Source organism: Pseudosulfitobacter sp. SM2401 (assembly GCF_042932805.1).
Lineage (GTDB): Bacteria > Pseudomonadota > Alphaproteobacteria > Rhodobacterales > Rhodobacteraceae > Ascidiaceihabitans.
Window position 1 is genome coordinate 2,000,001 of record NZ_CP170633.1, and the last position, 57,671, is coordinate 2,057,671.

Annotated in this window: 54 protein-coding genes and 1 tRNA gene (1 of these 55 only partly in view); 35 read left to right on the forward strand and 20 right to left on the reverse strand. The window is 55.1% G+C overall.

All coding sequences use genetic code 11. The features are described from left to right. From ACFIO0_RS09880 to ACFIO0_RS09895, 4 genes are all read right to left on the reverse strand, one after another. Positions 1–707: the 5' portion of an amidohydrolase gene (locus ACFIO0_RS09880; protein WP_390915168.1), read on the reverse strand. 457 nt of this gene lie to the left of the window's left edge; 707 of the gene's 1,164 nt are visible here — the first part of the coding sequence; its start codon is at positions 705–707; its stop codon lies off the left edge, out of view. Positions 708–765: 58 nt separating this feature from the next. After that, entirely contained in the window at positions 766–2,325 is a 1,560-nt protein-coding gene (locus tag ACFIO0_RS09885) for a hypothetical protein (protein ID WP_390915169.1), read from the reverse strand. After that, positions 2,322–4,388 carry a hypothetical protein gene (locus tag ACFIO0_RS09890; protein ID WP_390915170.1) on the reverse strand — a complete coding sequence of 689 codons (2,067 nt, stop codon included), beginning with the start codon at positions 4,386–4,388 and terminating at the stop codon, positions 2,322–2,324. The genes ACFIO0_RS09885 and ACFIO0_RS09890 overlap by 4 nt, the downstream gene beginning before the upstream one ends. Positions 4,389–4,451: 63 nt before the next feature. After that, on the reverse strand, positions 4,452–5,375 hold the full coding sequence (locus ACFIO0_RS09895; RefSeq protein ID WP_390915171.1) for an alpha/beta fold hydrolase: 924 nt from the start codon (positions 5,373–5,375) through the stop codon (positions 4,452–4,454). A 212-nt stretch (positions 5,376–5,587) separates the two neighbouring features. Between ACFIO0_RS09895 and ACFIO0_RS09900 the strand changes: the two genes are divergently transcribed. The 7 genes from ACFIO0_RS09900 (at position 5,588) to ACFIO0_RS09930 (ending at position 14,115) form a co-directional block, all read left to right on the forward strand. Then, positions 5,588–7,723: a hydantoinase/oxoprolinase family protein gene (locus ACFIO0_RS09900; protein ID WP_390915172.1), complete on the forward strand. Its 2,136-nt coding sequence runs from the start codon at positions 5,588–5,590 to the stop codon at positions 7,721–7,723. Next, complete coding sequence (locus ACFIO0_RS09905; protein ID WP_390915173.1) at positions 7,720–9,402, forward strand: hydantoinase B/oxoprolinase family protein; 1,683 nt, start codon at positions 7,720–7,722, stop codon at positions 9,400–9,402. Before ACFIO0_RS09900 ends, ACFIO0_RS09905 begins: the two co-directional genes overlap by 4 nt. Continuing rightward, a complete protein-coding gene (locus ACFIO0_RS09910; protein WP_390915174.1) occupies positions 9,399–10,571 on the forward strand; it encodes an aminotransferase class I/II-fold pyridoxal phosphate-dependent enzyme in 1,173 nt (390 codons plus the stop codon). Before ACFIO0_RS09905 ends, ACFIO0_RS09910 begins: the two co-directional genes overlap by 4 nt. Further along, positions 10,564–11,328 carry an Asp/Glu racemase gene (locus ACFIO0_RS09915; protein ID WP_390915175.1) on the forward strand — a complete coding sequence of 255 codons (765 nt, stop codon included), beginning with the start codon at positions 10,564–10,566 and terminating at the stop codon, positions 11,326–11,328. The genes ACFIO0_RS09910 and ACFIO0_RS09915 overlap by 8 nt, the downstream gene beginning before the upstream one ends. After that, positions 11,325–11,783, forward strand: coding sequence for an Atu1372/SO_1960 family protein (locus tag ACFIO0_RS09920; RefSeq protein ID WP_390915176.1), 459 nt, complete (start codon positions 11,325–11,327; stop codon positions 11,781–11,783). Before ACFIO0_RS09915 ends, ACFIO0_RS09920 begins: the two co-directional genes overlap by 4 nt. A gap of 47 nt (positions 11,784–11,830) precedes the next feature. After that, complete coding sequence (locus tag ACFIO0_RS09925; protein WP_390915177.1) at positions 11,831–12,697, forward strand: LysR family transcriptional regulator; 867 nt, start codon at positions 11,831–11,833, stop codon at positions 12,695–12,697. 554 nt (positions 12,698–13,251) lie between these two features. Then, positions 13,252–14,115 carry a glycosyltransferase family 25 protein gene (locus tag ACFIO0_RS09930; protein WP_390915178.1) on the forward strand — a complete coding sequence of 288 codons (864 nt, stop codon included), beginning with the start codon at positions 13,252–13,254 and terminating at the stop codon, positions 14,113–14,115. Here ACFIO0_RS09930 and ACFIO0_RS09935 read toward each other — a convergent pair. Both ACFIO0_RS09935 and ACFIO0_RS09940 read right to left on the reverse strand, forming a co-directional pair. After that, complete coding sequence (locus ACFIO0_RS09935; RefSeq protein WP_390915179.1) at positions 14,112–15,017, reverse strand: glycosyltransferase; 906 nt, start codon at positions 15,015–15,017, stop codon at positions 14,112–14,114. The genes ACFIO0_RS09930 and ACFIO0_RS09935 overlap by 4 nt on opposite strands. A gap of 487 nt (positions 15,018–15,504) precedes the next feature. Continuing rightward, positions 15,505–16,197, reverse strand: coding sequence for a competence protein CoiA family protein (locus tag ACFIO0_RS09940; RefSeq protein WP_390915180.1), 693 nt, complete (start codon positions 16,195–16,197; stop codon positions 15,505–15,507). Positions 16,198–16,438: 241 nt separating this feature from the next. Here ACFIO0_RS09940 and ACFIO0_RS09945 point away from each other — a divergent pair, with 241 nt between their 5' ends. The 3 genes from ACFIO0_RS09945 to ACFIO0_RS09955 are packed head-to-tail and all read left to right on the forward strand — an operon-like array spanning position 16,439 to position 20,120. Beyond that, a complete protein-coding gene (locus ACFIO0_RS09945; protein WP_390915181.1) occupies positions 16,439–17,656 on the forward strand; it encodes an ABC-three component system protein in 1,218 nt (405 codons plus the stop codon). A 2-nt stretch (positions 17,657–17,658) separates the two neighbouring features. Continuing rightward, positions 17,659–18,177 carry a three component ABC system middle component gene (locus ACFIO0_RS09950; RefSeq protein WP_390915182.1) on the forward strand — a complete coding sequence of 173 codons (519 nt, stop codon included), beginning with the start codon at positions 17,659–17,661 and terminating at the stop codon, positions 18,175–18,177. Next, positions 18,174–20,120: a DUF3732 domain-containing protein gene (locus ACFIO0_RS09955; RefSeq protein ID WP_390915183.1), complete on the forward strand. Its 1,947-nt coding sequence runs from the start codon at positions 18,174–18,176 to the stop codon at positions 20,118–20,120. The genes ACFIO0_RS09950 and ACFIO0_RS09955 overlap by 4 nt, the downstream gene beginning before the upstream one ends. A gap of 623 nt (positions 20,121–20,743) precedes the next feature. Here the strand turns inward: ACFIO0_RS09955 and ACFIO0_RS09960 are convergent. From ACFIO0_RS09960 to ACFIO0_RS09985, 6 genes are all read right to left on the reverse strand, one after another. Beyond that, positions 20,744–21,900 (reverse strand): IS3 family transposase gene (locus ACFIO0_RS09960; RefSeq protein WP_390910992.1). Its coding sequence is split into 2 segments (ribosomal slippage): positions 20,744–21,654 and positions 21,654–21,900, totalling 1,158 coding nucleotides; the frame shifts between segments, so codons are not numbered across the junction. A gap of 139 nt (positions 21,901–22,039) precedes the next feature. Continuing rightward, entirely contained in the window at positions 22,040–22,519 is a 480-nt protein-coding gene (locus ACFIO0_RS09965) for a hypothetical protein (protein ID WP_390915184.1), read from the reverse strand. Between the two features lie 290 nt (positions 22,520–22,809). Then, positions 22,810–23,193, reverse strand: a complete 384-nt coding sequence (locus ACFIO0_RS09970; protein ID WP_390915185.1) for a hypothetical protein — start codon at positions 23,191–23,193, stop codon at positions 22,810–22,812. 13 nt (positions 23,194–23,206) lie between these two features. Then, positions 23,207–23,389, reverse strand: coding sequence for a hypothetical protein (locus ACFIO0_RS09975; protein ID WP_390915186.1), 183 nt, complete (start codon positions 23,387–23,389; stop codon positions 23,207–23,209). Between the two features lie 28 nt (positions 23,390–23,417). Continuing rightward, positions 23,418–24,035, reverse strand: a complete 618-nt coding sequence (locus ACFIO0_RS09980; RefSeq protein WP_390915187.1) for a hypothetical protein — start codon at positions 24,033–24,035, stop codon at positions 23,418–23,420. An 82-nt stretch (positions 24,036–24,117) separates the two neighbouring features. After that, on the reverse strand, positions 24,118–24,633 hold the full coding sequence (locus ACFIO0_RS09985; RefSeq protein WP_390915188.1) for a DUF488 family protein: 516 nt from the start codon (positions 24,631–24,633) through the stop codon (positions 24,118–24,120). 387 nt (positions 24,634–25,020) lie between these two features. On the opposite strand from ACFIO0_RS09985, the gene ACFIO0_RS09990 reads away from it, so the two are divergent. From ACFIO0_RS09990 to ACFIO0_RS10015, 6 genes are all read left to right on the forward strand, one after another. Next, positions 25,021–26,244 (forward strand): integrase arm-type DNA-binding domain-containing protein, encoded by a 1,224-nt coding sequence (locus ACFIO0_RS09990; RefSeq protein ID WP_390915189.1) that lies wholly within the window; start codon positions 25,021–25,023, stop codon positions 26,242–26,244. Between the two features lie 384 nt (positions 26,245–26,628). Continuing rightward, positions 26,629–26,823 (forward strand): AlpA family phage regulatory protein, encoded by a 195-nt coding sequence (locus tag ACFIO0_RS09995; protein ID WP_390915190.1) that lies wholly within the window; start codon positions 26,629–26,631, stop codon positions 26,821–26,823. Between the two features lie 96 nt (positions 26,824–26,919). Continuing rightward, positions 26,920–27,210, forward strand: coding sequence for a hypothetical protein (locus ACFIO0_RS10000; RefSeq protein ID WP_390915191.1), 291 nt, complete (start codon positions 26,920–26,922; stop codon positions 27,208–27,210). Continuing rightward, a complete protein-coding gene (locus tag ACFIO0_RS10005; protein WP_390915192.1) occupies positions 27,207–27,335 on the forward strand; it encodes a hypothetical protein in 129 nt (42 codons plus the stop codon). The genes ACFIO0_RS10000 and ACFIO0_RS10005 overlap by 4 nt, the downstream gene beginning before the upstream one ends. Before the next feature lie 169 nt (positions 27,336–27,504). Further along, positions 27,505–27,798: a hypothetical protein gene (locus ACFIO0_RS10010; RefSeq protein WP_390915193.1), complete on the forward strand. Its 294-nt coding sequence runs from the start codon at positions 27,505–27,507 to the stop codon at positions 27,796–27,798. A 606-nt stretch (positions 27,799–28,404) separates the two neighbouring features. Then, the gene (locus tag ACFIO0_RS10015; protein WP_390915194.1) at positions 28,405–29,040 is read left to right on the forward strand and encodes a hypothetical protein; all 636 of its coding nucleotides are present in this window, start codon (positions 28,405–28,407) and stop codon (positions 29,038–29,040) included. Between the two features lie 50 nt (positions 29,041–29,090). Here the strand turns inward: ACFIO0_RS10015 and ACFIO0_RS10020 are convergent, their stop codons facing one another. From ACFIO0_RS10020 to ACFIO0_RS10035, 4 genes are all read right to left on the reverse strand, one after another. Beyond that, entirely contained in the window at positions 29,091–29,837 is a 747-nt protein-coding gene (locus tag ACFIO0_RS10020) for a hypothetical protein (protein ID WP_390915195.1), read from the reverse strand. Beyond that, positions 29,830–30,207: a hypothetical protein gene (locus ACFIO0_RS10025; protein ID WP_390915196.1), complete on the reverse strand. Its 378-nt coding sequence runs from the start codon at positions 30,205–30,207 to the stop codon at positions 29,830–29,832. Before ACFIO0_RS10025 ends, ACFIO0_RS10020 begins: the two co-directional genes overlap by 8 nt. Beyond that, positions 30,204–31,013 carry an AAA family ATPase gene (locus tag ACFIO0_RS10030; protein ID WP_390915197.1) on the reverse strand — a complete coding sequence of 270 codons (810 nt, stop codon included), beginning with the start codon at positions 31,011–31,013 and terminating at the stop codon, positions 30,204–30,206. The genes ACFIO0_RS10025 and ACFIO0_RS10030 overlap by 4 nt, the downstream gene beginning before the upstream one ends. A 102-nt stretch (positions 31,014–31,115) precedes the next feature. Continuing rightward, positions 31,116–31,205: transfer RNA gene (locus ACFIO0_RS10035), tRNA-Ser, on the reverse strand. Positions 31,206–32,005: 800 nt separating this feature from the next. Between ACFIO0_RS10035 and ACFIO0_RS10040 the strand changes: the two genes are divergently transcribed. From ACFIO0_RS10040 to ACFIO0_RS10090, 11 genes are all read left to right on the forward strand, one after another. Beyond that, on the forward strand, positions 32,006–32,590 hold the full coding sequence (locus ACFIO0_RS10040; RefSeq protein WP_390915198.1) for an ANTAR domain-containing protein: 585 nt from the start codon (positions 32,006–32,008) through the stop codon (positions 32,588–32,590). Beyond that, positions 32,587–33,762, forward strand: a complete 1,176-nt coding sequence (locus ACFIO0_RS10045; protein WP_390915199.1) for an ABC transporter substrate-binding protein — start codon at positions 32,587–32,589, stop codon at positions 33,760–33,762. The genes ACFIO0_RS10040 and ACFIO0_RS10045 overlap by 4 nt, the downstream gene beginning before the upstream one ends. 232 nt (positions 33,763–33,994) lie before the next feature. Next, positions 33,995–35,362, forward strand: coding sequence for an ABC transporter substrate-binding protein (locus tag ACFIO0_RS10050; RefSeq protein ID WP_390915200.1), 1,368 nt, complete (start codon positions 33,995–33,997; stop codon positions 35,360–35,362). 64 nt (positions 35,363–35,426) lie between these two features. Continuing rightward, entirely contained in the window at positions 35,427–36,500 is a 1,074-nt protein-coding gene (locus ACFIO0_RS10055; protein ID WP_390915201.1) for an ABC transporter permease subunit, read from the forward strand. Positions 36,501–36,505: 5 nt separating this feature from the next. Beyond that, on the forward strand, positions 36,506–38,176 hold the full coding sequence (locus tag ACFIO0_RS10060) for a nitrate ABC transporter ATP-binding protein (protein ID WP_390915202.1): 1,671 nt from the start codon (positions 36,506–36,508) through the stop codon (positions 38,174–38,176). A gap of 4 nt (positions 38,177–38,180) precedes the next feature. Further along, the gene (gene nirB, locus ACFIO0_RS10065; protein WP_390915203.1) at positions 38,181–40,613 is read left to right on the forward strand and encodes a nitrite reductase large subunit NirB; all 2,433 of its coding nucleotides are present in this window, start codon (positions 38,181–38,183) and stop codon (positions 40,611–40,613) included. Then, a complete protein-coding gene (gene nirD, locus ACFIO0_RS10070; protein ID WP_390915204.1) occupies positions 40,610–40,945 on the forward strand; it encodes a nitrite reductase small subunit NirD in 336 nt (111 codons plus the stop codon). The genes nirB and nirD overlap by 4 nt, the downstream gene beginning before the upstream one ends. Beyond that, positions 40,942–43,521 (forward strand): molybdopterin-dependent oxidoreductase, encoded by a 2,580-nt coding sequence (locus tag ACFIO0_RS10075; RefSeq protein ID WP_390915205.1) that lies wholly within the window; start codon positions 40,942–40,944, stop codon positions 43,519–43,521. Before nirD ends, ACFIO0_RS10075 begins: the two co-directional genes overlap by 4 nt. Further along, a complete protein-coding gene (locus ACFIO0_RS10080; protein ID WP_390915206.1) occupies positions 43,518–44,462 on the forward strand; it encodes a glycosyl transferase family protein in 945 nt (314 codons plus the stop codon). The genes ACFIO0_RS10075 and ACFIO0_RS10080 overlap by 4 nt, the downstream gene beginning before the upstream one ends. Beyond that, complete coding sequence (gene cysG / locus ACFIO0_RS10085) at positions 44,459–45,835, forward strand: siroheme synthase CysG (RefSeq protein ID WP_390915207.1); 1,377 nt, start codon at positions 44,459–44,461, stop codon at positions 45,833–45,835. Before ACFIO0_RS10080 ends, cysG begins: the two co-directional genes overlap by 4 nt. Positions 45,836–46,257: 422 nt before the next feature. After that, positions 46,258–46,500 (forward strand): hypothetical protein, encoded by a 243-nt coding sequence (locus tag ACFIO0_RS10090; protein WP_390915208.1) that lies wholly within the window; start codon positions 46,258–46,260, stop codon positions 46,498–46,500. A 73-nt stretch (positions 46,501–46,573) separates the two neighbouring features. On the opposite strand, the gene ychF is transcribed toward ACFIO0_RS10090, so the two are convergent. After that, complete coding sequence (gene ychF, locus ACFIO0_RS10095) at positions 46,574–47,671, reverse strand: redox-regulated ATPase YchF (RefSeq protein WP_390915209.1); 1,098 nt, start codon at positions 47,669–47,671, stop codon at positions 46,574–46,576. A gap of 152 nt (positions 47,672–47,823) precedes the next feature. On the opposite strand from ychF, the gene trpA reads away from it, so the two are divergent. Further along, positions 47,824–48,615 carry a tryptophan synthase subunit alpha gene (gene trpA / locus ACFIO0_RS10100; RefSeq protein ID WP_390915210.1) on the forward strand — a complete coding sequence of 264 codons (792 nt, stop codon included), beginning with the start codon at positions 47,824–47,826 and terminating at the stop codon, positions 48,613–48,615. On the opposite strand, the gene ACFIO0_RS10105 is transcribed toward trpA, so the two are convergent. Together ACFIO0_RS10105 and ACFIO0_RS10110 are read right to left on the reverse strand one after the other, a co-directional pair. Continuing rightward, complete coding sequence (locus ACFIO0_RS10105) at positions 48,612–49,064, reverse strand: MarR family transcriptional regulator (RefSeq protein WP_390915211.1); 453 nt, start codon at positions 49,062–49,064, stop codon at positions 48,612–48,614. The genes trpA and ACFIO0_RS10105 overlap by 4 nt on opposite strands. Continuing rightward, entirely contained in the window at positions 49,057–50,202 is a 1,146-nt protein-coding gene (locus tag ACFIO0_RS10110) for an Acg family FMN-binding oxidoreductase (RefSeq protein ID WP_390915213.1), read from the reverse strand. The genes ACFIO0_RS10105 and ACFIO0_RS10110 overlap by 8 nt, the downstream gene beginning before the upstream one ends. A 141-nt stretch (positions 50,203–50,343) precedes the next feature. Between ACFIO0_RS10110 and ACFIO0_RS10115 the strand changes: the two genes are divergently transcribed. Together ACFIO0_RS10115 and ACFIO0_RS10120 are read left to right on the forward strand one after the other, a co-directional pair. Next, entirely contained in the window at positions 50,344–51,525 is a 1,182-nt protein-coding gene (locus ACFIO0_RS10115; RefSeq protein ID WP_390915214.1) for an L-lactate dehydrogenase, read from the forward strand. 23 nt (positions 51,526–51,548) lie between these two features. Continuing rightward, a complete protein-coding gene (locus tag ACFIO0_RS10120) occupies positions 51,549–52,160 on the forward strand; it encodes a hypothetical protein (protein ID WP_390915215.1) in 612 nt (203 codons plus the stop codon). On the opposite strand, the gene ACFIO0_RS10125 is transcribed toward ACFIO0_RS10120, so the two are convergent. After that, positions 52,157–53,350 carry an MFS transporter gene (locus tag ACFIO0_RS10125; protein ID WP_390915216.1) on the reverse strand — a complete coding sequence of 398 codons (1,194 nt, stop codon included), beginning with the start codon at positions 53,348–53,350 and terminating at the stop codon, positions 52,157–52,159. The two genes, ACFIO0_RS10120 and ACFIO0_RS10125, sit on opposite strands and share 4 nt — an antisense overlap. A 152-nt stretch (positions 53,351–53,502) precedes the next feature. Here ACFIO0_RS10125 and ACFIO0_RS10130 point away from each other — a divergent pair, with 152 nt between their 5' ends. The 5 genes from ACFIO0_RS10130 (at position 53,503) to ACFIO0_RS10150 (ending at position 57,647) form a co-directional block, all read left to right on the forward strand. Continuing rightward, a complete protein-coding gene (locus ACFIO0_RS10130; protein WP_390915217.1) occupies positions 53,503–54,156 on the forward strand; it encodes a 50S ribosomal protein L25/general stress protein Ctc in 654 nt (217 codons plus the stop codon). 142 nt (positions 54,157–54,298) lie between these two features. Continuing rightward, complete coding sequence (gene pth, locus ACFIO0_RS10135; RefSeq protein WP_390915218.1) at positions 54,299–55,003, forward strand: aminoacyl-tRNA hydrolase; 705 nt, start codon at positions 54,299–54,301, stop codon at positions 55,001–55,003. Further along, a complete protein-coding gene (locus tag ACFIO0_RS10140; RefSeq protein ID WP_390915219.1) occupies positions 55,000–56,040 on the forward strand; it encodes a DUF2332 family protein in 1,041 nt (346 codons plus the stop codon). Before pth ends, ACFIO0_RS10140 begins: the two co-directional genes overlap by 4 nt. Positions 56,041–56,102: 62 nt before the next feature. Continuing rightward, on the forward strand, positions 56,103–57,275 hold the full coding sequence (locus ACFIO0_RS10145; protein ID WP_390915220.1) for a serine hydrolase: 1,173 nt from the start codon (positions 56,103–56,105) through the stop codon (positions 57,273–57,275). A gap of 3 nt (positions 57,276–57,278) precedes the next feature. After that, positions 57,279–57,647, forward strand: a complete 369-nt coding sequence (locus tag ACFIO0_RS10150) for a DUF2237 family protein (RefSeq protein WP_390915221.1) — start codon at positions 57,279–57,281, stop codon at positions 57,645–57,647. The last annotated feature ends 24 nt before the right edge of the window (positions 57,648–57,671 follow it).

The window sequence follows — 57,671 nt, forward strand, 5'->3', positions numbered from 1 at the left end:
TCAGTCACCGACACCACGCCGTTCAAACCTGGGTTCAGTTTGCGCGACACTATTGTTTGCAAGGCATTCACGATCTGCGCCCCCACCACAATCGCATCCACCCCCATGTGTGGCAGGGCCGCGTGACCGCCACGGGCGTTGATCGTGATCTCGAACAGGCTTTCAGACGCAGTCATTGGCCCAGCGCGCATCGCAATCGCGCCCGTTTCCATCCCCGGCATGTTGTGAATGGCAAAGACCCGATCGACAGGAAACCGATCAAACAGCCCATCGGCAATCATGGCAGGCGCACCTTCTCCGTGTTCCTCGTTCGGCTGAAAGATAAAGACGACAGTGCCGTCAAAATCGCCGTGCTGCGCCAGATGCTGCGCGGCCCCCAGCAACATCGATGTGTGACCATCATGGCCACAGGCATGCATGACGCCGGCGTGTCGCGAGGCATGGGCAAAACTATTCAGCTCTGTGATCGGCAAGGCGTCCATGTCTGCGCGCAATCCGATGCTGGCAGAACCGGCCCCACGGCGCAGAACGCCCACAACACCCGTGCGCCCGATATTGCAGTGCACCTCTATCCCCCAGCCTTCCAGCAGCTCAGCCACACGGGCCGCCGTGCGGACCTCGTCAAACCCCAGTTCAGGATGCGTGTGAAAGTCGTGACGCCACGCCATCATCTGACCCTGCAAATGCGCTGTTATATAGTCTGCCACGATTTATCCCCTGCCCAATTGCCGGCATGAAATACAAGCCCGCGATTCTGAGCAAGCCTTAGCTATCGAGCACCGTGTACTGCTTATACAGACGCGCTTCGACGCTTTGGTCTTTGAACGCCTGCCATTCATCGTCCGTCAGCTTGCCGTGGCCATCCGCAGATTTCGGCCGCTTGACCCGATCCAGATCATTGCGCAGCACACGACCACGCGCCTTTTTCATCAACGCCTCGTCGATGGCAGGCAGCGGATGGTTCCATTTCTTTTTGGTCACGGCCCAATCGCCATGCACGGGGATCATCGCGACGAATTCCTGCGCGAATGCGCCTTGGGCAAACCAGCTAAGGTTCGCCCAAGGGCTATCAAACGTGCCGTTCAGCGTGGCGTTGTGCGATCCGTGATGCCCACATTTGTAAAACACACAGCGCCCCAACAGATCCTTGGCCGAGGTTTGATCCCCGCCACATCCCCAACTTAGATCCCCCCACGACATCCAGTTGCCCCGTTGTGCATCGCCTGTGAACAGCAAAACCTTGCCCGTCTCCGGCAGTTCGAATGCCAGCACCAGCGACGTGTTGTTGACCTCGTGATTAAGGCGCAGCGCCAGTTTGCTTGCGGCCCCCAGCCAATCGCCGTCAATGCGGCGCCATTCGTTGATCTTTTCATCGCGATCCGCCTCGCAATAGTACCGCGCGTGGTAGTTCGCGATCTCGCTCAGCGTGTCATCATCCGCAGCTGGCACGCTTTGGGCGAACACCTGCGCCTCGGGCACTCTATAACGGTTGGCAAACGGCGAAATGGTGCCTTGGCCCTGGCCGTCCGTCATCGCCATGTGAAACGCCGATGTTTCACCGTCCAGACCAAAGCCTGCGCCGAATTTGAATTCCTCGTCGCCCGTGGGGTTCAGGCTTAGCAACATGTCCTCGTTGCGCGGCGGCCCAAGCACATAGACACGCGCGCCATCGGTGCCTGCTATTTCAAAAGGCGCTTGGCCGGGGCGCAGGAATTCAGGGCCGGAAATAGCAGTGTCGCGCAAAAATTTCAGCGCCATTTTGTTCGACAGCCCGTCTATCTTTGTTGGATCAGCGGCAAAGGCACGGCGTTCATTCGCATCGCCCATTTCGATCTCGAGCAACTGGCGCACAGTGTCTTGAGTGCCAGTGGGCACGCCCGCACTGTCCAGTTTGCCCTCGGCCATGGCCAGTGCAACCAACTGGTCGTTGAACCGCGCGCGCAAATCATTGGCAAACGCGTCATCGCCGTCTTCGGTCCAGGCCAGAAACAGATGGCCGATTTCGATGCCATCAAACATGCGCGCGCCGTCTTTTTTGACGTTAAAGCCGTTGGCGTGATCCAGATGTTCGTGGGTGACGGCCACATAATCGATAAAGCCGCCCGTCGCCCCGATCAGATCCTCGATACAGTCGCGAATGTTGATTTTCTCGCCGTCGTGGGTGAACTGCGAACCGCCCATGTAGCCGCAATCGATCAGCATGTAGACGGGGGTGTTGCGCCCTGCCCCTTTGCGCGGAAATGCCAGCAGGAAACAGTCGCCTTGGCCTTGGCGGTACATGCGCACGGTGACGCCGGATGCGGGGGCCTTGAGGCGGCGGGTCATTGCGCGTCTCCTTGTCCTGCGGATCGGTGCAGCGCGGCAAAGGCTGATGCGGGATCGGGCGTTTCAGGCAGTCCGTCAAACGCCGTGCTGACCCGGGTTGCGCGCCCTTGATGAAACGCGCGGTGGCGCGCCATGACCGTGTCGTCACTGATCGCCCCTCGGGTGCGAATTATCCGCCGGATTTGAAAACTGCGCGCATCGATCAACAGCGTCGCACCGGACCGTGCAATAAAGTCGGGCTTGTGGTCAGATTTGCCCGCGTCCGCGCGCGTTTGTTCCTCCGGATCAAAGAAACCGGCGCGCGATTGCACCAGTTCAACAACATATTCACGTTCGATCTGGCCGCGATCGGCAACCCGGCTTGCCATGCGCACAGAATGGATTTGCAACGCAGGGCTACCAGTTTTTTTAGACCGACGGATCGACAAAGGTGCATCGTCCGTCAAATCTATACCGATCAGATCAAACAGCACGTCGTGCTTTTGACTGTGGATCAGGCCCCAGAACAGCTCTGCGTAATAGACGCGATCCAGATGTTCGGTTTTGCGGTCCGCGGACAGTCCCAGCGCCAGAGAATTACGCGACAGGACCGCGCGTTTGCCCAAGCCTTTGACAAGATCAGCCACGATATCCAGAACCCGCCCGTCCATCACATTGGCTAGCGCAGTTGTCGCGTTTTCCGGGCTTAGCTGCGGGGCGCGCACCAAGACGCCAAAGTCTTTTGCAAATTCGCTGGTATCGACGCCTTTGTCGGCGCAGGCCTCTTGGAAGGTTGGCCAGACCAGCGTGTTTTCCGACACGATTTGCGCGTCTTGCGGGCGGATGCCCCAAGCGGTGAATGCCTCGATCAGGGCGGCGCGGTAGCCGTGTTTGTCCTCGGGGTAAAGATCATGATCTGCCGTGACCAAAGCGCGAAAATAATCGCCAAAGCTGACGTCAACAGGCGGGCAATAATCCAGCGCCCGGATGCACATTTGCAAAACATGGCGGGCCGATTTTGCAGCCTCGTTTGCCAGTCGCTTGCGCAGATCGGGATCCAGTTCACCCGCAGGCAAAATCCCGCGCCCGTTCGAGGCAATGCGCAACAAATCCGCCACGCGGTCGCGGTAGATATTCAGGAAGGTGCGAAACACCGCCGCCACCAAAATCGCGCCCCGTGCGTGCGGGCTATTGGTGCGGTCCAGCGCGCTGTTGTCCGGTTCAATCGTTTGCCATTGCCCGTCGACCATGCGGCCCAAGGCATCGCGCAATGCATGCCCGCGCCCCAAGGCTTCGCCGAATTCCTGCGCCAAGGCCCCAAGCAGGCTTTGACGTTCAAGATCACCGCCGGTTTTCGCGATCTGATCCTCGAGCACCTCAGGATGCGAGAAATGCTGCAAAATGGCGACGATATCCGAGAACCCCTCGTGCAGGGCCAGCACATCGGCGTTGCTGGAGTCTGCAAAATAGGGATGCATCCCGTCAAGCAACGCGTGGCAGGTTTCATGCACGATGATGTCGTGGCTGAGGCAGGTAAAAACCGTGGTGCCGGGCAGCATCGTTTTATGTTCGGGCCCGACGTGGAAATAGCCGAACAGCAGCGCCTTTTTGGACGGATCGTAGTAGGCATTCGCCTCGCGCAGGGCATGGGGATAAATGCGCAAGCGCTGCACAAACCCTTTGTCGGGATCATCGGCGCGGTCCTTGGGGTTCCAGTCGCGCGGCGCCCACAATGCGACACGCCCCAGCGCCTTTTCAAACACCGCAATCGTGTTCATCGCCACCGCGTACACCATTTGCTGATGAAATTGCGGGTTGTCGACGGCCGGATCCAACCCGCTACAGGCCCGCAGGCGCGCATCGTTCAGATCAACGGGTTTGTAAAACGCCCCGCTTGAAGGATCGTAATCTATCACCTCAAGATAGTCGCCACGCGGACCGACAAACGGCACATCCTCCGCCTGTTTTTCCATCTCCCAAGGCAGCGAAATGGTCAGCGTTTTGATCCGTTTGTTCGCAAACTTGGCCGCAACGCTGGGATCAAATGCAAAAACCGACAAACGACGAGAAGGTTTGAGCGACATCAGATGTCCTTTCCTTTCGGTGATCGTGGCAATGAGGGCTGTCAGCGCAACATTTTTCGCGCTTTAAGTCAACAAAGCCAGATCGCTGGTATTGGTCACACGGCGCGTGCTCATTGAATGCGCGTCCGTGCCAGCCATCGTCTGCGCCATGTCTTTGTAAAACCCGTCATTGTCGAACCACCACCGGTGCGAATAGGGCACTGTGCGATCGGTCGAGGCCACGTCGCGTTTGTATTGCTCGTTGCAATACACATCCACGTGCTTGGCGTGCAGCACAGATGGCAGACCTTTGCGCCCTGCCCGCGCACGCCCGTTGATAAAGTTACCTGATAGATTAAGCACCTCATCCAACTGACTGTAATAATTGGTGAAACGCTTGCTGCGCTCTTTCACAACCAAGCCACCCCATGCGCCTTTTTCCATCCATGCCTGATCGACGTCTGCGGCGGCAAACATAACTTGATCCGCGCTCCAGGCTGAAGACCCAGGCCCGATTGAATCGCCAAAATCAGAGAACGCGCGCAGGGTCAAAAACGCCCCCATCGAATGGGCAATCACGTGGATTTTCGGGCGTGACGGCAGGGCCAGAAGCGGTGCAATGCCGTCAGCCACAAGCGCCGGTGCCGTGCGTTTGGCATCGTTTCGATCAGAGGGGTATTTCGCCAATGACCCGTCGCTGGGCCAGTCATAGGCGATAACCGCCCCGCGAAACCCGTGGCGTTTCACCCCTGCTTCGATCTTGGCTGTGCGGCGCAGCATTTGCGCCTGCGACGTGTTGAACCCGTGCACGTAGATCAAAATATCGTCTGATCCCATCTGGTCAGACACTTTGCCCACCCACGCAGATTGATCCATCATGCTGCCACGCCATGTGCCACTGTCCGGGCCATCCCCGAGCACAGACATGTAGCGTGTCACGGCCGATGCATTGTTGGTAAATCGGTTGGTCGACGTGTTGTAGCTGCGTCGAGAAAAGAAAAGGGTCATCTTAAATACTCCAAAAAATCCGTCATAATCCGTCAACTATTGCCGATAATTCGAAATCCGAGAAGTCAGGAAAACCTTAATCGACATCGGGTTCGTATTTTCGTGCTTTGGAATGGGCCTAATCAGTGGTTCCCCCGACGCGCACGGTGTGCCCAAACGGGACATCGAAATATTCGATACCCCCACGAAAACAATTCGTTTCCGCAAGATGAATGGCTCTCGTAGAAATCCTGCAAGAGCATCTAAGCGGAGAGCAGACATTGGCGGAAAAATCACTACAAACGCGCTTGGCTGCGGACATTGGCGGCACGTTTACGGACATCGTTCTGCAAACCCCGAACGGCCTGTTTACCGCCAAGGTTCCGACCCATGTCGAGCATCCCGAATTGGGGGTTTTGTCAGGTGTTGATGTTGTCTTGGGCGATGCATCACTGACGCCCGGCGACGTCGATATTTTTGTTCATGGCACAACGTTGGCAACCAACGCGCTGATCGAACGTAAAGGTGTCAAAACCGCCCTGATAACGACCAAAGGTTTCCGCGACAGTTTGGAAATCGCCTACGAAAGCCGGTACGATCAATTTGATCTGATGATTGATAAACCCCAACAGCTTATCCCCCGAAATCTGCGGTTTGGTGTGTCAGAACGGGTGAATGTGCGCGGCGAGGTTTTGATTGAACTTGACGAGGCGGCGGTTGCAGCGCTGAGCGACACGCTGAACGCGCAAAAGGTTAAGGCCGTCGCTGTCGGGTTCCTGCATTCTTATGCGAACCCAAAGCACGAACAGCGTGTGCGCGACATTTTGATCGCAAACGGATGTATGGCCGAAATCACGCTTTCAAGCCAAGTCTGCCCCGAAGTGCGTGAATACGAGCGCCTGATGACGACCGCGTGCAACGCCTATGTTCAGCCGATCATGGCGCGGTATTTGCGGGCCTTGCAGGACGCATTCGGGCACAAAGGATTTCGGTGTCCGATATTTTTGATGACATCGGGGGGCGGCATGACAACGCTGGAAAGCGCCATCAAATTCCCCATTCGTCTCGTTGAATCAGGCCCCAGCGGTGGTGCGGTTCTGGCCGCAAAAATCGCCGAGCACCTGCAAGAACCGCGCGTTTTGTCCTTTGACATGGGCGGGACAACGGCAAAAATCGCATTGATTGAAAATTACAAACCAAAGACTGCCCGGAATTTTGAGATCGCCCGCTCTGCGCGGTTCCAAAAAGGTAGCGGCATGCCAGTGCGCATTCCGGTGATCGAGATGATTGAAATCGGCGCTGGTGGTGGGTCGATCGCGCATGTGGATACGGTTGGCCGGCTTAGCATTGGGCCCCAAAGCGCGGGCGCTGTGCCCGGCCCTGCGTGTTTTGGCAAAGGCGGCACCCGCCCCACGGTCACCGATGCGAACCTGTCGTTGGGGCGCATTGATCCGGACGCTTTTGCCGAAGGCAAGATGACGCTGGACACCAACGCTGCCAAGGCTGCGATCCAGCGTGACATCAGCCAGCCGTTGAATGTCAGTGACAATCAGGCGGCCTTTGGCATCACCGAAATGGTCGAAGAAAACATGGCCAATGCTGCGCGTATTCACAGCGTCGAGCACGGCGTGGATCTGTCGAAATTCAGCATGATCGCCTTTGGTGGCGGCGGCCCCCTGCACGCGGTGCGATTGGCTGAAAAACTGGGGATGGCCCGTGTCATCGTTCCTGCCAATTCAAGCGTCGGATCGGCCTTGGGGTTCCTGAGCGCACCGATTTCCTATGAGATTGTGCAAAGCCTTTACACAACGCTGGATGACTTTGACCTAAGCAGCGTCAACGCGATGATCAATGACATTTCATCACAAGCCCACGCGATTGTCGTGGAGGGCGCGCTTGACGCCAAACTTGTGCAAACCCGCACCGCCTTTATGCGCTACGTCGGGCAAGGGCATGAAATTCAGGTGCCAATCCCGAACCGGGCCCTCGGCACGGCCGATATCGACACCATCAAATCGGATTACGATGCCTGTTATCGCCAGCTTTACGGGCGCACTATTCCTGAACGCAACATCGAAGTGCTGTCTTGGTCCGTTGTTGTGTCCACGATTGTTGAGGCAGCCCAAAGCACGTCTGACACGCCCCCCCCAACACAAGCGACCCCATCGGGAACACGGTCGGTGTTTGTGCCAGCAGGGGCAAAGCACGCAATGGTTTCAACCTATTGGCGCCCTGACCTGTGCGCCGGTGCCACGCTGCCCGGGCCTGCGGTTGTTGAAGAACCGCAAACAACTACATTCGTGACAGCGCAGTTTTCTGCCCGTCTGGATCCCCAAATGAACCTTATCCTTGATCGGATCACATCATGAGCAACCAGAAAATGAGCGTGATTGAACTGCAAATTCTGTGGAACCGTCTTATCGCCATCGTCGAGGAACAGGCGCAGACATTGATGCGCACAGCGTTCAATCCGATTGTGCGCGAATCCGGTGATCTGTCTGCCGGGCTGTTTGACCTAAAGGGGCGCATGATTGCGCAGGCCGTGACCGGAACGCCGGGGCACGTGAACACGATGGCAAATTCGGTGCGGTTCTTTTTGGACAAATACCCGCTCAAAGACATGCATCCAGAAGACATTTATCTGACGAATGATCCGTGGAAAGCCGCAGGGCATTTGAATGACTTCATGCTGGTGCGCCCGTGTTTTCATCAGGGGCAGTTGATCGGCTTTACGTCTTGCACCAGCCACCTTGCCGATTTGGGCGGGCTTGGTTTTGGCCCCGATGGCTCTGATGTTTTGGACGAGGGACTGTTTGTACCGATTATCAAGCTTGTGGATGCCGGCAAGCTGGACGAGAATTTCATGTCCATTTTAAAATCCAACAGTCGGGTTCCAATCGAAGTCGAAGGCGACACCTATGCTTTGATGACTTGCGTTGAATGTGGCAGCCGGCGCACATCGGAGTGTATGGCTGACATCGGGATCACCGATCTGGTCCAGATTTCCGACTACATCATCGATACATCGCGCGATCAAACGCGCGCATTGATCAACGCGTTACCCCAAGGGGTCTATCACTATGACATGCGCGTCGATGGATATGATGCGCCGCTGGATCTGGTCGCGAAAATGACAATCGGCAAAGGTGACATTACGGTTGATTTTTCAGGCTCGTCCGGACGATCAGCGAAAGGCATCAACTGCCCGCTCAACTACGCCAGTGCCTATGCCTGTTTCGCGCTGAAATGCGCCTTGGCCCCCGATATCCCCAACAACGAAGGGGCCTTGGCCCCCTTGGTGATAACCGCCCCTGCCGACAGCATTGTAAATGCGCAATATCCGGCACCCGTCGCGATGCGGCACGTTGTGGGGCAATTGTTGCCCGATGTGATCTTTGGATGCCTGCACCAAGCGGTACCGGGCCGCGTGCCAGCCGAGGGCACCTGTTGCTTGTGGGACCTGCCGATGCGCGGTGGGTATTCCGGCAGCGGGCACACCAAATTTGCAACCGAATTGGTCCACAACGGCGGAACCGGCGGGCGCTTTGGCAAGGACGGTTTGTCGGCCACAGCCTTTCCCAGCGGCGTCATGGGATCACTGGTCGAGATCACAGAAAGCGTGTCACCCCTGATTATCTGGCGGCGCGAATATCGCCCGGATTCCGGCGGCGCTGGCGAATTCCGAGGGGGTTTGGGCCAAATTCTTGAAATCTCCAGCAGCGAAGACGCCTCCATTTCGCTGTTTGCGGCACTGGATCGGATTTATCACGCACCGCGCGGACGCGAAGGCGGCAAAGACGGTGAATGCGGTGCCCTAAGCCTAAGCAACGGAGCGCAATTGCGTCCGAAAGGCGAACAGGTCATTCCCGCAGGCGAGCGGCTGATTGTTTTGACACCGGGTGGTGCCGGATACGGCAACCCGCACGACCGCGATCCCGCCCTGATCGCGCAGGACATCGAATTTGGTCTCACGAGCCCGGAACATGCTACGTCTCAGTATGGTGATCTGGCAGACCCCAAAACCACACCCGAGCGAGAAACATCATGACCCAAAAACGTCATCCCGAAACCCTGACAGCAACCGCCCTGGGCTGGAGCGATCCTGAAACCGATGCGATGGCGATGCCATTGCGCCCCTCGACGTCTTTTCTGCGTGATCCTAACGATTTAGACCGCACAGGCCGGATGTTCACCCGGGACGACAACCCGACATTCGCCCAACCGGAAGCCTTGATAAATGCACTAGAAGGTGGTGCGGGATGCCTCTTGTTTGCGTCAGGCATGGCTGCGATTACATCGGTGTTTCAGCGCCTTACCCCCGGTGACCACGTGATTTTGCCGGAACTGGTGTATTCCGGTTTGCGAGATTGGATGAACATCCACGGCGTGCGTTGGGGGCTAGAGGTGTCCTATGTTGATTTCAGCGAACTGGCCTTGGTTCAGGCGGCCATCATTCAGGGTAAAACCAAAGTAATCTGGCTGGAAACGCCGAGCAATCCGACGTGGGGCATCACCGACATTGCGGCGATTTCGACAGTGGCCCACGCGGCTGGTGTTTTGGTGGCGATCGACAATACCGTTGCCACCCCGATCCTGACGCGCCCGCTAGAACATGGCGCGGACATCGTTGTGCATTCGTGTTCAAAATACATGAACGGTCATGGGGACCTGATCGCTGGCGCGGTTGTTGTGGCGCATGGGCAATCCGCGATCCTGAGCGACATGCAAAAACTGCGCAACGAATATGGCGGAGTTCTGGGCAGTTTCGAAACATGGTTGTTGCTGCGTGGCATGCGCACGTTGTCCGTGCGGGTCAAAACGGCCTCGATAAGTGCTTTGAAGATAGCGGAATTCCTGGATGGCTGCGGCGCTGTCCAACAGGTTTTATACCCTGGCCTACCGCATCATCCCGGTCACGACATCGCAGCCAAGCAAATGACCGGCGGATTTGGCGGCATGTTGTCTTTTCGACTAAAAGGCGGTGAGGTGGCTGCGAAAATTCTCGCGGGTAAGGTTCAGATCATCAGACAAGCGATTTCCTTTGGCAGCACCGAGACCGTCATCGAACATCGCGCCGGTATGGAAAAAACGGATTCCCCAACCCCACGAGACATGTTGCGCGTCTCTGTCGGGCTGGAGCACACGGATGATCTGATCGCGGATTTGCAGCACGCGATGGACGCGATGCAACTGGAACTGGATGCACCAGATGCGTAAAATCATACCCTATGCACCACGATCAACGCGCATCGGTCTGATCGTTCCGTCGTCAAATACAAATGTCGAACCTGATTGCGTGTCCCTTTGCCCCGCAGGCGTCACGATCCACAGCGCGCGCAGCGGCGGTTATGATGTCGAGGCGATCCCTGATTCAAACGAAATGCGAAACTTTGTGCGCCAGTCTCTGGATCAGAACTGCCAAGACTTGATGGATGCCCGCGTGGACATCATCGCTTATGGCTGCACCTCTGCGACGCTTGCGGATGGCCCGGCGTTTGATGCCGAATTTTGCCAAAACCTGACCGCGATGACCGGCCGACCCGCGATCACGACTGCAGGTGCGCTTGTGACTGCTGTGCACCAGATTGGGGCAACTCGGGTCGCGTTCACCTCGCCTTACGTGAAAATCCTAAGCGATGAGGCTGTCAGTTACCTGACACAATGTGGCATTGAGGTGGTGAACACCGCCAGCTTTGATCAAAGACTAAGCAGTCTTGAGCAGAACGCGCTGACGCCACAAGACGCCTATAACATGGCCCTAAAGGCAGACCACAAAGATGCCCAAGCCATCGTAATTTCCTGCACTGATTACCGCGCCCTAGAGGCCGTTCCCGCCATCGAGCACGCCTTGGGAAAACCCGTTATCACCAGCAACCAAGCTTTGATGTTTGCCTGTCTCAAGCGGCTTAGCATTCCGTGTGCAGATTTGGCGGGCGGTGGTCATTTGTTTACGCAATTCGGTGCGATGACGTGAACATCGCGGCACGATTGGATCAATTGGGCCTGACCCTTCCCCCCTCGCCTGCCCCCGCGGCGCATTACTTGCCGTGGCGCGCCGCGAAGAAAACCATCTACCTTGCAGGACAAACGCCAAAAGAAGGGTCTGTTTTAAAGTACCAAGGTCAAATTGGCCGCGATTTAACAGTGGCCCAAGGGTATGACGCCGCAACACTGTGCGCGATGCGTTTGCTCAGCGCATTGCAGGACGCCGTCGGTGATTTGGATCGTGTAGAGCGTGTCGTGAAAGTGACGGTGTTTGTGAATACGGCATCCGATTTCACCCAACATGCACAGGTCGCAAATGGGGCGTCCGATCTGCTGTGCGCGCTCTTTGGGGATGCGGGCCAACATGCCAGATCTGCGGTGGGCGCATCTGCGTTGCCGGGCAATGCCGCTGTTGAAATAGAAATGATTGCCCAGCGCGTTTAAATGCCGGAGGGTGCATCTACCTGAACCCATGCTGGTCGTGAAACCCCATGAATATAGAAACTCTCAATACGTTTTTGTTGCTGTCAGAGACAGGGAATTTCAGCCGTGTGGCAGAGAAATCCAACCTGACACAATCGACGGTCAGTGCGCGCATTCGAGTTCTGGAAAACAGCCTTGATGTTAAACTGTTTGAACGTACGCCGTCCGGTGTTCTGTTAACCGAAGCCGGTCAAAAATTCTACAAATACGCAGCCTCCATGCGGCAACTTTGGCAACAGGGTCGCCAAGAAATGGTGCGCTCTGCGAACCCCAAAAAGACGATCGGGCTGGGTTTGCACATGACAATGTGGCGTCGATTTATGCCCGATTGGCTGGTCTGGATGGAGAAGCATCATCCTGATTTGTCCTTGCATGTAGAGGCCGATTATTCTGAACGCTTGGTTGATTATCTGTCCCAAGGTGTTCTTGATCTGGCCATCACCCACATGCCAACCGCAGTGCCAGAGCTGGTCGTCGAACCCTTCATGGAAGACGAACTGGTGATGGTGTCGCGCAAAAAGCGGCATTTTAAATCCTGTGATCCGAACGGCTACGTCTTTGTCGACTGGAGCTATGGATATCGAGAAGAGCACCAGGAAAAGCTGCCCGAATTTGCAGTGTCCAACATGAACATCGGCTACGGCGAAATCGCTCTGGAATATCTTCGCGTCAGTGAGAGTTATGCATATATGCCAAGCGCTTATGTGTCAGGCGACATTCAAAATAACCTGCTACACGTAGTAACAGACGCACCGGTTCTGAACCGACCATCCTATCTGGTCTACGCTCAGCACCCAAGCAACCACGACGCCCTAAAAGCCGCGATAGACGGCTTGCGCTGCTCAAACAACGGCCTGCATGCGCCACCCTGCTAAGAATCCCTGCGTGCACGATGGATTCACAGAAAATGGCGGAGACGCAGACACGTCAGTAAATCGTTGGCGTAGTTTATCTGGTTTGAATTTCACGATTCTCATCCACAGCACAAAATGCGCGGCAACAGAAATCAACCAAATGCAGTGAACGCATCTTTGGCCATCGGTTCAATGGACGAAGCCCTATACTGCGTCAGCGCGCCGCCAGCTTATGGCGCTGATGACAGGCCAATGTGAGACACAGCAGAACCACCGCGCAAAGGTTTTTGGGCGTGATTGAATCGCGTGGCCACTGCGCTTTGAGAAAGCCCAAATGACACATTTTGGTCCGTAAATACCTCTTAGTTCTCCATAAGCAGTTCCGAACAGTATTCAGGTGTGCTTAAATACGTTGAGAGAGGTTTCTCTCAGATGGTTTTCACAGGTTAAGAGCAATGAGACTACAGGCAAGGTCTGCGCGTCGAGGCGTTGTTTTGTGTCAACAATATCCGCCGAAGATTGAATAGAAGTTCTGCTGGTCGTCAAGTTTGTGCCCTTTGAGCATTTCCATCCGCATGACAGAACGCGTAGAAAACAGAATTAGTAGAAAAATTATGAACGTCTTTTTCATCAACCTTGATCGTAGCGATATTCGGAAAGATTACATGCTACGTCATTTTGAAAAACATGGCATCAAGAATGTCCGCCGTTGGTCTGCAACTGATGCCGCTAGCCCAGATTTTGAACGCCCAAAAGGCTACAAGCCCGGGCATGGCCGTCGCTGGGAGCTGACCCAAAGTGCATTGGCGACCTTTGAAAGCCACCGTCTTTTGTGGGCGCATATTGCGCAAGGGGCCGAGCCATATGGTGTGGTGTTCGAAGATGACGTTCTTTTAATGCCATCTGCCTCCGAGCGGATCTTGACGTTAGTACAGCATTGCGACGACTTCGATGTGATCAGGCTGGATACCACACCGCAGAAAATGTACCTTGGCCCCTTGCAGGACATCGGCAATGTCCAAGTGCGTCCTATGCTGCAAACGACTGCCAGCGCCGCGGCCTACATTCTGAGCAGATCAGCCTGTCAGCGACTGTTGAACGAGGCCGAGCTTTATTCAGATCATCTTGATGATTTCCTGTTCACACCACGAGAAGGCTTGCGTGTTTACCAGCTCTGCCCGGCGATCGGTATTCAACATGTTTGGGCCCCTGGCCAAGCTGACGAAACGCCCCCAGCAGAAATCACGCGAAGTGAACGCCTCGCTGATCCGAAAGTGAATAAACCCACGAATAAGGGCCCGCTGGGATTTCGTTTGAAAAAAGAGGGCAATCGGCTGCTCACCCGTAGGATCTATGCAAAATCGCGCGACAGAAAAGTGCTCAGTGAGGGCGGTTTTGTAGGTGCGATGCCGTTGGAAGGTGCGCCATCCGATACCTAGCGGCGGTGATACTTGCGGTATTTTCCCAACAGCAGCGGCTCCAACCGGTAGGTGTCGCTGGCTGCCGTGTGATAGCATAAGAACCAATAGGCAATTCGTGCCCGCAGAGTCGCAGGCTGTATAAAGCGGCGATGTGACCACAGGATCGCGTGGTATTTTACCCGCCGCTTGAGCATCTTAATCGCGCGTTTTTCTGCGTAGGCGCGAAAGGAATCAGAGCCCGCGCGCCACCTGAAATGTGTTTTGGGTGAATAGACCAGTTGGCCCCGCAGCAGAAAATGAAGCGTAAGCATTCTGTCACCGGCCCACAGATGGGGAAATTCTGATGCAGAGCTGAGCATCAGATCGCGCGCCATTTGCCCCCGATAAATGCCGTAGTACCACGATGCCGGAAAGACGATCCGCTTAAATCCACGCTTAGGGTTTGCGTATTGTTTGCTGTCCAAAATGGCGGGGTCGACGCCAACGGGTTCGTCATTTGTCTCACCGATCTTGACGACATCCCCTACTGCCACCAGCGCTTTTGGATTGGCCACCAACATCTCATACAGAACTTCGACAAAATTGGGCGCAAGTGCGTCGTCATGCGCAAGGGCTGCAAAGAATGCGTGCCGCTTTGTGACATGGGCGTAGGCGCGGTCAAAGTTCTCTTTGGCAGAAAGGAATTCAGATGCTGGATGCAGTTCGAAGTTCGGATAACGATCAACGAAGTCCTGTGCGATTTCAACGGTATCATCAGTTGAACAGTTCTCGAAGATGTAAACCTTGTGCGGGGCCAAGGTCTGCTCTGCGAGAGACGTCAGAGCATCCTTGAGATGCTTGGCACCATTGTGAACCGGGATAAAATAAGCAATATCAGCTTCTTCACCCCTTACTTTCTCTGGATCATCATACAGCGACAATGGCGTTCTTTCTTTGAAAGGTTCTTTGTAAATCAGCGCTTTATCTTAGTTTTTGTCGCTTTTTACAATACGCAACAACATCTAGGCCCGCGTTCCTTATCGGCTACTCGAAAGCAGTTTGACCTTCCACGCAACCAATTCAAACGCGCATATCATCCGAGGATGCGACCCCTTTACGGACCCTACTTCGGACACTTTCGGTGCGATACAATCATTTTAAATCAACGCGTTAGATGGGTGGCGGAGACGAAGTCCGACGATCAAAATTCTAATACTGAGCTAAGTGTCTGTTATATATCAATAATGTGGAACCTCACATTTCGCGCTGTGTAGCAAAATGAGTAGCAAATCTCAGCGATATCCTGCGGCAACGGAGGCGAGTGCCGGATTGTCCATGAGTTAGAAAGGTATATAATAAAAACAATCACTTGTGACATTTTCGAGTTGCCGCTGAATCACATTATGCAACGTCGCCACTTATCCACCGTTAGAACCGCCTACGACGAGGGTATCGGCTTCGAACCGGCTCTCCAAACTGGACACGAGGCAGCGGTTTTCCTTCGATAATCGACTGTACGAACTCTGCCTTGGGGAAGTCGAACAGGTATCGTCTGCGTCCTTGGGCTGCTGTGAGTAAGCACAAGTTATCACCGCCATAGTCAAACCCAACAATCCGTCCCAGCGATCCCCATTCTTTGAGGAGCCGTGTTTCTTCAACATAAACAGTATGGATATCGACACCGTCAAATCGCTCAGAGTAGCTATATTCCAGCATTTGCGCGTATTGCTTCGCATCAGTTGGTCGGCGGGTGGCGTCAATGATCCAGATTACTTGATCGTAGAATGTCGTGCGCTTAACAACTTCGTCCGGCTTAATCGCGGAATGTTGAAACTCGATTGTGAGACCCTCAGGGGTTTTGATGTCAGCGATATGTAATTCTCCGTGAGCATCGCGCGCCGGGATTTCTTGCCAGTCAGATGAGAACTTATTTTTCCAATCGCGATGCCACTGTGTCTCATTTTCCCACCACCGATCACAATGGCGTCGCCCCTTGTGTGCCCAATGCCAGACTTTTTTTGTTCCACAACGCGCCAACATTTCTGCACCGCAGCCGGGGCAGACACCGGCAGCTCTGGGTGTCGCTTCGATACGTCTGTTTTCAGATAAAGCAAAATGCATGGCGTTGAGGTGGTTGCTTGGCCGGAATATTCCAAGGGGTAGCGACACAATTTCTGGATACATTCCCCCAACGGCTGCGGCCTCAAACGACCAATGAATAGAGCGAGAGCATCACCTCCTGTCGTACAGCCCACGCCCGAACCGCTTTTGTATCACCCTCTCGCCATGATTACTTACCACTTGATAATTTAAACCTAGGCGTGCAGCTTGAAATCAATGACTTTTTGGGGTGATTGTTTGAATGAATGTAAAACTACCGATTTCTGTGCACGACGCGACCGCGTCGGCATTAGGGTTTCGATACCAAGAACGCTTTGCACTGCTAGAATTATTTGACACAAAAGATGACGAGGCTTCAGTTGCAATTGAAGCTCTCGATGATGTGCAGCTTTCAACGAATGATTCAGACCTGCTTGAGCAACTTAAGCACTCTTTCGCGGATCAACCAAAGCCAATTGATATTAAGTCTGACAATCTGTGGACCACACTAAGAATTTGGGCTGAGTTATTACCCTCTATCGAATTGGCCAACACCAGCTTTGCATTGATCACCGTTGCGCCCTTAGCAAAAAACTCTTTACTCAGATGCCTACAGTCCGCAGATTCAGATCGCGCGGCTCTTCTGATCGCACTCATTGCCGAGGCTGAACGTGTGGTGGAGGAGGTAAAGGCGGCAGCGTTAGCCAAAAAAAGCAAACCCCATGCAAAGAGATCAGCCGGTGCCGAGGCGTTCTTATTGCTGTCACACAAAGAAAAAGAAGGGTTGCTGTCAAAGATCACGTTACGACCTGAAGCACCAAAAATTGACGAATTGGAAGAGCTGCTCGCAAAGCGATTGGATACGTACCCGGCAAAGCAGAGAGAGGCCCTTTCACGTAAGATCTATGAATGGTGGGACAACCAAGTCCTACGCTCTTTCGAAAAAAAGAGAAGTCGCTTCATCTCTCGCCACGAAATTCTAGAGCAGTTATCAGAGACCAGCGCCGCCTTCCAATCCGAAACGCTGATGGACAGCTTCAGCAGCAAACAACCTCCAAAGGTATATTACACCGATGAAATGTTGGCCAAGCAATGCGATCTGGTCGATGCGACGCCTCCAATGCTGAAGCGCGCGCGCATCTCAGAATGGCAAGCCAGAAATCAACGTTCCGAATGGTCGAAAGAAGCACCATCAAAGCATAGCAAAATCGTAGACTACGATGAAAAGCTGATACTAGAATGGGAATATCAACACGAAATCGCTTGTGAAAACGCAGATGACGATGACGACAAATCATTGAAGTTGGAGGGCCTGAGCGTGTTGAAGTGGGTGCTAGAAGATGCGGCTTCTAAGGTTGGCGACATTGAGACCACCATAACCTCTCCCTTCTACGTGCGTGGAAGTTATCAGGTTCTATCTATCCAAGGCCGTGTCGGGTGGCATCCCCAGTATCTTACAAAATTGGGATTCAAGACATGACTATGAGCTACGATCTCTACGCTGAGACAAACCCCGCTTTCGTGTCCTTTTTATTGTATAGATTTGTTAAGAGCTACTCTGCCAGTACAGGCCACGACGGTTTCGAAAGGTTATCTGATGGCCACGACAGATATCCACATTTTAGCCTGAGTTATCTCGCTATCCCAATCGCAATGTCCGGTAGGCTTGAAGCAAGCTTTTCGTCAACCAGAACCACAACTGGATTTTTGGCATGGTTAAACCGCTTCCCAGAAATAAGGGTAGGCTTGCAAAGAGATGTTGGACAATCAAAAGATGTGACTGCTACGGGCCTACGGGCTGCGCTGCACAGTCAGGTATTAAACATTAACTCAGATGGAACGTTGTCTATTGGGATAGCTCCTAAACCACCTGAAAATACCAAGAGCAAACTGCCTAATGACCCCCAAAAGGCTGTAGCCCGCGCCGAACGCCTCGGAGGCTGGATGTCTAAGGTTGGCGGCCCAGCTCTAATCTTTTCAGCGTTAGAGGTGAACCCATGAGCCGTTGGAACATTGTGCAGGTCGCATTCTTTGGGGCTGGCGGGCGACGACGGACGTTAGATGTGCGCCCAGATAATGTTACGATTGTCACAGGTCGTTCGGGAACAGGTAAATCAGCGATAATCGCCGCAATTGACTATTGCCTAGGTTCCAAAAGTTGTGAACTTCCATACTTTGTTCGACGACGTTCCGTTGGCGTAGCGGTTCACTGGACCAACGGCGAGATCGATCTTCTGGTTGGACGTATCGTCCCTGATGAGGGCCAAGGTACCGAGAAGATGTTTGTGCGAACTGGGGCAGGACTACAACTACCCGGCACCTTTGATGAAATGCAAGGACCTGCACCGCGCGCTTCGGCTAGAAAAATGATCGAACGAGCATTTAGGATTGCAGACATCGAAGACGCCGACACTGATGAAAAATGGGCTGTTGGGAAGGCCACAGTCAGACACATCACGCCCTATCTATATCTCACTGCTGATGTGATAGTAAGCAATTCTAGGCTTTTGCATGACTTCGACGATCCGGACAAGGTGCGTGATCTGAAAGCGACTATGCCCTATTTCTTGCAGGCTGTTGATCAAGAAACTGTATTAAATCAACGAAAACTACGGCAGCTTGAAGCCGCCTATGGCAGGTTGGAACGTCAGCAGAAAAGTCAACAAAAGAGTCGCTCGTTGGTCACCGAAAGAGCGATAGCACTCCTCACTCAGTCCTCGACAGTTGGACTGAATGACGCGCCTAGGTCTGATGCAACAGAGCCAGAGTTACTGGATCTACTTCGACAGGTAACGAGTTTTGATATCAACCGTACGGATGTTGAACTTGGTGATCAACTTGGTCCACTTGAAGAAGAACGCAAGCAGACTGTGCGGTTGGCAGCGACAAAACGCGCAGAACGCAATGCTTTGCGTGCGCTAGTTAAAGACTCTTCTGGATTTGAAACCACTGTTTATGGCCAACATCAAAAGCTCGGTCTTGTTAAGCATCTAAGCCTTGACGCAGGCGTCTGCCCTGTCTGTCAAAGCCCAAGCGAAGTTGGCACTGAGATCGCAAAGAACATCTCCAGCTCTTTAACTATCATTGAACAAGAGGTGGCGTCCGTCCAACAGGTGGCACCTGAACTGATAGAACAACTAGAACAGGCAGAGGTTGAGTTGAAGTCGACGAACTCTCGCATTCAAGAGATTGAGCGTCAAATCAGAGCCACCATACAGCAAAATGATACTCTCAAGCGTGCAGCTGATGTCGCACAAGCACGTGCAATGACTATTGGACGGGTAGAGCAATTCCTCGATACCACTGTGGAGGACTTCCGTCAGCCTACAGTCGATTTAGGCAACCTTCGTGGTCAGATTGAAGTATTACGTGACTTAGTTGACCCGCAGGCGCTTCGCGAGAAGATTGCACACGCTGAAAATATGGTGTCAAATTACTCGTCCGAAATGCTGGCACAATTACCTTCTACCCAGCCTTTAAGTGGTGCTCGGATGCAGTTTCTAGCCGATGGGAAAGTTAAGATCATTGAGGCTGTGCGACAGCGCTCGTTGAATATGGTCGAAGTCGGCTCCGATCAGAATTATCTTGCTATACATTTGGCGCTTCTATTTGGCCTCCACAAGCACTTCGAGCAGGTTTCGTCGCCGGTTCCGGGTTTGTTGGTGATCGACCAGATCAGTCGTCCCTACTATCCCAAAGACGAAAAAGCTAAAGATGAGCGGGACCTTAGCGAAATGAAAGATGACGACGACCGGCGCGCCATGAGCCAGATTGTGGATTTCATCTTTAATGAAACAGCTAGGGCATCTGGTCTGCAAGTTCTATTAATCGAACATGCATATATGGCAAATGATGACCGATATGTTGATGCAACGGTCGAACGCTGGACAAAGGAAAACGGACAAAAATTGATCCCCGAAGATTGGCCGGAACGTGGTGCATAGACAGCGTCAGTACTGACCGCGCGCTCAAATGTCAGCAGTTGAGAGTGGGAATTAGGTAAATTTCAATTCCGCAAAAGTCAGTGCCGATGAGATCCACCCTGTAGCTAAACAAACGGTTGCGAACAGAACCAAACTGACTGACCAAGCGCCCTGAACATGACCCTCCTCCAATTGTTAATGGGGGAATGTAGACTCGTGCTTCTCTCGATCAAATGACCAGAAAACTCCATTGGGCTAAGATTTTGCATTATTGTTCTTCGCATGTGCATCGTCTCAGGTAAGTCTGCTGCCGCTTCCCTCCCAAACTTCTCTGCCAATCCATATTCCTCAAAATGAGCTATAACCCTTCGCTGATCATCTAGAGGCCAGTGAGGTGGTGGTGCCACTCGAAATTCCACGACAGGAGGAGCACCATCTACCACATCTGCGACAACCCATTGAGTAGTGAAGAAATGATCACCGTCAAAATATGGATGGAGGGCTTGCCCCCCTTTCGTCGCGGCGTAAGCATTCAGCTTTTCGGAATTGCAATCTCGGCAACAGGGCACAAGGTTTCTAGGAAGGACTGAATACAGAGGGAAATTGGCCTTAGGCAGGTGACCTGCCCCCCGAGGCTCCCTCATTCATAACGAGAGTTTGCGGGTTTGGATTTCATATTCTTCATCGTCAGTTTGGGCAAGCGCGTCGTGCGCGGAGCCCTCAAGTTGCTCAAGCGCCCGGCGCGCTTCAGTGGGCGTTTTGTTCCCGAGAGACGAGTGCGGTCTGACCTGATTGTAGTCGTATCGCCAAAGCGCCAGTTTTCTGCGGGCGTCATCTAAAGTGTCGAAGATCTCCTCATTCAGCAGCTCGTCTCGCAGGCTGCCATTAAAGCTTTCGATGAAGCCATTCTGCTGCGGTTTGCCCGGATCGATGTAATGCCAATCCACGTCGCTATCGCCAGCCCACTTCAGGATCGCGCGACTGGTAAACTCCGTCCCGTTGTCACTGACAATACAAGCAGGCTTTCCGTAGACGCGCACCAGTGCGTCCAATTCACGGGCAACCCGAGCGCCAGAGATGCTGGTATCGGCCATCAGGCACAGGTTCTCACGGCAGCAGTCGTCATTCACTGCCAGCATGCGGAACTTGCGAGACGCACCAAACGTGTCCGACACAAAATCCAACGACCAACGCTCGCCCGGGCGCAAAGCCACGGGCATAGGTGTCCGCGATCCACGCGCACGTTTACGGCCTCTGCGCCGCCTGACACCCAGCTTTTCCTCGGTGTAGAGACGATACAGCTTCTTGTGGTTCATAATCATGCCTTTGCGTTCCAACAGCACGCCAATCCGGCGATAGCCGAACCGACGCCGTTTGCTGGCAATCGCCTTCATCTCTTCGCGAACTTCTGGATTATCCGGCGGCTTGTCGCGCCGTACGGTCTTGGGATCGACACCGACCAGCCTGCACGCACGACGTTGCGAGATATCATGATCCCGCATTGCCTTGCGTGCTACAGCCCGTCGCAAATTCGGTGTCGTCAGTTCTTTCCCAGCAAATCTTTCAACACAACATTGTCGAGCATCGTGTCCGCCAGAAGACGCTTCAGCTTGGCGTTCTCGTCCTCCAGCGATTTAAGGCGGTGGGTGTCAGAAACGTTCATGCCACCTTTGGCTTTGAACTTGTAGAACGACGCAGGGCTCAGGCCATGTCTCCGACACACCTCAGCCGTTGGCATTCCAGCTTCTTGCTCTTTGATCATCCCAATAATCTGGGCCTCAGTAAAACGACTCTGTCGCATTTGTTTGCTCCTTCGAAAGTTGAGCAAACTTTACATTAAAACGAGGGAAGTTTCGGGGGGCAGGTCAATACGATTGCATAAGTAAAGAATATGGCAATCCGCACCTTCTTGAAAAACGCATTTATCATATCGGCTCCTTTTAGTTGAGTTGTGTCAAGCGTGATCGTTTACTAGGCGGTTGCCGTAGGAGTTCTTGCCTGATCGCTTGCGACAATTCCTCAAAGCTCGGTCTAAGGTTCGCTTCGATATCTTCAAGATTGAACTTATCCATTGGTTCACGCACCTCTCTTCCCAAAAGGAGAAAAAGTCGCGTTTCTAGCAGATTGCTGTACCCAACAATCTTGTTGCGACAATCCGACCCACAAAAGACCATCGCAGAAGCTGCTACCCTCTTGAACTGATCCGAGTGTGTTGGATCATCACCATCTAAGGTCATTAGTTGGGCCAATTGCAGAAGCTGGGACTGCCTTTCTGCGAACCATCCCTCCAGCAGCAAACGCCGTTTGGACAAGCTATGGTTCAACCAAGCCAATGCCGAGCCACCCGCTCCGCCCGCAATCACCAAGCGCGCGACTTGCAAAAGTGTTTCGGTAGTAGCCGGATCAATAAATGAACTCAAACCTAATTCTCCTATTTGTCGTCATTTGTTAATGCAGTTTCTTTGAGAACGATGAGCATTTCAGCACTCCTGATCGCGCATTCCCTCGCATCGCTGCGCGCAGAGGCTTCGATCAACATCTTCCGATATTCTTGGATTGCAGCCTTCATGTGTGAGTCATAGTATTCAGGTCGCCGGCCAGATGGATACAAGTGCTTAAGTTTGCGAAGTACAGCGTTTTCTATGGAAACAGATCGTCCTGCTTGGGACGCTATCAAATTTCCCCCTATTGTCGACTTCGATTTCAAAGCTTACGAAAAAGCCAAGGCAAGCATCACAACCCCAACACCAAAGCTGAACAGTGATGCAGCGGCCAGCACCACACCACAAACTAGATTTTTATCTAATTTTCTAACGTGGCTTTTGTTCTCTCGATCAAAATCGTGCTGCATCTGCGCATGCGAATTCAGAAACATAACTATCCAAATGAGTGTGGCTAGAAGCGCACCCGCCCCCCAAGAGCCGAGTACCCAGCCGATTGCAAAATCTTGCAACTTGCCTGTCTGACTCAATAGAGCCAACCAAGATCCACTATTCAAAACAGTAACAGCGAGAACGCCACTTTTTGAAATTGCTATCTGACGTTCGGTGTGGACATCCCAACGTCTATCAAGTTCCTCTTGATTCCTCTTCACCAAGCTTTCCTCTTCAATCCGGGTTGCGCTTGGCCGAACCAAAGCGCTGTTTTACTTTGTCGCGCACCCATGTGGCCTTGATATCCAGCCCGGTGCGCAACCGCAAACGTTCCTCGATCCGCTTGAGCGTGTAGTCAGTGGCCCACTTGCCCTTGACCATATCGCCCGCATGCCAATCGGCAATCGCAGCGTCCAAGTGTTCATCTGATGGTAAAGGTGAACAATTAAAAGAATTCTTTTTGATCAAGCTCTTTCGCTGGAAAAATCCCCATGAGTTGCCATGTTTTAGGACGTTTCGCCATATTCCCGAGAGTGAAAACTAAGCCTGTTGCAACATAATCCTCTGTATAAGTCTTTCGCAGATGCTCTAAGACTTTGGCTTCTTCCATTTGTTTTGAGAGGTTGAAGAACGCTGCGGCGGTTTCCCAATCTGCGCAAGTTTTTTTGTGCGGGCCATCTGCGTCGTCGTAATGCATTGTAAAGACGAATGGGCAAGGTTCGTAAGCAGCAAGCTCTTTGTCTAGAAATGAAGTTTGCGAAGCCTTTCTCTCGAAGTTTAGTTTCGCTTTTTCAAGATCATTTTGGGTTCTTCGTTTCCAAGTCAGTCGGGTATTGGTTGGACGAATTAGCGCTAAGGATGCGCCGCTATCAGTGGCAAACTTTTCTGAAGGAACTACCGCTCTACCGACAATGGAAGATCTTTCGGACCTAGACTGTACCGTTCCTAGAACGGTAATACTTTCTTCGTGAACCCGACAGCTTTCTTTTCGATTATCAGAAGTAGGTCGGCGGTACTCGAATTCAACATTCTGCCAACGTTTGAAAGACTGCTCATCACTCAACTGTCTAAACCGAATTGGGAAAAGACGCTTCCAATTCCCTGTGTCATCTATGCCAGCGCAACAAACGGTTTCATTGTGAGATTCACTCAGCTGCGGTGAGGCTTTTACGAGGATTGTAACGCGGGATTTCGAAACCATTTGCAATGTACTTTTCCGGTGCGTCAGCGATCAGATTATAAATATCGAAACCAGATAACGCTGCTTGATCAGCAATATATGAGCGGTGGCACACATTTGCACATCTCTCAAAACACATCATGCACGTTAGCTTTTCATTTGCAACTTTAAGTAGTTCAGCTAAGGCATCCTGTGCTTTATCAGTCGCTAAATGGTTTGAGAAAATACGCTCAAATTCAGCATAATTGCCACTTTTTGCAGCGGTCCTCCCAGCCTTAGGGTCGCCTAATGTTTTAAAGTGAATATACTCAATGCCAACCTCATCGAGGCGAGCGGCCAGTCCATTTTTAGAGAGTCCCTTTTTTCGGGAAAGTGGAAGCTCTCTTACGTCTGCTAAGACCTTAATGTTGACTGCTAACAATGTTTGAATGAGGCTGTCTATTGACGCTCCTTCATACCCAATCGTGAATAGTGGTGACATGAGGCAAACTCCTTGAGGGTACTTTAATCATGCTGAGCGCTAAGGCTAGTTTCATTCCTATAAACCTTTATCTGTAAGCGAGATGTGACCAATTGGTCTCGCTCTACACCAAACTACCCTTAACCAGTTCGCGGAATCGGGCAATTCAAGATTCTGGGCAACTATTGGGCAATCGTCAATTTCGCCCTAAAAACCCGTCATAATGGCGTTAATTTTTGCCCCTTAAAATGAGTCGCAATAACAAAGGGTTAGGTGGCGGAGACGAAGTCCGCCGTACCGTGTTCCACAATGTTCCTAAGTTGCATAAAAAACAGCAACTTAACAAACCCCCAAGTCTTGTAAGCTCCAACGCCGTCCCCCATATTCCTGTTAACAATGGGGGACGCAATGGCGGACAAAAATCAGGGAATCGAACCCAAGGCACCATCTAAGCGCCCCGAAAAAGCACTGTCTGCGGCGTTCGTCCGCACAGTTACAAAGCCCGGTAAATACTTCGACGGTCATGGCCTACTTTTGAAGGTCGATCTATCTGGCGCACGGCGCTGGGTTCAGCGCATAATGATACGCGGCAAGCGAACAGAGATTGGCATGGGTAGTGCGTCACTTGTTAGCTTGGCAGAGGCGCGTGAACTGGCATTGGCAAACCGCAAATTGGCAAGAGCGGGTGGCGATCCATTGCAAGCCAAGCGCGCGTCTGACGCGTTACTGTCGTTTGAGGAAGCTGCGCGCAAAGTTCACAAAATCCACGAACCCACTTGGCGCAACCCGAAGCACGCGGCGCAATTTCTTAGCACACTGCAAACCTACACGTTCCCCCGCATGGGCAAGCTAAAGGTGTCAGAGGTCAGCACAGCGGACGTTTTGGCAGTGTTGCAACCCATCTGGCTGGAGAAGCCCGAAACAGCGCGCCGTGTGCGCCAGCGGATCGGCACCGTAATGAAGTGGGCGATTGCGAATGGCTGGCGTCAAGACAACCCAGCGGAGGCGATTGCCCAAGCCTTGCCGAAACAAGGCGATATGCAACAGCACCGCAAGTCCCTGCCCTATGACAAGGTGCCTGAATTTCTGGGCGCACTTAAAGCCTCAAACGCTGGCACGGCCACCAAGTTGGCGTTGGAGCTGGTCATTTTAACCGCGTCACGGTCCGGTGAGGTGCGCTTGGCCGAATGGTCAGAGATTGATCTTGCCGAGGCCGTCTGGACACGCCCAGCGCATCGCATGAAGTCAAAGAAAGAACATCGCGTCCCCTTGTCACCACGCGCTGTCGAATTGTTGGCGGAGGCCGAAAACCTTGGCACTGGCGAAGGGCTGGTTTTTCCCGGCACGGTTCATGGCAAACCACTGTCTGACATGACGCTTTCCAAGCTAACCAAGGCGCTGGGTTTTGACGTGGACGTGCATGGGTTCCGCACATCATTCAAGACGTGGACCCAAGAACGCACCAACACAGCGCGCGATGTATCCGAGGCAGCATTGGCTCATACGGTCAAAGACAAGGCCGAGGCGGCGTATGCCAGATCAGACTTTTTTGAGAAACGTAGAACACTAATGGGCCGTTGGCAGGTTCAATGTGATTCGCGAAACCGAAGCGTTGTGCAATTCGGTCAATAAACATTGAGGATATTCGAAAGCTGGCATGTGACAATAACTGTTGCAGGCCTGTGGGTACCTGTGTGGATAACAAGAAAGTTCAACTTTTCTCCCCAAAAAAATACTATATATAGCAATTCAACTGCATACAAACACCGCATGTTGATCAATTTGGGATTACCTGAGTTATCCACATGATATCCAGATTGAGAATATGCGAGGCTATGTCATATTCAGGAAGAACTTGGAATTTTGCGGACTTTCAAGTGGTTGCCTCGACCGCGCCAACGGCCAAAGCAACCGGAACAGGATAGTAGAAGCGACCCTATTCATTGTTCCTCAATCGCAAAAATAGACCTGAGTCGCAAACCTTTTTGCGCGATGTCATGATTTGAAGGAACTGCAATGACAGAACACCACTTACGCCGCCCAGCCGTTGAAGCCGCGACAGGCCTTAGTCGCTCCAGCCTATATGCAATGATGGACGCCGGCGACTTTCCCCGCCCCATCCGCATCGGCAAGCGCGCTGTCGCTTGGCCTGAAACCGCCGTCAACGCTTGGCTTGCCCAGCGACCCACGGCAATCCCGACGATTGAATAGAACAACGCCCACGCAGTAACGAAACTGGCGCGGGCGCTGGGTAGTGTCAGAGCCTAAATCCTATCGTGTCGCGCCTCTCAATTCAATGAGGACAATATGAATATTTCCGTAACGCTCTTTTTGAGCGGCCACCCACGCACGTTCAAATTCCAAGGCCGCATGGGTTGGGCAATGGCCCAACTGGCCGAGGCTGGGGCGCATGGCATTACCACTATCGAGCGCCCCGCACCGCGCCTGTCTGCCTATATCCATTCGCTGCGCAAATGTGGCGTACCGATTGAAACAGAGAACGAACCTCATGAGGGAGCCTATTCAGGCACCCACGCGCGCTACAGGCTGTCGTGTGACGCCCAGGTGACTGTTTTGGGCAAAGGTGGCGCACAATGAACCGCAAGCGCACAAAAAACCCGCCTAGCGCCGTGCGTCGTATCATGCGCAAGCACGGGCTGTCTGAGCCAGCCGCATGGTCCTACGCGTTCTTAGCCTATGGGGAGGCCGCATTGCATGGCTAAGGGCAGCAGACCCAAGGGCAAGCGTTCAGCGGAGGGGCAATATATCCCTTTGCCGTACGCGCAACTAAAGTCTCCAGCATGGCGGTCCCTTTCCGGGGCCGCTGTCAAAGTCTGGTTTGAGCTGCATACCCGCTACAATGGCGGCAACAACGGCAATGTGCGCTTGTCTATGAATGAAGCGGTCAAGGCGCTGGGCATTGGCAAAGGCACCGCCCAGCGCGCATTTCAGGAACTACAGGACAAAGGGTTCATAGCCTTGGTGAACCCCGGCAACTGGTATCATAGGCAGGCGCATGAATGGCGGCTGACAACCAAGGGCATGGACACCCCGAAGGGCCAAACGCCACCCACAAACGAGTGGCGCAACTGGAGCGCAAAAACAAAACACGGTCAGCCTCAATACCCGTCGCAATGTTCTATGGGTCAGCCTCAGAACCCAAAGCGCGATTGTGGGTCCGTATGAATACCCGTCAGAGCCATTTTGTCGACTTCCTTGGGTACTAGTATGGAACACTAATACTAACCACTCCCTAGTGAACGGGAAGGCGCTGGGCAGGTCAAACCCCCACACCCCCTCTAGGCAGAACAGATATTGCGCACGCAACAATGCTTTGGGTCCGCGCGTTTAAACACACATATTTTTAACAGGGGGCGGGTCCAGCTTTGTTGTTTCGAATTTACCCGCGTAGAAAATGTCCGCCAGTCCGGTCCTTCATCAATGCGCGCAACCACACGTCAGAAAATATGGTTTTGGTTCCATTCAAAAGACAATGCCGCCGACCGGCCCCAAACAGGGCCAACTCAAAGTGTAAAGTACGGAATGAGGATCGACACACCGCTGCTAGCAGTGTCTTTGGCTACCTTGGTGCTAATCGCGACAAACGTTCTGCACCACTGGTAAAATAAGAGGGTCCGCCTTTAGCGAGGCGGGCCAACCTCAACCCGTATAACCCGAAAACGCATGAACATCAAGAATACTCGCTTTGTGCTGCAATCGATTGGAACCTGCCTGCCAACTTAATCACCCTAAGGTTTCCAAACTATTTCGTAAAAAGATGAGGTGCAGAACATGGGCGGATATGGCTCAGGACGACCAAGCTACAAACAAAAGGTTGAGGGCAGTCGAGCGCTCGACGTCAATCGGTGCCACCGTCAAGGGATACTAAACCCTGGTTGGCGCGGTAGCTGGATCTGGTCGCAGGATGGCAACGAAGTGGCGCGCATCAATGTTAAGGCCCAGCAAGGTCAGTTGATGTTAGACTACCGTGTGCGCCAAGGCGGTGGCGATTGGGAGACTGTTCGCCAGCCCGTGCCAGTCATCTACACGCCTTGCCATTACGGCGGTCAGCGCCCCTATTTTCGCTGTCCCGGCGTTGTGAATGGTCGGCACTGCAATCGGCGCGTTGCCAAGCTATATGCAGGCGGCAAATACTTCCTCTGTCGCCATTGCTATAACCTTGCATACACTAGCCAGTCAGAGCCGCGATACGACCGCATGTTGCGCCGCGCAAACAAGCTTAGGCGTGCGCTGGGCGGGGAAGCTGGCACGGCAAATTGGATAGCACCCAAACCCAAAGGAATGTCGCAACGGAAATATCAACGCAAACGGTTTGAGATTGAATGGTGCGAGGGCCAAGCGAACCACCTGTTCATAGAACAATTTGCGCACCTTCTCGGCAAAGAAGAATGGGAGAAATACATCTAATAACCTATCCAACTTTTCTGAGCAAAACGAGTCTGATTGAACTAACGCCTTCACGTGATACGTATATTATAATGCGATTTCAGAGCTTTCTTTGAGCTTGGAGTGAGTGCTATCGCTAATCCCCCACGAAGAGGCTGACGTTTAGTTCCATCCAAATCTTGATTAAACACTGCGACCAGCATCAAGACGCATAAATCGACTGTGGACCGTTCTCTAGCTGACCATTTTCCCAGTTTAGCCAAATCCACATCTGCCAAATTCGGTTTGCCATCTGTCCCAGTCATTCTAAAAATCGATTTGGAACCATGGACGGCGGATGATAGTTCTCGATACTCACCGTCTAGCCTTGTCTTTAGATCGACCTGCTTCTCCTTCGCGATAGGTTCAATCAGAGGGTGACCTACGACATACTCCCGCAGCTCTCGCGGCTCCATCCTAAATGTTCCCTTTTCCCACTTCTTTAATTCAACGGGATGCTCTGCGTAATAGATGGCAGCCATTGTATTTTCAAAGAAACTTCGAAGCGATTGAAGGGCTGGACGCCATGAACCGAATGAGGCGTTAAAGTGTGAGAGCAGTGCATCGTTGTGCGCCTCATCAAAAAAATGTGCGGCTGGTTCTGACCACTTGTCTTTGATCAAATCCAGCTTGATCCCATTTAACGCCGCCAGCCGAGCATAACTCTCAAGCAAAGGCTTCTTTCCCTCAAGTGAGAGCAAATTAGCGGTAAGTTTGGCCTTTGTACTTTCGGCCAAACCTTTGTAATTTACTTGGACTTCATCCGAAATTTTAGCCATTCTTTAACAAGAATTTCAACGCGCTATTCAGTTCAGATGATGTGTTACCTCGGTTTGCTTCGCGCGAAACGCGTTCACGCTCATCGCTATTTGCCTCAAGGTAGCGAAGCAACTTTCCGAGAACATCACGCGCGGCATCCTTAGGACGAAGCTCGATTGGGAGTGCATACTCAGAAATTATAGCTTCCCATTCTTTCTTCCCATAGGTTGAAAGGGATGCCAACATTGTCAAGCTAACCGCAATCTCGGCCGTTTTCTTGACCTGCGGTGGCGCTAGTATTGTCTCTAACTCATCCATATGGCTATTCGGCATTTTCCGAAGTAACCGTGACATTTGGGTCAGAGCCTTTGCGAAGTCGTGCGTTTTCATTTCAAATCCATGTTAGCCAACAGTTCCTCAGACATAGCTTCAAACTCCTTCTTAGCATCAGAGTTCCCCATCTGAAACACCGACTTGTTCCGGGCCGTCGCCTCAGACACAACCGACCTGTCCTTAATTTCCGTATCAATGACCAAACCACCAAACTCTTCACGAAGTGACGCAGTTGTCTGCGACCGATGAAGAGACTGACGGCCAACCCTCGACATCACGATTCCTGCATTTTTGATTTCACAGTCAAGCTCATCTGCAAGTCGATTTACCCTTGTCAGCAACAACGCGATACCAAGACTTGACAGAAAATCCGGTGAAACCGGCACTACAAAGTGCGAGCTAACAGCAAGAGCATTTTGAGTCGGCAGAGTTAAGTTAGGAGGGCAATCACATACGATAATGTCATAATCGTCCATCACAGGCTTAAGCGCCCGTTTCAAAAGCGTTTCGCGAGATACTCTTGACCCGATGTCTAAATCAATCGTGAAAAGATCCAAATGTGAAGGAATCAAGTCAACTTTCTCGAACACATCAGCGACTAAAACGTCCGCGGCAGATATAGACTTGCCTTCACCCTTAGTATGATTACGCATGCCTAAGAGATCAGCAACTGAGCCTTTCTCTTTCACGTGAGCGTCCCACGTCTCTGGTGAAATGCACGAAAATGTAGCGTTAGTTTGTGGATCCAAGTCAACCAGAAGGGTCTTGAAACCAAGAGAACCGCAATAGGCTGCAAAATTCACAGCAATTGTTGTCTTTCCAACCCCGCCCTTCAAGTTCACACACGAAACTACAGTTGTCATACAAACGCTCCCAAACAAACAACAACATGGTGGGTATATTGGGGGACGATTTCGCCCAAAAACTCACAACACCTTGTTTTAAAACAATTTTAAACTGGTCTGTGGCGGAGACGAAGGGATTCGAACCCTCGAGACCCTTCCGGGCCTACTCCCTTAGCAGGGGAGCGCCTTCGACCACTCGGCCACATCTCCGTCGCGACGTCTACCGCGTGAAAGCTAGGAAATACAAGCGCAACTGCGAACTTTTCAGCCAGATTTGGACATTTTTTTCGTCCCCAAAACAATGATCTTTGTCTGGACATATCGACATTAGCGGTCGGACATATTTTCCCGGCGTGAAAGCCGCCTCAGATGGTGCGGGACGTGGCCCGTATTTTATCGAGTTTGCCAAACGTGCAAGAACCAAAACCTCCAAGCCGCTGATGCTAACGGGCGGGTACAAAACGCGGGCGCAAGCGGAAGAGGTCGTAAGGAGCGGTACGGTTGATGTCGTAGGTCTTGCCCGGGCGCTTGTTCTTGAGCCGAACCTTCCTAATCTGTGGATGGAAAAACCAAATGTCAGAGCCATCGTTCCCAAGATTCCCGGATGCACCGGATGGCGGAATAACAGCTTGGTATACGATGCGGTTAACAGAAATAGCCGCTGACAAAGAAACCGACGAAGTTGGCGCGCTGTCGCAAGCCATAAACGATTACGAGGTGCGCGACGCAGCAAGGACAGAGATCTGGGCCCGTCATTTCGGTAGTTGCGGCAGATAGCCACCTGAATACAGGAGGGCATATGCACTTCGTTGTCCGTAGCGCAGACGCCATCGCCAGCACGCTAAAACACCGTACGCGTGTCATTTGACCGCTGCGATCGCTCTGATTTGTGCTAAGGAATTACGCGCGAACCAACTGATACGCCTAATATTTGCGCACTCCGCAGGGGCCCGGCGCTTTTGCTGCTCACTGTTGTTGAGACCCCAGCACCCACGCGAATATTACAGCCTGTGTCCCAAAATCTCAAAATCCTTGTTGTCGAACCCGACCCGAACAAAGCCCGCGACATCTATGATGCCCTGGTGGACGGCGGATGGTCCGAAGTGGTTGTCATCGCGACGATCACCCAGCTTGACCAGACCCTGCAACAGCAAAACCCGGACATCATTTTGATTGATCTTGCGAACCCTGACAGAGACACGCTTGAGCACATCAGCCTTGTGTCGCAGGCCAAAGAACGCCCCGTTGCGATGTTTGTCGATCACACAGACGCAGCCATGACGCAGGCCGCAATCGCGGCTGGCCTCAGCGCCTATGTGGTCAATGGATTGCGGATGGATCGTATCAAACCGGTGCTTGAAACGGCGATTGCGCGGTTCCGGGTGATTTCCAAAATGCAGTCGGAACTGGATGCCGCAAAACGGGCGTTGTCAGATCGCAAGACCATCGATCGGGCCAAGGGGCTGGTGATGCGCGCCCGTGGCATTTCAGAAGATGACGCGTATAAATTGATGCGCAAAACCGCGATGGACCAAGGGCGCAAAGTGATTGATGTTGCCACATCGTTGGTCACGGCCGCGGATTTGCTGCAATGACAAAGACCCATGTTGAATGTGGTTACCTTCCGCTTGTCGACAGCGCGCCCCTGATCATTGCCAAAGAATTACGGTTCGCCGCAGAAGAAGGGCTGGAGCTGTCACTGGTGCGCCAACCGTCTTGGTCGGCGTTGCGCGATATGCTTGCGCTTGGGCATCTGGATTTCGCCCACATGCTGTCGCCAATGCCAATCGCCATGTCGTTGGGATTGGGCGGAATGCCGGCGCAGATCGACGCGCTGATGGTGTTGGCGGTTAACGGGACGGTCATTGGCGTGTCTGCACAGCTGGACCGCGACATGCAATCGACGGGGTGGAACACCACCTTTGGCAATCCAAAAGCAACAGCCGCCGCGCTGTTTGCGGCCCGGTCCGCGCCCTTGCGCATTGGCGTGCCTTTTCCGTTTTCGATGCACCGGTTGTTGCTGGATTACTGGTTAACGCGTGACCCTAGTTTCAACGCGGCTCGGGTTGAAATCATAACCATCCCCCCACCCCAGATGGCCGCAGCGGTCCAAGACGGGCGGCTCGATATGTTTTGTGTGGGCGAACCGTGGGGCAGTGTTGCGGTGCAGCAAAGCGGCGCCGTTCTGGTTTTGCCATCTCAGGCTATTTGGCAATTTGCGCCGGAAAAGGTGTTGGGCGCGCGCCATGCTTGGGTTCAGGACAATCCAGACACCTGCCACGCGATGATCCGCGCGGTCTACAAAGCTGCGACATGGCTCGAACAACCCGAAAATACCCCGCTGGCCACAGAAATTCTGGCGCGCAGTCAGCACCTTGATTTGCCAGATCATGCGATTGACCCTGCCCTGAGCGGTCAGATCACCACCAGATGCGGCGACGCCCCCAAACACTGCCACCGGTTTGTGACCTTTCATGCGGGGGCGGCGAATTTTCCGTGGCGCAGTCAGGGCAGATGGATCGCCGACAGTTTGGCGACCCTTCATGACTTTGATCAAAACGCCTTTGGCACCGTCGCGCACAACTGCTTTCGCAGCGATCTCTACCGCGCGGCACTTTCACCGCTGGGTGTCGATTTGCCCGAGGTTTCTGAAAAAACCGAAGGCGCGATGGACCAGCCGACGCCCGTCGCATCCACCCGCGGCCAGATGATTCTTGGCCCTGATCGGTTTTTTGACGGCGCGCGTTTCGACATTTCCCCCTCTTGATTGCCTAATTTTTACGCAATCGCTGCATTGCAGCAAAAAATGCTGCGCCCGCAAGGTGGCGTGCATTGCGACCGGCCCGCGCATCCGTCACCCTGATCTCAGAACAACGATGTTCTCGCGGCCAACAATGTTGATGGCCTAAGAATACCAGAGCAAAGCCGCTCGACGAAGCACACGCCCCTCCCGCGTGTGTCAGTCGGCGGCTTTTTTCGTTTTGACAGGGACACTGATAATGATGACTTTGAAATACCTTCTCGCCTCCGGCGTGTTTTTTGCAAGCCCGGTCGCGGCTGAAATGCTGGACCTTGAAAAGGACGAACTAACATTCGGCTTTATCAAACTGACCGATATGGCGCCTTTGGCCGTTGCCTATGAAAACGGTTATTTTGAGGACGAAGGCCTGTTCGTGACCCTGCAAGCGCAGGCAAACTGGAAAGTTCTGCTAGACGGCGTGATCGACGGGCAATTGGACGGCGCGCATATGTTGGCCGGTCAACCGCTGGCCGCGACAATCGGCTATGGCACCAAGGCGCACATCATTACGCCGTTTTCCATGGATCTGAACGGCAACGGCATCACAGTGTCCAACGACATTTGGGATCAGATGAAGCCGAACGTGCCAAAGATGGCGGACGGTCGCCCGCAGCACCCGATCAGCGCCAGCGCCCTGCTGCCCGTCGTTGAGGATTACAAAGACCAGGGCATCGCATTCAACATGGGCATGGTGTTTCCAGTGTCGACCCACAACTACGAACTGCGGTATTGGTTGGCCGCAGGTGGGTTGCAGCCGGGGTATTATTCACCCGATGACATCTCGGGCCAGATTGGCGCGGATGTTTTGCTGTCCGTGACACCGCCCCCGCAAATGCCCGCCACGATGGAGGCCGGCACGATCTTTGGCTACGCCGTCGGCGAGCCGTGGAACCAGCAGGCCGTGTTCAAAGGCATCGGCGTGCCGGTCATCACCGACTATGACATGTGGAAAAACAACCCCGAAAAGGTCTTTGGCATCACTGCCGAATTCGCCGAGGAAAACCCGAACACCACGGTTGCTTTGACCAAGGCGTTGATCCGTGCGGCCATCTGGCTGGACGAAAACGACAACGCAAATCGCGCCGAAGCCGTCGAAATTCTGTCGCGTTCTGAATACGTTGGCGCAGATCAAGACGTGATCGCGAATTCGATGACCGGTTTCTTTGAGTTCGAAAAAGGCGACCGCCGCCCTGCCCCGGATTTCAACGTGTTCTTTCGCTACAACGCGACCTATCCGTTTTATTCCGACGCCATCTGGTACCTCACGCAGATGCGCCGCTGGGGCCAAATCGCAGAACCGGTCACCGACGCGTGGTTCTTTGAAACGGCCAAAGACGTGTACCGCCCCGACATCTATCTAAGTGCTGCACGCATGCTGGTGGACGAGGATTTGGCCAATCAGGCGGACTTTCCTTGGGACAGCGATGGTTTCAAAGCACCAACACCCGCGGGCGATATCATCGACGGCATTGCCTATGACGGGCGCGCGCCGAACGCCTATCTCGACAGCCTGCCGATTGGCCTGAAAGGCACGCAGACCGTCGTTGGCAGCGATATCACCGACTAGCCAAATCAGCCCTGCGCGACCTGATTGCCAAAACGCCAAAACTTTGCCCTGAACGAGGCCCCACATGACCGCGATCGACACAGATACACTGACCCAAGACGCCCGCCGTACCCGCCGCTTTACCCTTATCAACAAGGCCGACGGATGGTTTCAGGTCTTTGGCCTGTCATGGATGACCCCGATCCTCAAGGCCGCCGCAGGTGACAACCCGCAGGCCCAAATCAAAGAGATTTGGCGCCTGTTGGGCGTGCCGCTGTTGGCAATTGCGATCTTTTTGCTGGCGTGGGGCGCATTGGCCCCCAAAGTGCAGACGTCCCTAGGCGCTGTGCCGGGCCCCGCCCAAGTCTGGGAACAAGTCGGCAAGCTGAATGCGGACGCCATCCGCGAGCGTGACAAAGAGGCCAAGTTCTACGAACGCCAAGACGTCCGCAACGCCAAATTGGTCGAGGCAGGCCGCCCCGAGGATGTGAAACACCGCTCCTACACCGGCAAACCCACCTACTACCAGCAGATCTGGACCTCGATTAAAACCGTGTTCTTTGGCTTTGTCATTGCCTCTGCCATCGCCATTCCACTTGGCATCGCGGCGGGCCTGTCGCCCACGGCAAATGCGGCGATCAACCCGCTGATCCAGATCTTTAAACCGGTCTCACCGCTGGCGTGGTTGCCGATCGTCACCATGATCGTGTCCGCCGTCTACGCCAGCAACGACGGGATGTTTTCTAAATCATTCCTGATCTCGGCCATCACGGTGACGTTGTGTTCGCTGTGGCCAACCCTGATCAACACCGCCCTTGGCGTTGCCAGCATCGACAAAGACCTGATCAGCGTGTCGCGCGTGTTGAAAATGAACACGTGGACCAAGATCACCAAACTGGTCCTGCCCTCTGCCTTGCCGCTGATCTTTACCGGTTTGCGCCTGTCCTTGGGCGTTGGCTGGATGGTTTTGATCGCCGCGGAAATGCTGGCGCAAAACCCCGGGTTAGGGAAATTCGTTTGGGATGAATTCCAGAACGGGTCCTCACAATCGCTGGCCAAAATCATGGTCGCGGTGTTCACCATCGGGATCATCGGTTTCTTGTTGGACCGCGTCATGTACGCGCTGCAATCCTTGTTCACCTTTTCGGAAAACCGGTGATCGACATGAACATTCTTACATTTTCAAACGTCAACAAAGGCTTTGGTGAAGGCGACAAACGCGCCGAGATCCTCAAGGACATCAACCTTGAAGTCGCAGAGGGCGAATTCGTGGCGATCCTCGGGTTTTCCGGCACGGGAAAGTCCACCTTGATGAACCTGATTGCCGGTCTCGAGGTGCCTGACACGGGTCACATCACCTTCAAAGGTGCGCCGATCAAAGGGCCCGGCCCGGAACGCGGCCTCGTGTTTCAAAGCTACTCACTGATGCCATGGTTAACCGTGGGCGGAAATGTCGGGTTGGCGGTTGATTCAGCGTTTCCCAAACTGTCCAAACCCCAGCGCCAAGCCAAAATCGATCACTACGTTCGCATGGTCGGCCTTGGCCACGCCATTGCGCGCCGCCCCGCAGAGCTGTCAGGTGGCATGCGCCAGCGCGTGGCCGTGGCGCGTGCCTTGGCCTTGGACCCTGAAATGTTGTTGTTGGACGAACCGCTTTCGGCCCTTGATGCCCTGACCCGCGCCAACCTTGCCGATGAAATCCTGGAGATTTGGGACCAAGACAAAAAGACCTGCATCCTGATCACCAACGATGTGGACGAGGCGATTTTGCTGGCTGACCGGATCATCCCGCTGAACCCCGACGGCACGTTGGGTACACCATTCGCCGTGCACATTCCGCGCCCGCGTGACCGGATCGCGATGAACACCGATGACGGGTTCAAGACCCTGCGCGCATCCGTCACGAAATACCTGATGGACGTCGGGATCGCCGCAAAAGTCGAGGAAACCAAAACCCTGCCCAGCGTCACACCGATCCACGGCGTTCCGGCGGCAGTTGCAAAGGTCCAAGAGGGCCAAATCGAAGACCGTTTCCTGAATTTTTCACAACTTCACAAGGTCTACCCGACGCCAAAAGGGCCGCTGACCGTAGTCGAAAACTTTGATCTCAAAGTGAACAAAGGCGAATTTATCTCGCTGATCGGCCACTCTGGGTGCGGTAAATCCACGGTGCTGACGATGGCCGCCGGCCTTAACCCGATTTCCAAAGGCGCGATCCGGTTGGATGGTTGGAACGTCGATGGGGCCGACCCTGAACGCGCGGTCGTGTTCCAGTCGCCCAACCTGTTTCCATGGCTTACGGCGCGCGAAAACGTGTCGATTGGTGTGGACAAAGTCTACCCCAAAGCCAGCCGCGCCGAGCGTCAGGATGTGGTCGAATACTACCTTGAACGCGTCGGTCTTGCGGACAGCATGAACAAGGGGGCGGCGTCGCTGTCAAACGGCATGAAACAGCGCGTCGGCATCGCGCGCGCCTTTGCCCTGTCGCCGAAATTACTGCTTTTGGACGAGCCGTTTGGCATGCTCGACAGCCTGACCCGCTGGGAGCTGCAAGAAGTGCTGATGGAGGTCTGGTCGCGCACCAAAGTCACCGCCATTTGCGTCACCCACGACGTGGACGAAGCCATTCTTTTGGCCGACCGCGTGGTCATGATGACAAACGGACCGCAGGCCACAATTGGCAAAATCACCGATGTGAACCTGCCCCGCCCAAGGACGCGCAAGGCGCTGCTCGAACATCCCGATTACTACACGTACCGCCAAGAGGTGCTTGATTTCCTTGAAGAATACGAACACGGCGCAAAACCCAAACCCAAAGCAATTGCAGCGGAATGAAAACATGACACAGACTTTAATCGTCATCGGCGCAGGCATGGCCACCGGCCGCGCTATCGAACATCTGCGAGAGGCCGGCGCCGACATCGACATCACGCTTTTTAACGCAGAGCCGCGCGGAAACTACAACCGCATCATGCTGTCGCCGGTGCTGTCAGGTGACAAAGCCTACGAAGACATCGTGACCCACACGCCCGACTGGTACGCCGCCAACAACGTCACCTGTCGCTTCGGGGAAAAGGTTGTCTCGATTGATCGCGCAGCCAAGACCGTGATGGCCGAAAACGGCGACGTGCTGGCCTATGACAAGCTGCTGTTTGGCACCGGATCGAACCCGTTTATGATTCCGCTGCCGGGCCATGATCTGGACGGCGTCATCGCCTACCGCGACCTCGAAGACACGCAGCGGATGATGGGCCTTGGCCCCGACAACAAAGTCGTCGTTATCGGTGGCGGGTTGCTGGGCCTTGAGGCCGCGGCTGGCATGGCCGCACGCGGCGTCGACGTGACGGTGGTGCACATCATGAGCCACCTGATGGAACGTCAATTGGACGAGGCCGCAGGGTATTTGTTGCGCAAGGCCTTGATTGAAAAGGGCATAACCGTTCTCTGCCAAGCCAATTCCAAAGACATCAAAGGCAAAGACGGTCACGTCACAGCCCTGATGCTGGACGACGGAACCGAATTGCCGTGCGATTTGTTGGTGATGGCCGTTGGCATCCGCCCGAATGTAAAACTGGCCCAAGACGCAGGCATCGCGGTGGGCAAAGGCATTCACGTGGACGACCAGATGGTCACCTCGGATGCGGATATTTTGGCCGTTGGCGAATGCGTTGAACACGACGGCGCGATTTTTGGCCTTGTCGCGCCGCTGTATGACCAAGCAAAAGTCGCCGCCGCCACGCTGAGGAACGAACACGCGACCTTTGTGCAAAAAGAACTGTCGACCAAGCTAAAGGTCACCGGTTGCGATCTGTTCAGCGCGGGTGATTTTGCGGATGGCGACGGGCGCGAAGACATCGTGTTTCGCGACCCTGCACGTGGTGTTTATCGCCGCCTCGTGATCGAAAACAACGTCGTCATCGGCGCGGTCATGTACGGCGATACCGCCGACAGTTCGTGGTTCTTTGGCTTGATCCGCGACAAAACCGACATCTGTGACATGCGCGAAACGCTGATCTTTGGACCCGCCTATCAGGGAGGGACCGCGCTGGACCCGCTCTCAGCCGTTGCAGCCTTACCGCGTGATGCGGAAATCTGCGGATGTAACGGCATTTGCAAAGGACAGATCGAAGACGCAATCGCGGCGGGTGCCACTGATTTGGGGGCTGTGCGCGCGGTCACCAAAGCCTCTGGTTCCTGCGGCACCTGCACAGGCTTGGTGGAACAGGTTTTGGCCGTCACTTTGGGCGATGATTTTGTGCTGCCTGCCGCCGCCTCGATCTGCGCGTGCACGGACATGACCCACGAAGACGTGCGCCGCATGATCAAAAGCCAAGGCCTGAAAACCATGCCCGCGGTCTGGCAGGAATGCGGGTGGAAAACATCGTGTGGCTGTCATGTGTGCCGCCCAGCGTTGAACTTTTATCTGCTGGCTGATTGGCCGCTGGAATACTGCGACGATCCGCAAAGCCGGTTCATCAATGAACGCAAACACGCCAACATCCAAAAGGACGGAACATTCTCTGTCGTGCCGCGCATGTGGGGCGGGATCACAACCCCGGACGAGCTGCGCGCGATCGCAGATGCCGCCGACAAATACAGGGTCCCAACCGTCAAAGTCACCGGCGGTCAACGCATTGATTTGCTTGGCGTAAAGGGCGAAGATTTACCGAACATCTGGAGCGATTTGAACAAGGCGGGCATGGTGTCAGGGCATGCCTATTCCAAAGGTTTGCGCACCGTGAAAACCTGTGTGGGCACCGATCACTGCCGCTTTGGAACCCAGGATTCAACCGGCCTTGGCATCAAGCTGGAAAAGGCGCTTTGGGGGTCATGGACACCGCATAAACTAAAGCTGGGAGTGTCGGGTTGCCCGCGCAATTGCGCCGAGGCGACCTGCAAAGATATCGGCGTCATTTGTGTCGACAGCGGTTTTCAGATCAGCATCGGTGGCGCGGCTGGCATGGACGTGCGCGAGACCGAATTGTTGATCCAGATCACGACCCAAGACGAGGCCATGGACGTGATCAAAGCGGTCACACAATTGTACCGCGAACACGCAAAATATCTGGACCGGATCTACAAATGGATGGCCAAAGTCGGCCTGGATTGGATCACTGAACAGATCGAAAACGCTGAGACCCGCGCCGCATTGATCGACCGGTTCGAACTGTCGCAATCCATCTACCGCAAGGATCCGTGGGCCGAACATGTCACGCAAAAATCGCAGGCCTACCAGCCCTTGGCGGACCTGACATTGGAGGCCGCAGAATGACCACTTGGATCGATATCGCCGCCCTTGACGACATCCCCAAACGCGGCGCGCGACTGGTAAAAACCAAACTGGGATGCGTCGCTGTATTTCGCACAGGCGCTGACGATGTCTTTGCGCTGGACAACGCATGCCCGCACAAAAACGGCCCCCTTGCGGACGGAATCGTGCATGGCAAAGCGGTGACTTGCCCGCTGCACAACTGGGTCATTTCACTGGAAACCGGCGAGGTCCAAGGACTGGATGAAGGCCAGGTCGCGACCTACCCTGCCCGCGTCCACGACGGGCGCGTTTTGCTGGACGCGACGTTCTTGCGCGAAAGATCGGTGGCATGACGTTGACCAAAACAACCTGCCCTTACTGCGGCGTTGGCTGCGGGGTTTTGGCGGGGGCTGACGGCACGATCAAAGGCGATCCTGACCATCCAGCCAACTTTGGGCGGCTCTGTTCCAAGGGCACAGCACTTGGCGAAACCCTTGATCTTGAAGGGCGGCTTTTGGCCCCCATGATCGGCGGCGTGACATCAAACTGGGACAGCAGTCTTGATCTGGTCGCCTCTAGATTTTCCCAAGCCATCAAAGATCATGGCCCCGACAGCGTTGCATTTTACGTGTCCGGCCAGTTGCTAAGCGAAGACTACTACGTCGCCAACAAGCTAATGAAAGGCTTTATCGGATCGGCAAATATCGACACGAATTCAAGGCTTTGCATGGCGTCCTCTGTTGCCGGGCACAAACGCGCCTTTGGCACAGACACCGTTCCGGGCACCTACGAGGATCTGGAAGAGGCGGATTTGATCGTGCTGGTTGGCTCGAATCTAGCGTGGTGCCATCCGGTGTTACACCAACGGATCACGGCCGCAAAAACACGTCGTCCCGCCATGCGCATCGTCAATATTGATCCGCGCAAGACTGCCACAAGCGGGTTCGCCGATCATCATCTGCGCATTAAACCTGACGGCGACATTGCCCTGTTCAACGGGCTGCTCGTTCATCTTGCAGACAGCGGCACACTTGATCTGGATTACGTGGCGAACCACGTCGACGGGTGCCAAGAAGCGATTGAAAAGGCCCGTCAAAGCAATCCGCTAACCTCGGGCCTAAGTGGTGATGAACTGGCCGCTTTCTATGCCCTTTGGGGCGGTACGGAAAAGGTCGTCACGCTCTATTCTCAGGGCGTAAACCAGTCGGTTTGTGGCACCGATAAGGTCAACGCGATCCTCAATTGTCACCTTGCCACAGGCCGGATAGGCAAGGCCGGATGCGGGCCGTTTTCGCTGACAGGCCAACCCAATGCGATGGGCGGGCGCGAGGTTGGTGGCCTCGCCAATATGCTGGCCAATCATCTGGACATCGAGAACCCGGATCACCGCGTCCGGGTTCAGGATTTTTGGGGCAGCCCGACAATTTGCACACACGCGGGACTAAAGGCCGTGGACCTATTTCAGGCCTGTGCGTCGGGCAAAATCAAGGCCTTGTGGGTCATGTCCACCAACCCCGCCGTCAGCATGCCAGACGTAAACGCGGTGACCGCAGCGATCAAAAACGTGCCGTTTGTGGTTGTCTCGGACATCATGGCGCACACCGACACCGGCGATTTGGCGGACGTGCTGTTGCCCGCAACCGGCTGGGGTGAAAAGGACGGCACAGTCACCAATTCCGAACGGCGCATTTCGCGACAGCGCGCGTTTTTGCCCGCCCCTCCGAACACGCGCCCCGACTGGCAGATCATCTGCGATGTGGCGCAGCGCATGGGCTGGAAAGACGCCTTTGCCTACGACACACCAGCCGAGATTTTTGCAGAATATGTGGCCTTGTCACAGTCCAGTCGCGATTTTGGGCGCGACCTTGATCTCAGCATCTTTTCGGATGCCGATTACGCCGATCTGATCCCGACGCAGTGGCCACAGAATGACAAACGGTTCTTTGCAGATGGTCAATTTTTTCACCCTAACGGGCGGGCCAGGATGCTGCCGATCGCGCAGCCTGTTGCCGATCATCCCAAGGGGTTTGTCTTGAACACCGGGCGCAATCGCGATCAATGGCACACGATGACCCGCACCGGCAAAGCCCCGCGATTGGGCGCGCATTTGGCGGAACCCTACGTCGAAATTCACCCCATGGACGCGGAAAAACTGGGGCTGAATGCCGGTGATCTTGCGCGCTCAACCAGCCCTCAGGGGCAGTCAATCTTGCGCGTTCTGATAACCGACCGCGTGGGCCAAGGCCAGCTGTTTGCGCCGATGCACTGGACCTGTCAGAGCAGTATTGGCGGGCGGTCAAACACCTTGATCCCTGCCTTGGCGGATCCCGTTTCGGGGCAACCTGCGCTGAAATCCACCCGCGTTGAAATCGAAAAATTTAACGCCAAATGGTTTGCATTTGCAGCCGGCGTAAACCCCCTTGAAACCCTAGCGGATTATGGCGCAATCGCGCGCAGTGCCACAGGATGGCAGGGTGAACTTGCGGGCCTTGAAACGCCCCCAGATTGGCAGGTTTTTGCGCGTCACATTTTGAACGCCCCCGCAGCCGACCTGTCGTGCGTCTATGACGAGCAAACCGGAACAACCCGCATCGCAGTGCACAACGGCGCCGACCTATGCGGTCTGCTGTTCGCCAGCCCGAACCCTGTGCGCCTTGCGCGCGCGCACGCCGTGTCGTTGATCGGGTCCCAAACCACAGCCCTTGTCGCTTTGGCCGGTCGCGTCAGCGAAGGCCAGCCAGACCCCGGCCAGACGGTGTGCGCCTGCATGAACGTCGGAATAAACACGGTGCGCGGTGCCATCGCCGCTGGCGCAGCCACGGTGGACTGCGTGGGCAAGGCAACATCGGCGGGCACAAATTGCGGGTCCTGCAAGCCGGAAATCGCAACGATTTTAGCGCAGTCCTCATTGCCATTGGCTGCCGAATGACCCTCGCCCCGTTTGTTCGCATTGTCGCCCAAGGAAAAGGCCGCGCGCGCAGTCTGACCATCGACGAGGCTGATGACGCGATGGCAGTGATCCTGTCTGGAAACGCCGCACCCCAAGCTGTTGGCGCCTTGTTGATGGTCTTGCGTTTGCGCGGTGAAACAGACGCCGAAATCGCGGGTTTCACGCGCAGTTTGCGACGCTCTGCCCTGTACAGCTTGCCCGCCGCCGATCTGGATTGGCCGTGTTACGCCGCAGGTCGAACCCGAGGCGCGCCATTGTTTTTGCTCGCAGCGCGGCTGGTGTCTGACGCCGGCTACCGCGTCTCGATGCACGGGTGGAATTCGCACCAAGGCCGCGGCGCTGATCTGCGAAAAGCAGTCGACAGATTAGGGATCGACGGCGGGCGGTTGACCTACACCTCTCTGGAGGCCCTCAACCCAGTGGCGTTCGAATTGTTAGGACTGCGCGACATTTTTGGCCTCAGATCTTGCATCAACACAGTGCTGCGCATGTGGAACCCGTCTGGGGCAAGTGCTTCTGTGCAAGGGGTTTTTCATCCATCCTATCGCGGTTTGCAATCGCGCGCCGCCGCGCTGCTGGGGGATCAAAACCTTTGCGTTATCAAAGGTGGTGGCGGCGAATTTGAACGCAATCCGGCCAAAGACACCACTGTATTCGGGCTACGTGCAGGTGCGGAGCTTGCCACTGTTGCCCCTGCATCAATCGACGACACGCGCCGTTTGCACGACCCTGATCACCCCGTTGATCTCGTCGCACTTTGGGCGGGTGCGCAGCGTGACACCTTTGCCCAAGCGACCGTTACCGGCACCGCAGCTTTGGCGCTGTGGGCGCTTGGTGCGCGCGACACGGTTTCTGAGTGCGACGCGCTGGCCTTAACGCTTTGGGACCAGCGTCACACATCCGAAGGAAAAACAGCATGAAGACCTTTCCAATGTTTTTGCAGATGCGAGGCCGCCGCGTCGTCATCGCAGGCGGCGGCGAACAGGCCGCGCAGAAATGTCGTCTGATCCTAAAAACCGAGGCCGCGATCACCATTCTTGCCACAGATCTGGATCCCGAATTGGCCGATTTGCACGCCACCGGACGCATCGATTGGCAGCGCGGGGCCATCACGCCTGATAGTTTCGCCGACACCGCATTGGTGTTCGTGGCCACCGGCTGCCCCGCGTTGGATGCGTGCCTGCACAAGCTGGCCAAAACCGCAGGTGCCACGGTGAATGTGGTCGACCAGCCCGATTTATGCGACGCGCTGACACCCTCGATTGTTGATCGCAGCCCGGTTGTGGTGGCCATCGGCACCGAAGGCAGCGCGCCCGTTCTGGCCCGCCAAATCAAGACCAAGCTGGAAACGTTGCTTGAACCCCGCTTGGGTGATCTTGCCTCGATTGCCGGTCGCCTTAGGGACCGCGCAGCACTGCGCCTTGGGCCACGGGACCGGCGCGATTTGTGGCGCTGGGTGTTCAACGGCCCCGTGCGCGACACGCATGCGCGCGGCGGTGAACGCAACGCGGCGCTGATGATCAAACAGGCCATTGATACCGGCACCTTTGGGGACACGAAAACCGGGTCCGTCGCGCTGGTTGGTGCAGGCCCCGGTGCCAAAGATCTGATCACTTTGCGCGGTGTTCAGCGCCTGCAAGAGGCTGACGTGATTTACTATGACCGGCTGGTTGACCCCGAAATTCTAGAGCTCGCGCGCCGCGACGCTGAACGGGTTTACGTTGGCAAAGCCCCGGGCTGTCACCATTGGCCACAGGATAAAATTAGCAACGTCATCGTGTCTGCGGCCCGCCAAGGCAAACGCGTTGTTCGTCTAAAATGCGGCGATCCGGGTGTTTTTGCCCGCGGACGCGAAGAGGTTGACGCCCTGACTGCGGCCAATATTCCTTATGAAATCGTCCCCGGCGTCACGTCTGCCAGTGCCGCATCCGCAGCCATTGGTGGTTTTTTGACCGAACGCGGCACCTGCGACACTCTTGTGTTTGCGACCGGCCAATCCGAAGACCCGCATAAATCACCAAGCTGGTTGTCAACTTTGCGCCCCGGCACACGGGTTGCGGTCTACATGGGCGTCGGTGCGGCCGCAAAAATAGTCGATCACCTAACCGCGTCGGGGCAGGCAAAGTTCATTGACGTTGATATCGTTGCGCACGCCCAAAAGCCGGAACAAATCACCGCGCAGTGTTCTGTCGACACGCTGCTTGCGACACTGGAACAGACAGGCGTTTCAAATCCCGCCATTTTGTTCCTGACTTGGCCGTTGCACCCCGTCCAGCTTGCGGCAACCTGTTAAGCGCCTTGGCCACGAGGTCAGCACACGCCAAACACCAGATTTGCGGGTTTTGTGTCGACGTTTTCACGAATTTCCCGCGGTGCACACCACATGGTTTTGCAACATTCCTCACAATTGGCGCGAGACAGCGGCAAATCACCTTCGAAACCTTTGACATCAACGGCAATTTGGCAGGCTCACCACTCTGTGACAGGACAGTGGTTTTCGTGATCTTGGCCCGAGAATTGCGGGCATTTCGCCTTTTATCAAGCAGCACAAATGTAACAATCGAAATCGACGCGTGATCCATTTCACCACATCCCCCCCAGTACACAGGGCGGTGATCATACGTGTTTTGAAACCCCCGCAAAACATCCCCAATTTGAGTGGCAGAGGACAACAAGAGTGGCGCTTTTGCCGCTGACACCAAAAGGATCAAAACTATGAAACTGTTCATTACTTCCGCCGTTGCAGCCCTGATCGCAACATCCGCCTTTGCTGGCAATTCAGATCGTTATGACGACTTGCGGTTTGACACAGCTCAGTCTGCCCAACAGGTTGAACCCGCAACCGAACAAGCCGTCGCCGTTCTGACATCGCTCAGCTCACGCAGCAAAAACAGCACCTCGGGCACCTACGCCTACACAAACCCCTACGGCATCGGCCCAAACAACGACAGCCGCTAAACGCGTACAAAAACGCGCAGCCTCGTCATGGGGCTGCGCTTTTGCACGTCTTGGAATTGCGTTTAGGCGGTGCTTAGGTGTTGAACAAGAAATGCAGCACGTCGCCGTCTTTGACGATGTATGCCTTGCCTTCGGCCCGCATTTTGCCCGCTTCTTTGGATGGCGCTTCGCCGCCCAAAGTTACAAAATCATCGTAGGCGATGGTTTCGGCCCGGATGAACCCTTTTTCGAAATCACCGTGAATCACGCCGGCCGCTTTGGGCGCTGATGTGCCCGCAGGAATGGTCCAGGCGCGCGCCTCTTTGGGGCCAACGGTAAAGTACGTTTCCAAGTGCAGCAATTCGTAGCCCGCGCGGATCAAACGGTCCAGACCGGCCTCGTTCAGGCCCATTTCCTCAAGGAACATGATGGCTTCGTCAGGTTCCAACTGGCTGATTTCTTCTTCGATTTGCGCTGAAATCACGACAGCGCTGTTGCCTTGCGAGGCTGCCATTTCGGCGACCGCGGCAGAATGCGCATTGCCTTCAGCCGCTTCGGCCTCGCCGACATTGCACACGTACAAAACCGGCTTGGACGTCAGCAATTGCAGCATCTGCCACTGCTTTGCGTCATCCTCGTCGATGTCGAGAACGCGTGCGGGGCGCCCCTCTTCTAGCTCGGCCAGCGCCATTTTCATCAAGCGTTCCTGATCAACGGCCTCTTTGTCGCCGCCGCGCACTTTGCGCCCGACGTTTTGCAAACGCTTCTCAAGGGATTCGATGTCCGCCAGCATCAGCTCGGTCTCAATGGTTTCGGCGTCCGCGACCGGATCAACGCGCCCCTCTACGTGGACAACATCGCCGTCTTCAAAGCAGCGCAACACGTGGGCAATCGCGTCGACCTCGCGAATGTTGGCCAGAAACTGGTTGCCAAGGCCCTCGCCTTTGGACGCGCCCTTAACCAACCCTGCGATGTCCACAAAGGTCATGCGCGTCGGAATGATGGTTTTGGACGACGCAATCGCGGCCAGTTTATCAAGGCGCGCATCGGGCACGCCAACTTCGCCGACGTTGGGTTCAATCGTGCAGAACGGGAAATTCGCCGCCTGCGCCGCTGCGGTTTTGGTCAATGCGTTGAAAAGCGTGGATTTGCCCACGTTTGGCAAGCCAACGATACCCATTTTAAAGCCCATAGCGACGTCTCCCGACTATATCCATTTTGGCGCTTTTAGGGGGGGACGCGCGCACGTGCAAGGCACGCAAGGTTACCGCGTGCGCTATTGCGATTGATTTTCTGCCCCCAAATTGGCATTGCGGGACAACACGACCAAAAAGGGCCACCACCATGACACGTATCGACGCCAAATTTGCAGAACTAAAAGCCGCCAACAAGAAGGCGTTTGTATCCTACATTATGGCCGGTGATCCCGATTTTGCGACATCTTTAGAGATCGTCAAAGGGCTGCCGGACGCCGGCGTTGATATCATCGAACTTGGCTTGCCGTTCACGGACCCGATGGCCGACGGTGAAACGATCCAACTGGCCGGACAACGCGCGCTTGATGGCGGCATGACGTTGAACCGCACGCTGGAACTGGCCTCTGAATTTCGCAAAGGCGATGACACCACGCCAATCGTTTTGATGGGCTATTACAACCCGATCTACAGCCACGGCGTTGATAAGTTCCTAATTGACGCCAAGGCCGCTGGCATCGACGGGCTGATCGTGGTGGATTTGCCCCCCGAAGAAGACAGCGAATTGTGCATTCCGGCCCAAGCTGCGGGCCTGAATTTCATCCGTTTGGCGACCCCTACAACTGACGATGTACGCCTGCCAAAGGTGCTGCAAAACACCTCCGGTTTTGTCTATTACGTGTCGATCACCGGCATCACCGGTGCCGCCGAGGCCGAAGCCACCAACGTCGGACCCGAAGTTGCGCGCATCAAAGCGGCGACAGATATTCCGGTGATCGTAGGTTTCGGGATCAACACCCCGGAAAAATCACAAGCCATCGCCTCGATTTCGGATGGGGCCGTTGTCGGCTCTGCGATCGTCAGCAAAATCGCCAACGGTGACAGCGTCGCAGACGTGCTGGCCTTTGTGAAAACCCTGTCAGACGGCGCACACCGCGCCTAAGATTTGTCGCGGCTTGCATCCAGATGTTTGCGCAGGCCCGTCAACGCTGGCTGGATCGCGATTAGCGCCTCCATATCAATACCTTGCGCCAACTCGCTAAAGTCTTGCGCGAGGGCCGCAATCGTCTGATCCCGCGTCTCGCGCCCCTTTGGCGTTAACCAAACTTGCTTTGATCGCCCGTCATCAGGGTTGGATCGTGTTTCGACCATTCCGCGCTTTTCCAGCATCTTCAGCGTGTGCGTCATCGAAGTTTTCGGCACCTGAAACGCGCGCGCCAGTTTGATCGGCGTCGGCCCGTCGCCCACGCGGATCAAATGGTTCAACACCGAAAAATGCGGCGCGATCATCCCGTCCGGCAGCCGCGCCTCAAGCCGCGCGCGGCTCAGTTGTTCGATGATCCCGATCTCGTTAAAGATCTCAAACAGCGGGAAGGGATTGTTTTCAGGCATTTATTATTTTGCTCTCGATTGGCCAGCGCGGACTTTGGCCCGGCGTTTCAGCATAACCCAACCGTCCCAACATTTGCACGGTCCCGCCACCCGGGGCCAGCACTTCATGCGCTTTGGCGTATAGCGCGGCCATTTCCGGAAATTCTTGCAAGGCTTGGCTCATCGGTTGCACCCCTAGCCCAAGCGCCGAAGTCGCAAGGTTCAGACGCACCCAATCGCGCCCTGCCGTGATCTGATCCGCCCGCGAATTGCCAGCAGTCGTTAACCAAACATAACCCATGCCCGTGCGCGCCGTATCGCGCACCAGATCCAGCCCGGTTTTATAGCTAAACCCATCGCGATCCAACGCACCTTCGCGGCTGAATTGCCCGCTCAATCGCAGGGTTTCGAAAAACGGCCCCGTGAAATCCAGACCATCCGGGCTTGCGTCGACTTCGCGGTGGCCGATACGGAACAAATCGACGCTTTCTTTGTAGGTGCGCGGGGTTTCGAATTCGATTTCAAACGCCTGCACGGTCAATTCACGCAACGATTTTACGCGTGCGGCGTTCGTTGTGCCACCCACCTGCGATCCGCGCGCAACCGCACTTTGAACCGCCGCCAATGTGTCATCAGCGACTGGTTGGTCCACGTCGTAGGGGTCCTTCAATGACCGGCGATGTGGGATTTGGGCGAATAATTCGGGCTCTGCGATCCCTGCCCTTTGTTCAAAATACGCGACCGCGACGCGGCGATCATCCAAGCCACTCGCGTCCTCACCATCGGGAAACAGATCGAGGCGTACAGCGTAGCCGTCTTGGGCGGCGGCCAGCGTCAAAAGTTCCAGAAAACAGCCCAAACCGGCCACGACTTGGCGGCTGAACGGGTCGGTGTGCGGCAACAGACGGGTTTGATCAACGTATAGCGTGACCTGCCCATCGACCTGCAAATCCACCAACCACGGCTGGCGATTGTGCGGGTTCGGCGCAAGGATCGCATAGCTCAGCGCCTGCATCCGCGGCTCGGTATAATCACCGGCAGCGGCCCACGGGGCAAGTGCGGTTTTCGGCGTGCGGGTCACGGCATATCCACCCGCACCAGCAGCCAAAATGACGCCCCCACCGATCAAGGACAATGTTTTGCGTCGGGACAGTTTCATCGCGAATCTCCTTTGGTTCGATTTCGTACCATTTAGTATAATGCGATATCGCACTAAACAAGTGCAATTTCGAACTTAATTAAACATTGTGCTGATTTTCCCAAATTGGTAATTAAACCTAACCAATAACGGGGCTTCACCATGTCGATCTTTCCCAAACCGATCATCACCAACATCGCGGATCTAAAACGCATCCACGAGGCCCGTGTCCCGCGCATGTTTTACGACTACGCCGAATCCGGCAGCTGGACAGAACAGACATTCCGCGAAAACACGTCTGATTTTGATCAGATCCGCCTGCGCCAACGGGTCGCCGTCGACATGACGGGGCGTTCGACAGCCACGCAAATGATCGGGACGGATGTGGCGATGCCAGTTGCCCTTGCCCCTGTCGGGTTGACCGGCATGCAACACGCCGACGGCGAAATCAAAGCAGCGCGTGCGGCTGAAAAATTCGGTGTGCCCTACACGCTGTCGACCATGTCGATCAACTCGATCGAGGACGTAGCAGAGGCGACAACCGCCCCCTTCTGGTTCCAGCTTTATACAATGCGCGACACCGATTACACGTCGCGGCTGATCGAACGGGCGCGGGCGGCCAAGTGTTCGGCGCTGGTCATCACCCTTGATTTGCAAATTCTGGGGCAGCGGCACAAAGACATCAAAAACGGGCTCAGCGCCCCGCCCAAGTTAACCATGAAATCCATCGCGAACTTGGCCACCAAATGGTCGTGGGGCATCGAAATGCTCAGCGCGCAGCGGCGTGAATTCGGCAACATCGTCGGCCACGTGGACGGGATCAGCGACGCGTCATCCCTGGGCGCGTGGACGGCAGAACAGTTCGATCCGTCCTTGGATTGGGACAAAATCGCCAAGCTCAAGGAACAATGGGGCGGCAAGGTGATCCTTAAGGGAATCCTCGACGCCGAAGACGCCAAAATGGCCCTAAAAGTCGGTGCAGATGCGATCATCGTGTCCAACCACGGCGGGCGCCAGTTGGACGGCGCATTGTCGTCAATCCGCGCGCTGCCATCCATTCTAGAGGCGGTTGGCGACCAAATCGAAGTGCACATCGACGGCGGCATCCGGTCCGGCCAAGACGTGCTAAAAGCGATGGCGATGGGCGCAAAAGGCACCTACATCGGGCGCGCCTACATCTACGGTTTGGGCGCGATGGGCGAGGCTGGCGTGACCGAGGCACTGAACGTCATTCACCGCGAACTCGACACCACAATGGCGCTGTGCGGCGAAACCCAAGTCACTGATTTAGGACGGCAAAACCTGCTGATCCCACAGGATTTCGAAGGACGCTGGCAAGACTGAACAAAGCGATGTATCCCTAAGCCATGTTAGTGTTTTCAGACCAAAACCTTGTGTTTCTTGCGGTGCCAAAGACCGGCACAACGGCCGTGGAAATGGCGCTGAAACACAAGGCCGACATTATCCTGACCAAGGGGCGCAAGCACACGCCCGCCCTGCGCTATCGCAACAAAATCGCGCCGTTTTTGCACGACACATTCGCAATCGCACCGGACCCGATTGCGGTGATGCGTGATCCGATCGAACAAATTCGCAGCTGGTTTCGCTACCGCTCTGGCCCGCGCCAAGCAGGGACACCAAAGGGCACAGGCGGGTGCAGTTTTGACGATTTTGTGCTGGGTGTGATTGCCGACAAGCCGCCGGTTTTTGCAGGCATCGGCAGCCAGTATAATTTCCTGACAAGCGCCAAAGGCGAGGTGCTCGTCAAGCACCTGTTCGCCTACGAACGCCAGCCGGTGTTTCGCGGATTTCTGCACGAGGCCTTCGGAGAAGCGATTGTTTTCAAGCAGAAAAATGTATCTCCTCCGATGGACGCGCCGCTATCTCAAGCGGTCGAGGATCAGCTGCGCGCCGCCCGTGCGCCTGAATTCGCGCTCTATCAACGGATCCTTGATGCGGGTGGGCATTTGCAGCCCTAAACGCGCCTGCCGTGGCGTGTCAGCAGCGGCACCAGCGTGATCGCCACCACGATCAACAAGCCCGCGACGACGTAGAATGCGGCGCGCAATCCCAGCCCTTCGGACACGAAACCCATTAACGGTGGGCCGAGGAAATAGGCGCTGTAGCCGATGACAGATGCGCGGCTGATCGCGGCCATGCGCGCCTCTGCCGGCACCGAGCGACCGAGCAATGCGAGCGCCACAGGTGCCACAACCGAAATGCCCAAACCGCCCAACGCAAACCCCGCATAGGCCATCAGTATTGTCTGTGCCGAGGCCGCCAACGCGATCCCGCATCCCGACATCACCAAGGCCACCGCGATCAACACCCGATCCGCCACGTAGCGCGACACAATGTGCCCGCTAAGCCGCCCGATGCCCATGGTTAACCCCAACAACGCCGGGCCCAACGCCCCCTCGCCCGCACCGCCATTCAGCGTGCGTTCGATGTGCAAAGCCGACCAGCTTTCGCTCGCGGTTTCGGCCAGAAACGCCATCATGACGATGCCGCCGATCAGCCAGACAAACACGACGGAAACGGTGCCTTCGCTGCTGGTTTCGGGTTCAATCCCGGTGTCGGTATCGCGCCCGTACATCACACAACACAGCACCAGAACCGCGACGCCCAACACGCTGAACACCTGCGTCGGGGCCCAGCCTGCTTCGCGTGCAGCACCGGTTAACAACGCCGATCCCGCGTAGGCAAACGAATACAAACCGTGGTTCAGGTTCATCAAATTGCGTTTTGAGCGCGCCTCGATCCCGGCGATGCGGGCATTCACCAACACGTCGATGATTCCTGATCCGGCCGTGGCCATCATCAGCGCGATGATGAAAGTCACCAGATTGGACGACGCCCCGCCCCAAAAGAACCCGGCTCCGACCAAGGCCGCGCCCAAAGGCAACGAAAATGCACCCGCCAGACGGTCCGCCAGCGGGGCCAACCACATCGCCGCCAATGCCCCAAGGGCTGCCACCAGCAAAATGCCTCCGAACATGTCATCAGACGCGCCTAAATTTGCTTTGATCACAGGCATTTGTGCGAAAAAGCTGGCCCATGCCAGGCCAATGACAACAAAGCCAGCAAGCGGTTTGCGCGACAGGTAAAGATCGTGTTTAAGCCCCATAAACGAGCCGTGACAGAGGGCCGCGCAATTGCCAAGTGGCATTTGTGGCCGCCTATCGAAAGTTTGAGGCGCGAAACGCCTTTTCAAACCGCCATTTCCATTGTATGTGCGCGACTTCACGCGGGACGACAGCCTTGGAGGCGTCCTGATGACTTACACCGGACCTATGGTCCGAGAAAATATTGGAGAATACTATGGCTGGAGAGATTCCTGATCTCGAAGCTCTGGAACGGACGGGGACAGGCAAGGGCGCCGCTCGTCAGGCACGCCGTGATGGCATGGTTCCGGGCATTGTTTTTGGTGGCGACGTAGACCCGCTGCCGATCAACATCCCGTTCAACAAACTGCTGAAAATGCTGAAGGCTGGCCGCTTTAAGTCCACGCTGTTCAACATGAAAATCGAAGGCCAAGAAGACGTTCGCGTCATCTGCCGCGACGTTCAGCGCCACGTTGTAAAAGACTTGCCAACGCACGTCGATTTTATGCGCCTCAAGCGTACAACAAAAATCAACTTGTTCATTCCGGTTGAGTTCATCAACGAAGAAGAATGCCCCGGTATCAAACGCGGTGGTGTTTTGTCTGTTGTGCGTCCAGAAATCGAACTGATCGTAACGGCGGGTGACATTCCTGACACGCTGACCGTCGATTTGGCCGGTCTCGAAGTTGGCGACACCATCAACCTGTCAGCAATCACGCTGCCAGCCGGTGCAAAGCCAACAATCGACCGTGACTTTGTTGTCGGCAACATTGCCGCCCCATCCAGCTTGCGTTCCGATGACAACGACGATGATGACGGCGAAGAAGTTGCAGCAGACGCGGTTGAAGCAACAGCCCAAACCGAAGAATAAACGCGCAGCCAATTGGCGATGTGTTGAAAACGGGGTCCTTCACTGGGCCCCGTTTTTTTCTGCGCGCCCAACATGTGCCCCGCATGTGGTGGAGTGTCCCCAATTTCGCGTGTAAAAGGGCGACAGACAAAGGAGCACGCGCATGAAATTGATTGTTGGGCTTGGCAATCCCGGTGCCAAATACGCAGGGCATCGCCACAATATCGGATTTATGGCGCTGGACCGGATTGCGGCGGATCATGGCTTTGGCCCGTGGAAATCCAAACACAACGGGCTGGTCAGCGAGGGGCGTTTTGGTTCTGATCGCGCGGTGCTGTTGAAACCCGAAACCTTTATGAACAACTCTGGTCAATCGGTGAACGCCGCGATGCGGTTTTACAAACTCGCCCCCGGTGATGTGGTTGTTTTGCATGATGAAATCGATCTGGCACCCGGCAAAGTGAAACATAAAATCGGCGGCGGACACGCAGGCCACAACGGGTTGCGATCGATCCACGCGCACATCGGTGCCGACTACGGACGCGTGCGTTTGGGCGTCGGCCACCCCGGCCACAAAGACCGCGTGCCGGGTTTTGTGCTGCATGATTTTGCCAAAGCAGATCACGATTGGCTGGACGATGTGCTGCGCGGCTGCTCTGACGGGGCGCCGTTTTTGGCCGCAGGTGATCCTGCCAAATTCATGAACGCCGTGGGCATGCGCGTCTCGCCGCAGCGCGAAAGCACAGGCACCAAAGCAGGCAAACCAAAGCCGCAAGCACAGGCAAAAACGCCTGCCCCCGAACTCAAACTCGAACCTGAACCCGACACGCGCACAACGATGCAAAAATTGATGGAGCGTTTCAAATGAGCTTGATCGAAGCCTTCATTGATCAATCCGAAACCTGCACCCGCATGGGGTCCCCCCTGATGGGCCGGATCTTGGGGATTTTGGCGCAAGATTGGGACGTAAACACCGCCCTCGGCCAAGCCATGGCCGCCTACACCGGTGACGTTGGCCCTGTCGGTCATTCGCTGCCGTTGCGCATTGGTGCGGGCCTGCACGCGCTGGTTTTGACGCGGGCCTGCGCCGAATTGATCGCCGCCTACCCGCCCAACGACGTTGATGACGCGCCCCTGCGCGCCGCGATCAAAACAGCGCTTCGCGATCACGAACCCTTTCTGCTTGAGTGGACCAAAAGCCCGCCTCAAACCAACGAAGTGCGCCGCTCTGGCGCGCTGATTGCCGGTGCACATGTGGCCCTGTCGCATTTTGACAAGCCGCTGGTGATCTCGGAACTCGGGGCCAGTGGTGGATTAAATCTGATGTGGGACCAGTTCGCCTTGCGCATCGCCGGCACGGTGTTTGGACCTGCGAATGCAGCGTTAGAATTGACCCCCGATTGGGACGGCCCCCTGCCCCCGCATGCGACGGCGCAAGTGTTATCGCGCGCCGGTGTCGATCTGAACCCGCTTGATCCGACAAATGCCGACGACCTGTTGCGCCTCACGGCCTACCTGTGGGCGGATCAACCGCACCGTTTGGCGCTGACCACCGCTGCGGCCGCCGCGATGACCACCAAGGTCAAACAAGGTGACGCAATTGACTGGCTCGAAACACGCTTGGAAAACCCCACGCAGGGGCATTTGCACCTGATCCAGCACACGGTTGCGTGGCAGTATTTCCCGGCTGAGGCCCAAGCCCGTGGCACCAAATTGATCGAGGCCGCAGGGGTCAAAGCCACCTCTGATACCCCGCTTGCCTGGTTGTCGATGGAAACCGATGGCGACAAAACCGGAGCCGTCGGGGCCGCCCTGCGCCTGCGTCTGTGGCCCGGCGATATCGACCTGCACCTTGGGCGCGCCGATTTCCACGGCCGCTGGGTCAACTGGACCCATTCTATCTAACGCAAGGTTGCCTTTGCACTTTGCCCATCCCCATGCCTAACTGACGATCAAAGGAGACTTTCATGCGCAAGATTTTCAAATGGGTGGGCCGGGTTTTACTGGTTCTGGTATTGGCCGCCGTCGCCGTAGGCCTCTGGAAACGCGAAGAAATCACCCGCCTGCTTGCCGTGAATTCACTGTTTGATGCAGACAAGATCGTCTCGAACTTTTCCAACATGAACGCAGCCTTTTTGAACGTCGAATTGCCACGTGGCGACGGGCCGGTTTCGCCCCTGCCCAAAGGCGTGAACATGCAAATGCCCGCCGCCTATGACGCTTGGGTGACGGGGCGCGCGGTGACCTCGACGCTGGTCCTGAAAGACGGCGAAATCCTGCACGAGGCCTACTACCAAGGCACCTCGGAAAACGACCGGCGCATCAGCTGGTCTGTCGCCAAAAGTTACCTTTCGGCCCTGTTCGGCATCCTTGTGGACGAAGGCGCGATCGCCTCGCTTGACGATCCAGCAACCAAATACGCCCCTGCGTTAAAGGGTGGCGCATACGACGCATCCACCGTGCGCAACGTGTTGCAAATGTCCAGCGGCATCACCTTTGATGAGGACTATCTGGACTACGATTCGGACATCAACCGCATGGGCCGCGTGCTGGCGTTGGGCGGCAAAATGGACGATTTCGCGTCGGGTCTGACCGAAACTTACGCGCCTGCTGGGCAGGAATGGAACTACACCTCGATCGACACCCACGTCGTTGGCATGATCGCGCGCGGCGCAACGGGGCGGTCCATTCCTGACCTGATGACGGAAAAATTGATCTCGAAACTCGGGTTAGAACAGTCGCCCTACTACCTGACGGACGGCGTTGGCGTTGCGTTTGTTTTGGGCGGTTTGAACGTCACCACCCGTGACTATGCGCGGTTCGGGCAGATGATTTTGCAAGATGGCAATTACAACGGCCAGCAAATCGTGCCTGCCGCTTGGGTCGCCGAATCCACAACGCCAAGCGCTAAAACCGAGGCCGGGGAATTCGCCTACGGCTATCAATGGTGGGTGCCCGTGGGCGCGGTTGCTGGCGATGAATTCATGGGCCGCGGCATCTATGGGCAGTACGTTTACATCGACAAATCGGCAGGCGTCGTGATCGTCACAACCGGGGCCGACAAACAATTCCGCGATGACGGAGTGTCCGATCAACACATTGATATGTTTCGCCAAATCACCGCAGCAGCCAAAGGATAAATCATGGAACCCGATGACAGCATCAACGTGTTAGGCGGCCCATTGGCGATCTGCGGCACCGACCCCGTCACCGGATTTTTCCGCGACGGCCACTGCAATACATGCGCCGCAGACGCAGGCAGCCACACGGTCTGCGCGGTGATGACAGCCGAATTCCTCGCCCTGTCCAAATACCTCGGCAACGACCTGTCCACCCCTCAACCCGCCTACGGATTTGCAGGCCTCAAGGCAGGTGATCCGTGGTGCCTGTGCGCGGGCCGTTTTTTGCAGGCCCACGACGAAGGCGCCGCCCCAAGAGTGCATTTAGAAGCGACGCATAAACGCGCGCTTGAGATTGTGCCGTTGGAGGTTTTGCAGATCTATGGGGTCTGAAGAAAAAAATAAGTAAAAATCTCT

Bases quoted from the DNA above. Each gene is read 5' to 3' on its own strand.
- trpA (WP_390915210.1), top strand. From the start codon at position 47,824: ATGACACGTATCGACGCCAAATTTGCAGAACTAAAAGCCGCCAACAAG.
- ACFIO0_RS10120 (WP_390915215.1), top strand. From the start codon at position 51,549: ATGTTAGTGTTTTCAGACCAAAACCTTGTGTTTCTTGCGGTGCCAAAG.
- ACFIO0_RS10105 (WP_390915211.1), bottom strand. From the start codon at position 49,064: ATGCCTGAAAACAATCCCTTCCCGCTGTTTGAGATCTTTAACGAGATC.
- ACFIO0_RS09895 (WP_390915171.1), bottom strand. From the start codon at position 5,375: ATGACCCTTTTCTTTTCTCGACGCAGCTACAACACGTCGACCAACCGA.
- ACFIO0_RS09950 (WP_390915182.1), top strand. From the start codon at position 17,659: ATGAGCTACGATCTCTACGCTGAGACAAACCCCGCTTTCGTGTCCTTT.
- ACFIO0_RS10090 (WP_390915208.1), top strand. From the start codon at position 46,258: ATGAAACTGTTCATTACTTCCGCCGTTGCAGCCCTGATCGCAACATCC.
- ACFIO0_RS09925 (WP_390915177.1), top strand. From the start codon at position 11,831: ATGAATATAGAAACTCTCAATACGTTTTTGTTGCTGTCAGAGACAGGG.
- ACFIO0_RS10060 (WP_390915202.1), top strand. From the start codon at position 36,506: ATGAACATTCTTACATTTTCAAACGTCAACAAAGGCTTTGGTGAAGGC.
- ACFIO0_RS09905 (WP_390915173.1), top strand. From the start codon at position 7,720: ATGAGCAACCAGAAAATGAGCGTGATTGAACTGCAAATTCTGTGGAAC.
- ACFIO0_RS10015 (WP_390915194.1), top strand. From the start codon at position 28,405: ATGGGCGGATATGGCTCAGGACGACCAAGCTACAAACAAAAGGTTGAG.
- ACFIO0_RS10125 (WP_390915216.1), bottom strand. From the start codon at position 53,350: ATGCCACTTGGCAATTGCGCGGCCCTCTGTCACGGCTCGTTTATGGGG.
- nirD (WP_390915204.1), top strand. From the start codon at position 40,610: ATGACCACTTGGATCGATATCGCCGCCCTTGACGACATCCCCAAACGC.
- cysG (WP_390915207.1), top strand. From the start codon at position 44,459: ATGAAGACCTTTCCAATGTTTTTGCAGATGCGAGGCCGCCGCGTCGTC.
- ACFIO0_RS09990 (WP_390915189.1), top strand. From the start codon at position 25,021: ATGGCGGACAAAAATCAGGGAATCGAACCCAAGGCACCATCTAAGCGC.
- ACFIO0_RS10020 (WP_390915195.1), bottom strand. From the start codon at position 29,837: ATGGCTAAAATTTCGGATGAAGTCCAAGTAAATTACAAAGGTTTGGCC.
- ACFIO0_RS10115 (WP_390915214.1), top strand. From the start codon at position 50,344: ATGTCGATCTTTCCCAAACCGATCATCACCAACATCGCGGATCTAAAA.
- ACFIO0_RS09915 (WP_390915175.1), top strand. From the start codon at position 10,564: ATGCGTAAAATCATACCCTATGCACCACGATCAACGCGCATCGGTCTG.
- ACFIO0_RS09985 (WP_390915188.1), bottom strand. From the start codon at position 24,633: ATGTCACCACTATTCACGATTGGGTATGAAGGAGCGTCAATAGACAGC.
- ACFIO0_RS09900 (WP_390915172.1), top strand. From the start codon at position 5,588: ATGGCTCTCGTAGAAATCCTGCAAGAGCATCTAAGCGGAGAGCAGACA.
- nirB (WP_390915203.1), top strand. From the start codon at position 38,181: ATGACACAGACTTTAATCGTCATCGGCGCAGGCATGGCCACCGGCCGC.
- ACFIO0_RS09995 (WP_390915190.1), top strand. From the start codon at position 26,629: ATGACAGAACACCACTTACGCCGCCCAGCCGTTGAAGCCGCGACAGGC.
- ACFIO0_RS10110 (WP_390915213.1), bottom strand. From the start codon at position 50,202: ATGAAACTGTCCCGACGCAAAACATTGTCCTTGATCGGTGGGGGCGTC.
- ACFIO0_RS10080 (WP_390915206.1), top strand. From the start codon at position 43,518: ATGACCCTCGCCCCGTTTGTTCGCATTGTCGCCCAAGGAAAAGGCCGC.
- ACFIO0_RS10025 (WP_390915196.1), bottom strand. From the start codon at position 30,207: ATGAAAACGCACGACTTCGCAAAGGCTCTGACCCAAATGTCACGGTTA.
- ACFIO0_RS10030 (WP_390915197.1), bottom strand. From the start codon at position 31,013: ATGACAACTGTAGTTTCGTGTGTGAACTTGAAGGGCGGGGTTGGAAAG.
- ACFIO0_RS09940 (WP_390915180.1), bottom strand. From the start codon at position 16,197: ATGCATTTTGCTTTATCTGAAAACAGACGTATCGAAGCGACACCCAGA.
- ACFIO0_RS10150 (WP_390915221.1), top strand. From the start codon at position 57,279: ATGGAACCCGATGACAGCATCAACGTGTTAGGCGGCCCATTGGCGATC.
- ACFIO0_RS10075 (WP_390915205.1), top strand. From the start codon at position 40,942: ATGACGTTGACCAAAACAACCTGCCCTTACTGCGGCGTTGGCTGCGGG.
- ACFIO0_RS10130 (WP_390915217.1), top strand. From the start codon at position 53,503: ATGGCTGGAGAGATTCCTGATCTCGAAGCTCTGGAACGGACGGGGACA.
- ACFIO0_RS09885 (WP_390915169.1), bottom strand. From the start codon at position 2,325: ATGACCCGCCGCCTCAAGGCCCCCGCATCCGGCGTCACCGTGCGCATG.
- ychF (WP_390915209.1), bottom strand. From the start codon at position 47,671: ATGGGCTTTAAAATGGGTATCGTTGGCTTGCCAAACGTGGGCAAATCC.
- ACFIO0_RS09945 (WP_390915181.1), top strand. From the start codon at position 16,439: ATGAATGTAAAACTACCGATTTCTGTGCACGACGCGACCGCGTCGGCA.
- ACFIO0_RS10005 (WP_390915192.1), top strand. From the start codon at position 27,207: ATGAACCGCAAGCGCACAAAAAACCCGCCTAGCGCCGTGCGTCGTATC.
- ACFIO0_RS10045 (WP_390915199.1), top strand. From the start codon at position 32,587: ATGACAAAGACCCATGTTGAATGTGGTTACCTTCCGCTTGTCGACAGC.
- ACFIO0_RS09955 (WP_390915183.1), top strand. From the start codon at position 18,174: ATGAGCCGTTGGAACATTGTGCAGGTCGCATTCTTTGGGGCTGGCGGG.
- ACFIO0_RS10140 (WP_390915219.1), top strand. From the start codon at position 55,000: ATGAGCTTGATCGAAGCCTTCATTGATCAATCCGAAACCTGCACCCGC.
- pth (WP_390915218.1), top strand. From the start codon at position 54,299: ATGAAATTGATTGTTGGGCTTGGCAATCCCGGTGCCAAATACGCAGGG.
- ACFIO0_RS10010 (WP_390915193.1), top strand. From the start codon at position 27,505: ATGAATGAAGCGGTCAAGGCGCTGGGCATTGGCAAAGGCACCGCCCAG.
- ACFIO0_RS09910 (WP_390915174.1), top strand. From the start codon at position 9,399: ATGACCCAAAAACGTCATCCCGAAACCCTGACAGCAACCGCCCTGGGC.
- ACFIO0_RS09890 (WP_390915170.1), bottom strand. From the start codon at position 4,388: ATGTCGCTCAAACCTTCTCGTCGTTTGTCGGTTTTTGCATTTGATCCC.
- ACFIO0_RS09930 (WP_390915178.1), top strand. From the start codon at position 13,252: ATGACAGAACGCGTAGAAAACAGAATTAGTAGAAAAATTATGAACGTC.
- ACFIO0_RS10050 (WP_390915200.1), top strand. From the start codon at position 33,995: ATGATGACTTTGAAATACCTTCTCGCCTCCGGCGTGTTTTTTGCAAGC.
- ACFIO0_RS10055 (WP_390915201.1), top strand. From the start codon at position 35,427: ATGACCGCGATCGACACAGATACACTGACCCAAGACGCCCGCCGTACC.
- ACFIO0_RS10000 (WP_390915191.1), top strand. From the start codon at position 26,920: ATGAATATTTCCGTAACGCTCTTTTTGAGCGGCCACCCACGCACGTTC.
- ACFIO0_RS10145 (WP_390915220.1), top strand. From the start codon at position 56,103: ATGCGCAAGATTTTCAAATGGGTGGGCCGGGTTTTACTGGTTCTGGTA.